Below are 57,671 nucleotides of genomic sequence, written 5' to 3'. Positions count from 1 at the left end.
GTTGAGCTGCGAGATGTCGACGCCGAGCTCCATCGTCGGGGAGCAGTACAACAGCTTCAACTCCGCCTTACGGAAGGCTTCTTCGCGCTGCTCCCGTTCCTGTGGCGAGACCTGCGCGGTGTGTTCGCGCGCGAACAGGCCGGACAGGGTGCCTGCCGCGTCCTTGTACAGGTCTCGGAAGAAGGTGTTGACGCGCGGGCCGTCGCCGCTCTGGTAGGTGCGGGTCAGCGGGTCGTGCGTGCCCCTCTCGCCCGTACCCGCGCGCCAGACGAGGGACTGTGCGGCCACGCGGTAGCCCATAGCGGCCGGGGCGGAGGTCCTGCGGTAGCGGCCCGCGCGCTGCGGAGCCTCCGTGACCTCCTTCACCAGGCCGGCCTTGGCCAGAACCTTCAGCAACTCCTCGATGACCAGCTGGAGATCAGCCGGATCGAGCGTTTTGAACGACGTGTCCGCGCGGCGCAGGTACTTGCCGAACTTGCCGCGCGCCGACAGGAACAGAGCTGAGCGGTCCATCCCCGGGCGGGAGGGGTGCGGATAGGCCGTGCCGACCTTCGGCTTGTCGGCGGAGGACAGCACCCACGGGTCGATCAGACGCTCCTCACTCGCCCGCTGGAGCGAGTCGAAGTCGTCCCGGAAGTACGAGACGTCGATGGCGAGGGAGCGGCGCATCTCGTTGAGCAGCGCCTTCATGATCTCGGCCCGCAGCGCCGGGTCGGCGTCGCGCAGCGCCTTGTGCGTGCCGGCCCACCGGTCCTGCTTGGCGGCCACCCAGTCCAAGTCCTCGTAGCCGATCTCCAGCAGACCGGTCTGCTCCAGATTGGGCATCGTGATACGCCAGCCGCGCTCCAGGTCCAGATAGAGCCGGAACGCGATCACGTCACGGAGGGTCTTGGCGGCGTTGCGGGCAAGGGAGGGCGGCAGATCACTCTCGCCGGTGTAGTCGGCCGGCTCGATGGCGAGCGCGTTCGTCACGGAGGAGGCCAGTTCTTCGTGGTGGACGCCGTCCTCGCCCGCGTCCAGAGCCGCCCGGTACAGGGCGCCGCGCAACTGCGTGATCTGCACGAAGTCGTTGAAGTGACCCGCCTGGAGGGACGCGTCCTGCCGGTTGTCGACGAACGTGAGGAGCTTGCGCGCCTCCTTGTCCAGCATTTCCTCCGGCACCGACTTCAGCGAGCGCACCACAGACGCGGAGATCAGCGAGGTCGCGGAGGACCGGCCTTCCTGGTCGAGCGTCGCCAGCTTCGCGAAGTCCCGGCCGCGCGTCTGCTCGTACGCGACGCCGCAGTGCAGACAGAAGAGGAAGGGGGAGGGGACGAAGGCGGCTTGAAGTTCGCCGCTCCCTTCGCGGCCGCGCGGATCAACAGTAACGGCACGCGGAACCCGGTCGCGGTACGACTTCTTCACGACCTCCTGGCCCTTGTCGTCCAACTCCAGCCAGGACTCGGGCAGTCGGCGGTCGTCCACGGCGTACTGGACGTTGGACGGCCACGCCCGCTCGTGATCGACGTACAGATAGCCGTCGCCCTGCCGGCCACCCGTCGCGGAGGTGTCCCGGCGCGCCTCGTACCGGACCTCGCCGTCCTTGTCGGTACGCCATACCGTCAGGTACTCCTGGCCGCACTCCCGGCAGAAAGCCAGCGGCATCAGCAACTTGCCGTCGCTGCCCGGCTGTTCGAGCTGGTACGAGCGCGTCAGGTGGCGCGCGAGCTTGTCCTCCAGGGTGACATAGACGGTGTCGCCCTTGGAGAGGAACTGGTGCAGCCGAAACGCGAACAGGGGCCGCTCGGTCACCGGGTGCCGCGCCTGCGAACCGGCCTCCAGGGTGGCGCGGATCGCCGCGACACACTGGTCCTCGGCGACCCCGGACCCCTCGTGCAGTTCCTTCGCCGCGACCTCGATCTTCGTGGGCTGCTGACGGATCAGGCGCCCGGTGGCCTTGTCGGTGGCAAGGCCGAAGCGAGTCTCGATCCAGCGGGCCAGCGGGTCGCGTACGAGATCGTCGTACGCGCGCGGTGCGGCCGGCGAGTTGAGACGCTCGGCGGGTACGGCCTCGGGAGTCTTGTGGGTAGCGCGGACCAGGGTCTCGCCAATGACGTGTTCAGGGCGCACCGGCGTACCGAACAGGGTGCTCGCCACTCCGGCGACGACCTTCTTCTGGTCGTCGAGCGTGCCCTCCGTCGACATGGTGGCCGACGTGCCGATGCACTGCAGGTCCAGCGCCTGGCAGGCCTCGCGGACGCGGCGGATCAGCAGGGCGACATCGGCACCCTGCCGCCCGCGGTACGTGTGCAACTCGTCGAAGACCAGGAACTCCAGGCCCCGCGCCATCTTGATGAGGCTCGCCCGGTCGGCCGGGCGCGTCAGCATCAGTTCCAGCATCACGTAGTTGGTGAGCAGGATGTCCGGCGGGTTGTCGCGGATCTCCTTGCGCTTCTCGTCGTCCTCCTGGCCCGTGTACCGGGCGAAGGTGACCGGCTCGCGGCCCGCGCCGTAGCCGTCGCGCAGGTACTTCTCCAGCTCTTTGAGCTGGCTGTTGGCCAGCGCGTTCATCGGGTAGACGATGATGGCTCGCACCCGCTTGGGGGCAGTCGGTCCCTCGGTGTCTCGCTGGTGCAGCACCTTGTTTACGATCGGAACGATGTACGCGAGCGACTTGCCGGACCCGGTGCCCGTCGTGAGGACGTACGACGCGCCGGACGCGGCGGCGTCGATGGCCTCGCGCTGGTGCTGGTGGAGTGTCAGCGGGCGGCCGTCGGGGACCGTGCCGCCCTCGGTCTTCTTCGCCTGGAAGATACGGGCGCATTCGTCGTGCAGGACCTTCTGACCTGCGAGCTCGACCACCGTGCCGCCGCTCTGGAAGAACGGGTTGAGCGACAGCCACGGGTCGGGCCACTGCGACTTGCTGTTGAGATCGTCCTCGACGAACGCGGCGATCCGGTCGTCCCGGATGACAGTGCCCCCCTCGGTGAAGGAGCGGTAGTCCCTGATGAGGGTGCGGTGGACGCCGAAGACGTCCATGCCCGCGCCTGAGACGCTGACGGGCGCCGGCGTCGGAGGGGCGGCCTGCCGTGCGGACGTCTGGGCGGCGGGGTCGCGCAGGGGCCGGGCCGGGTCCAGGGCGCTCCAGTGCGGCAGTTGGGGGGCGTGCCCGTCCTGTCCGGCCAGGGGAAGCAGTGCGTCGCGTACGGCTACGGCGTCCGCGGGGCGGGCTGCCGGGTCTTTGGCGAGCAGGCGGTCGACGAGCCGGGCGAGCTCGGTGGGCACCTCGCTGCGGATCACGGTGATGGGCGTCGGCGCTTCGCGCGTGTGCTTGGTGGCGAGCTCGTACGGGGACTCGCTGGTGAACGGCGGTACACCCACGAGCATCTCGTACAGGACACAGCCCAGCGCGTACAGATCGGCGGCCGGCGTGACCTGCTTGGCCTCGAATTGTTCGGGAGCCATGTAGCGGGCAGTGCCCACGCTGACGCCGGTGCTGGTCAGACGGGCTCCATCGGGGTCATCGATGATGCGCCCCATGCCGAAGTCGAGGACCTTGACCGTGCCGCCTTGGGTGAGCATGACGTTGGCGGGCTTGAGGTCGCGGTGGACGACATCGGCGGCGTGCGCGGCGGCGAGGCCGGACGCGATCTGGGCGCCAATGGCGGCGGCCCAGGTAATGGGAAGCTGCCGTTCCTCCTCGATGAGATCGCGCAGCGTCTCGCCGCTCAGGAACTCCATCGCGAGGTAGGGCAGGCCGCCCTGGTCCTCGGCGACACCACCGGCGACGATGCGCGTGAGGTTGGGGTCGTCGAGGCGACGCATGATGCGCACTTCGCGGGCGAAGCGGTCGGCGGCCTTGGGGTCGGCGCCGGTGTCGACCCGGGTACCCGTGCGGCGGCGCAGGATGGTCTTGACGGCGACGGTGCGCTCGGGTGTGCCCTCGGCTGCCTGGAGATCCTCGGCCCGGTGCACCTCACCCATGTTGCCCTTGCCGATGACGTGCCCGATGCGGAATCTGCCGTCCAGTAGCTCCTGGCCCACTGTCGCTCCCTCGTCCTCAGTCGTCTCGTTCCCGCACCCACGCGCGAGGATAAGGAAACGGAACGTGCCCCCTGATGCGCTGCCGCACCGCTCATCGTGGCAGAGCGGAGGTGCGGTGTTCGCAACCGTACACGAGCTGCGCCAAACCCAACAGGGCGTCAGTCTGTTGACATCGTTAACGCGCCCCCATACGCTCCGTGATGTCATCAGGCAGGGGGCGTTACGTGAGGCATGAACTCGTTGGTGGGGATGGGGCGCCTGGGTGGGAACCAGGCTGTGCCGCCGGGGGCGTGCCGACGGCCCCGCAGGGGCGTAGACCTGGAATGAAGGCCGCCCTGGCAGTGTTGCTGACCCGCCTGCGTAATGCGGCGGCCGACGGCGCCGTGTCGGAGTCCGTGTTCTTGGAGCAAGCCGGCGCGCTGGGGCTCGGGCCCGTCGAGCGGGAGCGGCTTCGCGAGGAACTGGCAGCGCTGGGGCTGCCCGTTCCCGGGTTGGTGGCGCATGCAGACGGTGACGGTCCGAATGCGGAAAAGGTTGCACTGATCCGTGAAGAAAATGTGTCCAGTCTTGTCTTCCCCTCCCGCGACGTGGTTCGGGGGCTGCTGAGCCAGTATGCCGACCCCGAAGGTTATGTGACCCTGCGCGCGCTGGACGGGGTCACCCGTCTGGCCGGACTCGGTGTGCGAGACGCGGCTGCCGTGCGGGCCGGGGTGCGTTTACGGGGCGAGGCCGTCGCGAGGGCGGAGGCGCCGGCGACGGGTACGGGTACGGGTACGGAAAGCGTGGTCAGGCTTACCGAGGTCGAGGCATACCCATTGGAGGGTGTCGCGGAGGACGAGCCCTTCCCGCGGCAGGAGGCGACGACTGGAGCGGGCACGGGGGACCTCACGGCCGCCGTGGCCGCCGCGCTGACCGTCCTGGAGAACGACCGCTTCCGGCGGCGGCCGGATATGCGTCTACTGAGCGCCGAAGCGGAAGTCGGACTCGCCGTGTTGGTACGGGGCGGACCGGACCGTATGGCCGAGGAACCTGACGACGATACTCTCAGCGTCCTGCCCACCGACGACCTCAGGGTCCGAGCCCGGGACTGTCTCGTCCTGCACAACCAGCGACTTGTGCACAAGATGGTGCCCCGGTATCTGGAACAGGGTTTGGATTATGACGACTTGTTCCAGCACGGCGCGCTGGGGTTGATGCGGGCGGCGCGGAAGTTCGACCCGGCCAAGGGCTTCAAATTCTCGACGTATGCGACCTGGTGGGTCCGCCAGTCGATCAGCCGGGGTATCGCGGACGAGGGCGCCGTCATTCGCATCCCGGTCCACATGCATGAACAGGTTCGTAAGGTGGCGCTGGCGGAGCGCACCCTCGCGATTCAGGGGCGGCCCGCCGGAGTCGCCGACGTGGCTGTGTACTGCGACTTGACGATGCAGAAGGTCGAGGAAGCCCGGAAACTGAGCCGGCGCACCGACTCCCTCGACCGGGTCATTGGGGACGGGGTGCCTTTGGGCGACTTCATCGGGTGGACGAATCCACTGCCGTCGGTGGAGAAAGGCGTGCTCGACGCGATCCTGCTGGACCAGATCATGAGTGTTGTCGACACGTTCTCCGAACGCGAGGCCCATATCCTCGTCCGGCGCCTGGGTCTGGACGGGGACGAGCCGTCGACCCTGGACGAGTTGGGCAAACAGATCGGACGGACCCGAGAGCGCGTCAGGCAGATCGAATCAAAGGCCAAGACACAGTTCCGGTTACGGTTGGCGGAGGCCGGTCTTACCGCTGCGTACCAGTACGGCGGGGGCCTTGGAACGGAACCCGGCAGGGCCGAGAGGCAGCCCGGTGGACAGCGAGCCGGCAGCGGAGCAGGTGCCGGAGCTGGGGCTCCGACAGAAAGTTCCGGGGCAAAGCGGGTGCCCGACACGCTGCCCGGCGCCGCACCGAAGCCGGCTTCGCTGGAAGAAGTGGCACAGTCCGCCGAAGCGGGGAAGACGCTGGACGCCGAATGCCTCAAAGAGCGAACGGTGGCCAGTCCCGGCGATCACACAGCACCGGGTGACGTCTTGACGGACTCTGCGACGGAGACCCCGCCGGAGGCCCGCATCGCGCTTACGCATGAGCCCGGGGAGCAGGTGGACCGTCGGCCCGAGGGGCGCTCGGATGATCCCCCGCCGGTGACGAAACAGGGGCTTGGACCAGTGGTTGACGCGCATGACGCCGAGTCGAGCATCGGACTGGTGCACGAGCCGCGCACGCAGCCGGTGCTGGAGTCCGCGCCGGAGGGTTCACCTTCGGCGCAGGCCGTCACTGTGGCGAGCGGGCCGTCAGCCCCTGAGCCGGTGATTCCCGAACAGACGCAGGACACAGCGGACTGGCAGCAGGCCCTGCGGATGCCGACCGAGTTCGGCGGGGGAGTGGCGTGGCTGGCCGATTACGCGCTGCTGGCGGTGGGGCATGCACAGCTCATTGCGCCGCTCGGTCCGTCCTCGGCAGACGCCGTCGCGCGTGCCGCGCGGGACGGGGGGGTGCTCGACCGGCCGGTGATAGCGGCCCTGGAGGTTTTGCGGCGCGTGTTCGACGCCGTGAAGGAGGCTGGGCTGCGGCCGGAGGATTTCCTGGAAAGGCCGGCCGAGGCGCTGGTAGGTATGACTCCGCGCGCGTATCTGGCGGCCAGACCCCTGGTGCTGAGCGAGTCGCGCCTCGCGCTGCGTGACTCCTTGCGGGAGTTCGTCGCCGAGGTCCCGCTGCGTGCCGGTCAGAGAGCGGCACCCGCCGACAGGTCGTCGGCCAGTTTCGTGGCGGAGTCCCGCCCGGGGCCGGGTCCAGGGCCCGGGAGCAGTGGGCAGATGCGTGAGGTCGCAGTGCCGGACGCGTCGGCAAGCCACGGCAGTACTGACGCACCGACGGCCCAGGAGCAGCCGGTGTCTCTGCTCAAGGCCGGACGCGGATCCGCGTCCCCAAGGACCCCCGAGATGCCCAGGTCCGGGACCGCGAACCGACGCACCGGGCGGGGAGAGGCGGAGCCTGATGCTGAACGGCGTCTCACCGACCTGAGCCGTGCGTTCGAAGCCGAGCTGACCCGCGAACGCGACAAAGCCCAGCGGAACCTCGCCGAGGAGCGGCAGGCTGCCGAAGCCCGACGCATCGTTGCCCTCGCGGAGACCGAGCGGCAGCTCGATGCCCTGGAGGACACGCTGCTGCGCCGGGCGGACAAGGCGCTGCTCCGCAACGAGCAGCGCCTGCGTGCACAAGCCGAAGAGCGGATCGCGCGCCTCAAGGACGGGCACCGCGAGGCGCAGCAGACCCTGGTCGAGCGGGCCGAACACGCCGAGCTGAGGGAACGCGCGGCACGGACAGCCCTGGCCGCGGCCGGCGAGCGCGGCGCTTGGGCAAAGGAGCGCGCCAACGACATCGAGCAGCACGCCCGTACGGCCATGCAGCGCGCCGACGATGCCGAACTAAGGGCGAATACAGCCGAAGAGGGGGCAGCAGTACTGCACCTGCGGGCGAACGAAGCCCAGCGGCGGGCGGAGAATACCGGTCAGCAGCTACGGCGCTACCGCGAGGAAGGAGAGGCCCGCATCGCGGGCCTGGAGGAGCGGCTGCGGCAGACGGAAGTCCTGCTCGCCGAACGTCACGGGGCTCTCCGCGCCGCCCAACAGCAGGCATCGGCCCAGGTGGCGGCGGCCGAACAGCGGGCTACGGCGCGGATCGCCCAGACCGAGCACGACGCATGGGCCCGCATCACCGACTTGCAGCAACAACTCGCCGCCGAACGTGCGGCCGCCGCGGACCGTTCCACGTTTCGCGATCGGTGGCGCCGGTCCTGACTCCGAAGCCAAGACCCGCGCGCCCCGCACCCTTCGTACCGCTTCAGGAGCACCAGCATGGACCCCAGACAGGAACTCGTCTCTTACCTGCACCGCCGGCTCGTCGGTCCTGCCTCCGGGGAACACGAGCTGCTCGAAGCGCCGCCCGACCGCGAGTACCTCATGGGCACGCTGTATCCGCAGGAGGCCGATCTGCAGAAGCAGTTGGACCTCGCAGCGGAGGAGCTCGAGGGCGCCGGCTCGGAAGGCGGCGCCGAGGACACGGCGCCCGCGGCGGACCCCGTGCCCGAGTCCAACTCTTGGCTGCCGTCCTCACTGGGCTTCAGCTTCTACACCGACGCGACGACCATCGACGTCCGCTGCGCCGGAGCCCGCTACAGGACTCTCGCCGCCACCGGTGAGCGGGGCCGCCGCTGGGAGCGCCTCCCGCTGACGGAGGAGACCCACGCGCTACGGCCGGGCCGCGACCACGTCCCCGTGCTCGACGGGCGCGGCGAAGTCCGCATCCGCAGGCGCGCCTTTGGCGCCGGACAGCTCGTCACCGTGGCCCTGGTCAACACCGCGCACCACGAACAGGCGCTCGGCAAGGCCGCACAATGGGACCGGATGCTCTTCCAGGTCGAACTTGAAGCGCGGCCCGCCGACGGTGATGTCCTGCCCTACCCGAGCGTGCGGCTGGCCAGCCGTGACCTGGAGGAACAGGAGCTGCGTCTCCAGTACCGGCACGTCCGCACACACGCCGTGGGCCACGGGTGCGCGGTCGAGGAACGGTACACGGAGCGCGGCGAGCGGACGGTAGTGGCTCTGAAGGCCGCCGTCATGCCAGAGGCCGAGGTCAGCGGTGTCCGGGCCGCCGGCTTCACCGGATCCCCCGTACTGAACGTGCTCCATCTCGCCGATCCCACCGTCCCTCTCGCGCAACTTAACGAGGAACTCGCGGAGTTCGCCGCCGATTACCGAGCCTGGTACCTGGGACAGCTGAACACCGAAGTCCCCGCGTGGGGCCGGGGGGCCGCCGACCGAATCCTGGCACGCGTCAACGCTGCCGTTACCCGGATCGAGTCCGGCGTGCGTACCCTCTGCGATCCGGCGCGGCCCGAGCTGCTGCGCGCCTTCCGCACCGCCAACCGTGCGATGGCCCTTCAGATGCGGCACTCCGCTCGCGATCAGGCAGGTGAACGCCGCGCCCGCCGCGACGCGGTGCTCCTTGACCCGGAGCCGAGCCCGGACGCCGTATGGCGGCCCTTCCAGCTCGCGTTCTTCCTGCTCGCCCTGGACGGCGTGGCCGACCCCCGGCACCGAGACCGGGCTACAGCCGACCTGATCTGGTTTCCGACCGGTGGCGGCAAGACGGAGGCGTATCTCCTGCTGGCCGCGTTCGCCATGGTGCTCCGCCGGGGTGAGAAGGGCGGTGGGGGCACCGCTGTCCTGAGCCGCTACACCCTGAGTCTGCTCACCACCCAGCAGTTCCAGCGAGCGGCCACCACCATCTGCGCTCTGGAGACACTGCGCCGCGCCGACCCGGCTCCCTACGGGGACGAGCCCTTTTCCATCGGCCTGTGGGTGGGCGAGTCCACCTCCCCGAACTCGTACGAGAAAGCACGCGCTGTCTTCGACGACGTGCGCGGTGCCGCCCGGCCCGACGATGCCTTTATCCTCGACCGCTGCCCCTGGTGTGGCACACGCGTCGTGCCTGCCCACAAGTCACCCGACATCGGGGACTACGGAGTACGCGCCACGGCCGACTCGTTCAGCTTCTACTGCCCGCGCGAGGAGTGCGCCTTCCACGACGAACTGCCCGTCGCAGTGGTCGACGAGCAGCTGTACGACCGGCCACCCACCTTCGTCCTGGGCACCGTGGACAAGTTCGCCCGGCTCGCATGGGAACCGCGCTCGGGACGGCTGTTCGGCGCGGGCAGCGGGAACCTGCCGCCGTCCCTCGTCATCCAGGACGAGCTGCACCTGCTCACCGGCCCGCTCGGCACCACCGTCGGCCTGTACGAGGCGGCAGTGCTCGGGCTGTGCACCGACCGCGACGGCATCGGACCCAAGGTCGTGGCGTCCACGGCGACGATCCGCCGCTCCGGCGAGCAGATCCGCGCCCTCTACGGCAGCGGCGCCCAGCTCTTCCCGCCCGCCGGACTCGACTCCCGGCATTCCTACTTCGCCGAACCTGACACGTCCCGTCCCGGCCGCCGCTACCTCGGCGTCATGGCCCAGGGACACACCGCGGGCCGCGCCGCCGTAGCCACCGCCGCCGCGATGCTCCAGGGTGCCTACGAACTCCCGGAGGAGCACCGCGACGCCTACTGGACGCTGGTCGCCTACCACCACAGCCTCCGCGAACTCGGCCGTACGGTCACGGCTGCGGCCGATGACATCCCCGCACAGCTCACGGGGCTGGATTCGGGTTCGGGAATCAGGGGACTGGCGGACCACCAAGTACAGGAACTCACCAGCAACCTGCCGCGTGCCGAACAGCCCGTCCTCCTCGACCGGCTCGAAAAGCCCTGGCGCGACCCGCAGTCGGTGTCGTTCCTGCCCTGCACCAACATGCTGTCCGTCGGCATCGACGTGAAGCGGCTCGCGCTGATGCTCATGCAGGGACAGCCCAAGACGACGGCCGAATACATCCAGGCCACAAGCCGGGTCGGCCGGCATACCGTGCCCGGTCTCGTTGTCACCTTCTTCAACGCCACCCGCCCCAGGGATCGTTCGCACTACGAGACCTTCGACGCGTACCACCGCTCCCTCTATCGGTACGTCGAACCGACCAGCGTCACCCCTTGGTCCGTCCCCTCACGTCGGCGCGCTCTGCACGCCGCGCTCGTCATCCTCGTACGCCACCGCCACCGCCTCGGCCTCGCCGCCGAGAACCAGGCCGGGAACATCCTCGACCGGCTGCCCGAGGTGGAAGCCCTCGTCGAGGAGCTGGCGCTGCGGGCCGCCGCCGGTGAACCGTCTGCCGCCGACGCCGTACGCAAGGAAATCGCGGAACTCCTCGCCGACTGGGAGGACGCCGCGCGCGAGGTCCGCAAGGACGGCCGAGAGATGTACTACCGCAGCCAGGGCAAGGGACAGTCCAACTTGATCAAGAGCTTCGAGCAGCGCTACGGCCTTTGGGAGACACCGAACTCGATGCGCAACGTCGACCGGGAATGCCAGGTGATGGTGAAGGGAGCCGACCTGTGAACCGCACACTTCGCGTACGCCAGTCGCAGACCGTTCTGCCGTTCGGCGTCGGGGCCGTCTTCGACATCCAGGGCGAGTCGTTCGTCGCCACAGGTGTCGGCGACTGGCCGCAGAAGGCCAAGCAGCGCGTCGAGTCGCCCCGGCTAGCGGGCCGGCTCGGCGTCACCGGCTTCTACGCCGCGCCCCCTACGGCCAACGAACGCTTCGACTCCCCCGACGCTCCCGGAGCTCCCTACATCCGCTTCCCGTCCTGGCTGTTCTGCGGGGCCTGCCGCCGTATGAGGCGGTGGCGTATCGCCGACGAAAAGCCGGGACAGCCGCCTCGCTGCCCATCCTGCTCACCCGGTCGGACCCTCGCCCCCATGCGGTTTGTTCAGATCTGCGCGGCCGGTCACCTCAGCGACGTCGACTGGTGGTTCTGGGCTCACTCGCGACGAGAAGCAGGGGAACGGCGGCAGTGCGGTGAACGGGAGAAACTCCGCTTCGTCGTGTCCGAGCGCGCCTCTGGCCTCGAAGCGCTCTCCGTCACTTGCACGGCCAAGGGGTGCGGGGCCTCCCGCGACCTGCTCGACATCCTCGGCACGCACGGCATGCGCTGCTCGGGACGCAACCCCTGGCAGCGGGTCGGCGAGGCCACGGAGTGTGCAGTACCGGTGCAGATCGTGCAGCGCACGGCGGGCAACCTGTACTACCCGGTCGTGCACTCGGCGCTCGACATCCCCGAGTCGGACGCGCCCACGTCGCAGGGAGACGAAGAACTCGCCGGACGCGTACGCGAGCACGACCTGTGGGTGTCGCTCTGCCGGGTCGCCGGCACCCCGCGCGCCGACGTCTTCCGCACGATGATTCAGGAGGACACCGGCGCCGACGACCAGCTCCTCGACGCCCTGCTCGCCGAGGAGACCGGGCAGCCCGTGCCCGTCGCATCATCCGGCCCCGCCACGGCGCCCGCCAGCCCCGACCTCAGCCGTGAGGAGTGGGCCGCCTTCACCGCGCCGACCCCGCCGGCCACCCGGGACTTCGCACTGCGCGAGACCACCCTCGGACTCGGACAAGAGACCGCCGAACCCTGGGCCGGCCTACACCGCCGTATCGGACGGATCGTGCTCGCCGACCGGTTGCGCGAGGTACGCGCGCTGTCCGGCTTCAGCCGGGTCTCCCCGGACGCGTCCCTCGTCCCCGCCGACACCGCCCGGCGCCTCAAATGGCTCCCGGCCGTCGAAGTCTTCGGAGAGGGCGTCCTCCTCACGCTCGACAAGGACGCACTCGCCGCATGGGAAGGCAACCCAGAAGTGCGCCGGCGCGTCGCGGGCATGCGCGCCGACTTCGACCGCTCATTCCAGAAGGGACGGCTCCAAGCCCTGACCGGGGAAGCACTCTCGCCGCGCTTCGTCCTCCTGCACACCCTCGCCCATCTGCTGATCCGCCAGCTCTCCTTCGAATCCGGCTACACGACGGCCAGCCTGCGCGAACGCGTCTACGCACGCCCCGAACAGGACCAGTACGGCATCCTCGTCTACACCGCCGCGGGTGACGCCGAAGGCACCCTCGGCGGGCTCGTGCAGCAGGGAGAGCCGCCTCGCCTCGCCGAGACCCTGCTGCGGATGACCGAAGCCGCCGCATGGTGCTCCGCCGACCCCCTCTGCGCCGAGCACACCGGCCAGGGCTTCGGCAACCTCAATCGCGCGGCCTGCCACGCCTGCGCCCTGCTGCCCGAGACGAGCTGCGAGACCGGTAACACCCTGCTCGACCGCGCTCTCGTCGTCGGTGGCGAACGTGTACCCGGTTACCTGGAGCCGATCGTCACGGCCGCCCGGAGTGCCGCGGTGGATGCCCTGGAGGAAATGTGACCCTCACCTACCTTGACCTCGTACCGGAACAGCGCTCCTGCCTCGACGCCCTCCCCTTCGACGGCAATCACCTGATCAGCGGTCCGCCCGGCAGTGGCAAGAGCCTCCTGGCGGGGCAACGGGCCATCATGCTCGCCCTCACCGGCACACCGGCAGTCCTGCTGACCCGCTCCAGTCTGCTCCGCCAGTCACTGGCCGCGACCGTGCACGCGCTCGGCCCGGAGGACCGCAGCGTGCGCGTGGCGACCGCACACGCGTGGCTCACCGAGTGGTACGGCGGAAGGCCCTCACGCGGCGCGGACGGCTGGTTCGACTGGCCCGCCTTCTACGACCGTGCCGTGGAGACCGGCCCGGTGCCCGGACTCACCCTGGTCGTCGACGAAGGCCAGGACCTGCCCCCGGAGTTCTATCGCCTTTGCCGTCTGCTGGGAGCGCGGACGACAGTGTTCGCGGACGAGTGCCAGCGGCTGACCGACACCAACTCCACGCTTGCCGAGATCGCCGAGCGGCTGGGCCGCTGTACACGTCTCGCACTTGACGGCAACCATCGCAACACACGCCAGATCGCTTCCTTCGCCGCTCACTTCAACACGGGGAGCGGTCTGCCTGCCCTCCCCGAACGCGAAGGGCCGCCCCCGCGATTGCACCGTCTACCGCACGGCGGCGCAGCTGACCTGCTGATCGTTCTGGCGCAGAGGCACCCGCGGCAGAGCATCGGGGTGATCGTGAATTCCACCCGCACCCAGCTTTCGCTGCTCGGCAGTCTGGAGCGTAGAGCACCCCGGCTCAAACCGCAGCTGTACACCTCCCGGGCGCGAGCGGCGCAAGGCCGTTACCGCACGCTTGACCTCGGCCGCCCGGGGATCGTGCTCGTCCACCGGGCGAGTGCCAAAGGGCTGGGCTTCGACACGGTCGTCATTCCCGACACGCATACTGACGCGGCGGTCGATCCGACCTCGGCCGCACTGCGCATGACGTACTACGTCCTGGCAACCCGGGCACGACATGAACTCCACTTGGCATACGAGGGAGAAACGGAGCCACCTGTGTGCGCGCAGGTGGGGCCCGGGGACCTGCTGCGCGGATGAGAAGGCTTTGGAGGCGTGCCGCAGCCGCTGTCGACCGGGGCTTCCCCCTTTCGGTTCTTGCCGTGGCGAAGCGGCTGAAGAGCCGACTCCTCTCGAGAATCACCTGGTACGGCCCTGCGCCTCGGAGCTGTGCTTCTGTCTCCGTCCAAGCGGGGCGGACCTCGGGGTTACGGTCCGCCGGGTTCCAGCAGATGGGACATCCACCGTGCTGGTGATGGGCGTCGGCCACTCGCGTTGGATCACGGCCTGGATGGCAGCGTGAGTCAGCGAATACCTGAGGACAGCTGACCCGACATGCGAACCGTTGTACGCTGCGGAGAACGCCCTTGACCTGCGTGAGCAGGCAGGGAGCAGACATTTCGGGAGTTGCCTCATGCTTCGTACCATGTTCAAGTCCAAGATCCACCGTGCCACCGTGACGGAGGCCGATCTTCACTACGTCGGGTCTGTCACCGTCGATGCCGCGCTGCTGGAGGCGGCCGATCTGCTGCCGGGGGAGCTCGTCCACATCGTCGACATCACCAACGGTGCCCGCCTTGAGACGTACGTCATCGAGGGCGAGCGCGGTTCGGGTGTCATCGGGATCAACGGCGCCGCCGCGCACCTGGTCCACCCCGGTGACCTCGTCATCCTCATCAGTTACGCCCAGGTCGACGACGCCGAGGCGCGGGCCCTTGAGCCGCGGATCGTGCACGTGGACGAGGGGAACCGGATCGTCTCGCTCGGTGCCGACGCGTCGGAGCCCGTGCCGGGCAGCGACACCGTCCGCAGCCCGTACGCGCGCCCGGGCGCCGGGTCCGGGAAGGTGTCCGCGATCACCGCCTAGCATCGCGGCATGCTCACCCTGCTGCACACGTCCCCGGTCCACGTGCCCGTCTTCGACGCCCTGCGCGACCGGGAGCACCCCGGTCTCGGCCTGCGCCATGTGGTCGACGAGGAGCTGCTGGCCCTGGCCCGCTCCGGCGGGCCCGGCGCCGCGGACTCCGCGCTCGCCGCGGCGCTCGCCGACGCCGTCGCAGGCGGGGCCACGGCCGTCCTGTGCACGTGCTCGACCATCGGTGCGGCGGCGGAGGCGTACGCCGGGCGGTTCGGCGTACCGGTACTGCGCGTCGACCGTCCGATGGCGGCGGCGGCCGTGGCCGCCGCGCCCGGACGCGACACCGTACGCATCGCCGTGGTCGCCTCGGTGGACAGCACCTTCGGGCCGACGTGCGACGTCGTACGGGAAGAGGCCGCCGCCGCGGGCCGGCGGGTGGACATCCGCACGGTGGCGGCGGAAGGCGCCTGGGAGCGCTTCGAGGCCGGCGACCGGGACGGCTATCTGGACCTCGTCGCGCGGACCGTCGACCGCGTCACCGAGGTGGATGTGGTGGTACTGGCCCAGGCGTCCATGGCGGACGCGGCCGCCCGCACGCGTGCCCACCTCACCGTCCCCGTGCTCGCCAGCCCGGCCACGGGACTGCGCGCGGCAGCGGCGATCGTCCAATAGGGGCGATCGGGCGGCAGGGCCGCAGGGCCGCAGGGACGGTAGGGGTGCGTGGGCTTGCGTTCCGGTTCGTCCCGCGGCTCGCGTGTGGCTCCGGCGGGCGTGGGCAGCCGCACGGGGAGAAAGTGGTCTAGTTCCCGCCACCCGACCCCACGGCGACAGAGCAGGAGGCCAGCCATGACGCACCCGTACCCCGACCCCGTTCCGCCGTCCCCGACGCCGCCCCCCGGCCCCGTGCCGGGACCGGGCCCCGGCCCGCTGCCCGACCCGGGCCCCCTCCCGGGCCCGGAGCCCGTACCCGGACCGGAACCCGGCCCCGCTCCCGAACCCGGCCCGGCCCCCGAACCCGGCCCGGCCCCCGGACCAGGACCCGGCCCCGGGCCGGTCCCGCCGGGCCCGGCGCCGGATCCGATTCCCAAGCCGCCGGGGCCCGACCCCGTACCCGATCCGGAACCTCAGCCGGGACCCACCGGAGTCTGATCAGCCGCTGATCAGCCGGTGCGCACCTCCGACCGGTCACCGCCCCAGAGGGTGTGGAACGAACCCTCCCGGTCGGTGCGCCGGTAGGTGTGCGCCCCGAAGAAGTCGCGCTGCCCCTGGGTGAGTGCCGCGGGCAGCCGCTCCGCGCGGAGCGCGTCGTAGTACGCCAGCGACGCCGAGAAGCCCGGCGTCGGCACTCCCCGCTGCGCGGCGGCCGCCACCACCGCGCGCCAGTCGTCCTGCGCCGCGCCGATCTCCTCGGTGAACCCCTTGTCGGAGAGCAGGCTCACCAGTCCGGGCGCGGCGTCGTACGCGGCTCTGATCCGGTCGAGGAACGCCGCCCGGATGATGCAGCCCGAGCGCCAGATCGAGGCCACCGCGCCGAGGTCGATGTCCCAGCCGTACGCCTCGCTGCCCGCCCTGATCTGGTGAAAGCCCTGCGTGTACGACACGAGCTTGGACGCGTAGAGCGCCTGCTCGACCCGGTCGGCGAACGCGGCCGCCTCCGCGTCGTCGAGCGGGCTCGCCACGGGCCCCGGCAGCCCGCGCGACGCCTGCCGCAGATCGGTGTGGCCGGACACCGAACGGGCGAAGACCGCCTCCGCGATGCCCGAGACGGGTACGCCCAGATCGAGCGCGATCTGGACCGTCCACCGCCCCGTGCCCTTCTGCTCCGCCTCGTCGGCGACGACATCGACGAAGGGCTCCTCGGTGGCGTCGTCGATGTGCGCGAGCACCTCCGCGGTGATCTCGATCAGGTACGAGTCGAGGCGGCCGGTGTTCCACGAGCGGAAGGTCCTGGAGATCCGCTCGGGACTGTATCCGGCGACGGCGCGCAGCAGGTGGTACGCCTCGGCGATCAGCTGCATGTCGGCGTACTCGATGCCGTTGTGGACCATCTTGACGAAGTGGCCCGCCCCGTCCGGCCCGATGTGGGTGACGCAGGGCGTGCCGTCCTTCGCCTTCGCGGCGATCTTCTCCAGCAGCGGGCCCAGGGACGCGTAGGACTCGGCCGAGCCGCCCGGCATGATGCTCGGGCCGTGCAGCGCCCCCTCCTCGCCGCCGGAGATGCCCGTTCCGACGAAGTGGATCCCGAGCTCCCGCATGTCCCTCTCGCGGCGCCTGGTGTCCTCGAAGTGCGCGTTGCCTCCGTCGATGACGACGTCACCGGGCTCCAGCAGCGGCGCGAACTCCCGGATGACCGCGTCCGTAGGGTCGCCCGCCTTCACCATGACGACCAGGCGGCGCGGCCGTTCCAGGGCGGCGACGAAATCCTCGGCGCTCTCCGTGGGTACGAATGTGCCCTCGTCGCCGAATTCTTCGACGAGGGCCCGCGTCTTGGCCGCCGTGCGGTTGTGCACCGCGACCGTGAAACCGTTGCGTGCGAAGTTGCGGGCGAGATTGCTGCCCATTACCGCGAGCCCCGTTACACCGATCTGGGCTTTACCACTCATACGTGAGCTCCTGGGGTGTCCGTGTCTGCGTCCGTAGGGATACGTGCCGGGGGACCGGGCTGTTCATCGATCTTCCGGCCACTCGGGAGGCCGCGCATGCCGAGCCGGTCCGGCCGGAGGAAAGGCGGCCTGAATGTGGGTCAATATGCCACCGGCAGGGGAGAGTTCGGGGGATAGTGGGATCCGCAGGCCGGCATACGGACCCTTGTCACGGCCCGTACGGGGCCGTACTTTTGCCGATTGCGACGTGTCCGAAACGCGTGACGTGAGTGGGGGAACCGAGCATGGCCGCAACCGGTCGACACCGCCGGTACCAGCCGAGCCGTATCAACCGTGCATCGCTGACGGTCACGGCAGGCGGCGCCGGAATAGCTTTGCCACTTGTCGCGCCGGGAGCGGCGGACGCCGCTTCGGTGGACGTCTGGGAGAAGGTCGCGGCGTGCGAATCGACCAACAACTGGCAGATCAACACGGGTAACGGCTATTACGGCGGATTGCAGTTCAAGCAGTCCACCTGGCAGGCGTACGGCGGTACGGCATACGCCCCGCGCGCCGACCTGGCCACCAAGGACGAGCAGATCGTCGTGGCCGAGAAGGTGCTGAAGGGGCAGGGGCCGACGGCCTGGCCGCTGTGTTCCGTACGGGCCGGCCTGACCCGCGGCGGCGACGTGCCGGACGTCGCCGCGCGGTCCGGGGCGGCCGCGCAGGCGAAGAAGGCGCCGGCCCCCGAGCGCCGCGCGGCCGGGGGCGCCGGGCGGGCGGAGGCGATGGGCAAGGCCACGGCGAAGGCCGAGGCCACGCCGAAGGCCAAGGGCAACGGCAGGACGTACACCGTCGCGGGTGGTGACACCCTCTCCACCATCGCGGACGCCGAGGACGTCAGGGGCGGCTGGCAGCGCCTGTACGCCGCCAACCGCGAAGTCGTCGGCGGCGACCCCGACCTGATCATCCCCGGACAGCGTCTGTCGCTGGACGGCAAGCAGAGATCCAAGCCGGGCGCGAAGACACGGCCCGCAGCCGGCAAGGGCGGCGAGGTCGACCGCGCCTCCGTCCCCAGGCCGCCCAAGAAGGAGAGCAGGTCCCGGGGGATGTCCGCCCCGGTCGAGTCCGGCCCCAGTACGCCCTACCGCGCGGCCGGATCCTCCTGGGCCAAGGGCTACCACACCGGCGTCGACTTCCCGGTGCCCACCGGTACCGCCGTGAAGTCCGTCGCTTCCGGCCGGGTCGTCTCGGCCGGCTGGGGCGGGGCGTACGGCTATCAGGTCGTCATCCAGCACGCCGACGGCAAGTACAGCCAGTACGCGCACCTGTCGGCGCTCACCGTCCGCGAGGGCCAGAAGGTGGGTGGCGGCCAGCGCATCGGCCGCTCGGGTTCCACCGGCAACAGCACCGGCCCCCACCTCCACTTCGAGATCCGCACCGGGCCCGGTTACGGCTCGGACATCGACCCGCTGGCCTACCTCAGGGCGGGCGGCGTCACCGTCTGAGTCCGCGTGTGCGGCCGTGCCGCCGGACGCCGTGTCCGCGGACGCGGCTGCGGCGCGGCCGGCGCCGTCCGCGTTGCCCCTGCCGCCGGTGCGGGCTGGGGTGCGGGCTGCGGTGACATCGGTGGCGCCGATGCCTGCGGCGGTACACCGGGCAGCCCGGCCGGCCGCTCGGCGTGCGCCCCGAGCCGCTCCGTCGTCAGCAGGATGAGCCCGCCCGCCGCGACGACCCCGCAGCCCAGCGCCAGGGCCGTGCCGGTCGCGCCGTACCGGAAGTGCTCGCCGAAGAGCATGATGCCGACGGCGGCCGCGACCACCGGGTTGGCCACGGTGACCGTGGCCAGCGGGGCGGCCAGACCGGCGCCCCGGTAGGCCGCCTGGGAAAGCATCATGCCCGCGGCCGCCAGCCCCGCGATCGTCAGCAGGCTCGGCAGTTGGGCATTCGGCCCGTCGAGTCCGCCCGCCGCCGTCCAGTCGACCGCCACCGTCTTGGTGAACACAGAGGCGATGCCGAACGCGACGCCCGCCGCCGTCGCCAGCAGGATGCTGCGTACGACGGCCCGGTGCACCCGCTGTGCCACGAGGAACAGCGCGGCCACCGCCCCGAAGGTCACCAGTGCCACCGCCAGCCGCTCGCCGCCGCCCAGCGACTGCGCGTCGGCCGTGCCGGTCAGCGACAACAGGCCCGCGAGACCCGCCGACGCCATGATCGCGCCGCGCCACGCGGCGGCGCCCGCCCTGCGGCGGACGAAGACGGCGGCCATCGGCAGTGCGAAGACGATGGTCAGCGCACCCAGCGGCTGGACCAGGCTCAGCGGCCCGTACGCCAGCGCCCCCACGTGCAGCAGCGCGCCGAGCCCGTTGAGCGCCACGGCGGCCCACCAGGCGGCGTGGCGCAGCGGGGCGTACGGACGGGACGGGGTCGTGGCCGCGACGCGCTCCTGCACGATGGCCCCGGCCGCGTAGGCGACAGCGGAGACCAGCGCCAGCAGCACGGACAGCGCGAGAGCACTCATGTGCTCCACGATGTCTCTTCCCGGCGTTCACGTCGTCGTCCTTGAGCACGCATTCGGACGTACTGCCGACGTAGTACGGCGTACCTCTCAGGTCCTCCTCCCGGTGGTATGTCCCCTCCCAGGGGTGGAGGACAACAGGCGCCCCACCCGTCCCGGCGGCGTGTGAGACTTGCCCCGGCGAGAGGGCGGGCAGGACATGGACCTGGCGGAAGTGGCATCGGTGGGCGGTTTCTTCGCCCTGCGTACCGGAAGACCCGACGAGGGCGCCCACGTGCCGCTCGCACGGATCTACGCGGGCGACACGACCCCGCTGACCTTCCGCGTCGACAAGGTCGCCGCGCGGCTAGGCGCCCCGGAGCGCAGGGTCGCCGCCTCCGTCGCGCAGCTGGGGCTCGCCGCCCGGCTGTGGTCGCTCGCCCTCGGCCCGGCGGCGCTGTACGGCGAGTTCCCCGACCTCCCGCCGGAGGGTCTGCGGTGGGACGCCGACCTGACGTCGCCGCACGACCTGTGGCTGGTGGAGCCGCCGCGTCCGCTGCCCGCCACCGCCGAGCGGATCCGCGAGGTGGTCCAGTACGGCCATCTCGAACCCCTCGCGGACGCGCTGGGCCGGGACGGCCGGATCTCGCGCCCCCTGCTGCGCGGGAACGCGGGCTCGGCGCTGGCCGGCGCCGCCCGTGAGCTCCACACCTGGGCGCGGAAGAACGGGCGGCCCGAGGTGGGGGAGCGGGCCCTGGCTCTGGCCGCCGAGTTGTTCCGCCATCCCGCCCTGCGCTCCACCGGCACTCTGGACGGCGCGTCCTTCCGCCGCGCGAGCTGCTGCCTCTACTACCGTTGCCCGTCCGGTGGTCTGTGCGGCGACTGCGTGTTCGAGCGTCCTCCGCTGCGGTCTTCCGCCGGGCGCGGATCTGAGTGACCATCAAGGGAAGGCGACGACGGGGGGACCGCGGTGAAGGTGGGACTGCTCACCCGCGAGTATCCGCCCGACGTCTACGGCGGGGCCGGCGTCCATGTCGAGTTCCTGGCACGGGAGTTACGGTCCCTCGCCGAGGTCGACGTGCACTGCTGGGGCCCCGGTGACCCCCGCGCCGCGGTCTACGGCCACCGCCCCGACAGCGCACTCGCCGACGCCAACGAAGCACTGCGCGCCTTCTCGGTCGACCTGTCGATGGCAGCCGCGCTCGAAGACCGCGACCTGGTGCACTCCCACACCTGGTACACCGCACTGGCCGGCCACGCCGGGAAGCTGCTGTACGGCATCCCGCACGTCATGACCGCCCACTCACTGGAGCCCCTGCGCCCCTGGAAGGCCGAGCAGCTGGGCGGCGGCTACGCCCTTTCCAGCTGGGCCGAGCGCACTGCGATCGAGTCGGCCGACGCCGTCGTCGCCGTCTCGCACGGCATGCGCGCCGACATCCTGACCAGCTATCCGGCGCTCGACCCCGGCCGGGTGCGCGTCGTGCACAACGGCATCGACACCTCGCTCTACCGGCCCGATCCGCACACGGACGTGCTGGACCGCGTCGGCATCGACCGGGGGCGCCCGTACGCCCTGTTCGTCGGCCGCATCACCCGCCAGAAGGGCGTTCCCCACCTGCTGCGGGCGGCGCGCCGGCTCCACCCGGCCACGCAGCTCGTCCTGTGCGCCGGCGCCCCCGACACCCCGGAGATCGAGCGGGAGTTCCGCGAACTCGTCGACGAGCTGCGCCGCACCCGCGACGGCGTGCACTGGGTCGAGCGGATGCTGCCGCGCCCCGACGTCGTCCAACTCCTCACCCACGCGGCCGTGTTCGTCTGCCCCTCGGTGTACGAACCGCTGGGCATCGTCAACCTGGAGGCGATGGCGTGCGGCACGCCCGTCGTGGCCTCGGCGGTCGGCGGCATCCCCGAGGTCGTCGAGCACGGCGGCACCGGCCTGCTCGTTCCGTACGACGAGGCGGACCCCGGTGGCTTCGAGGCGGGCCTGGCGGCCGCCGTCGACCGGCTGGCCGGCGACCGGGACACCGGAAGGCGGATGGGCGCGGCGGGACGCGAGCGCGCGGTGCGCGAGTTCGGCTGGGGCGCCGTGGCGCGCCGCACGGCCGATGTGTACGAGGAGATCCTCAAGTCCAGGTAGCAAGAAGGGGGCGGCAGATGCGCGGTGGACCTTCGGTGCTCGGGATCGTACTGGCAGGCGGGGAGGGCAAGCGGCTGATGCCGCTCACCGCCGACCGGGCCAAACCGGCGGTGACGTTCGGCGGCACGTACCGGCTCGTCGACTTCGTCCTGTCGAACCTGGTGAACGGCGACATCATGCGCAACTGTGTGCTGACGCAGTACAAGTCGCACTCGCTCGACCGCCATGTGACGACCACCTGGCGGATGTCCAGCCTCCTCGGCAACTACGTCACCCCGGTCCCCGCCCAGCAGCGGCTCGGGCCGCGCTGGTACCTGGGGAGCGCGGACGCGATCCTCCAGTCGCTCAACCTCGTGTACGACGAACAGCCCGACTACATCGCCGTGTTCGGGGCCGACCACGTGTACCGCATGGACCCGCGGCAGATGCTCCAACGCCACATCGAGAGCGGCGCCGGGGTGACGGTCGCCGGTATCCGGGTGCCGCGCTCCCAGGCGTCGTCGTTCGGCGTCATCACACCCGCCGCCGACGGGACCAGGATCGAGCGGTTCCTGGAGAAGCCCACCGACCCGCCGGGCCTGCCCGGGGACCCGCGCCGCGTCTTCGCCTCCATGGGCAACTACATGTTCACCGCGAAGGTGCTCGTCGACGCCCTGCACCGGGACGCCGAGGACGAGAACTCGGTGCACGACATGGGCGGTTCGATCCTGCCCATGCTCACCGAGCGCGGGGTGGCGCAGGTGTACGACTTCGACGACAACCACGTGCCGGGGGAGACGCCGCGCGAGCACGGCTACTGGCGCGACGTCGGCACGCTCGACACGTACTACGACGCCCATATGGACCTCATCTCCGACCAGCCGCAGTTCAGCCTGCACAACCGTCGCTGGCCCGTCTACACCCACCCCGGTCAGCTGCCGCCGGCCCGTTTCGTCTCCGGCGGCATCGCGGGCGAGTCGATCGTCAGCGCCGGATGCTGCATCGGCGGCCAGGTCACCCGGTCCGTGCTCTCGCCGGGGGTGGTGGTGGAGGAGGGGGCCGTGGTGCAGGGGTCCGTCCTGCACGACAACGTCCGCATCGGCCGGGGCGCCGTCGTCAGGGGTTCGATACTGGACAAGAACGTCGACGTACCGCCCGGGGCGACGATCGGCGTGAACCCGGAGCGTGACGAGCAGCTCTACACGGTCTCCGGGAGCGGCGTCGTCGCGCTCGGCAAGGGACAGGTGGTGGCGTGACCCCCGGGTGTGAGATGCGTCGCTGCGCGTGCCGTACAGGGGCGAGCGGTTTGGCACCGCGTGCCCCGCTTGCGTAAAGTTCGGATTTTGGTACTTCACAAGCGGCACATGCGGCACGAGCACACGAGGACAGCAGCGGCGATGACGGTGACAGAGGACAGTCCGGCGGCGTACGGCGACATCCCGGACGGCCAGGACACCCAGGCGTTCGGCCCCGGCATCGACCCGGACCGCATGGCCGTCTGTCTGAGCGTGCTCGACGAGCTCGACAAGCTGGACGTCGACCACCCCGACGCCATCGCGGTACGCCGCGCCACCGCAGGCATCTACCGGACCGTGAAGCAGCGCCGCCGCCAGGAGCGCCGTGCCGCGAAGACGGCCCACGACCGGGCCGTCACGCACGCGACCGCGACCGGTTCGGCCGACCGCATCGACGACGAGACGCAGGGCGTCCTGCCGTCCTCCTCGGCGACCGCCGAAATCGCGGGCATACTCCAGCGGCCCCGCTCCTGCTACATCTGCAAGACGCGTTACGTCGAGGTCGACGCCTTCTACCACCAGCTGTGCCAGAAGTGCGCCGCCGAGAACCGCGCCCGCCGCGACGCCCGCACCGACCTGACCGGCCGGCGCGCGCTGCTCACCGGTGGCCGCGCCAAGATCGGTATGTACATCGCGCTGCGGCTGCTGCGCGACGGCGCGCACACCACCATCACCACCCGCTTCCCCAACGACGCGATCCGCCGCTTCAAGGCGATGGCGGACAGCGACGAGTGGATCCACCGCCTCAAGATCGTCGGCATCGACCTGCGCGACCCGGCCCAGGTCGTCGCGCTCGCCGACTCGGTCGCGGCCGAGGGCCCGCTCGACATCCTGATCAACAACGCCGCGCAGACCGTACGCCGCTCCCCGCGCGCGTACAGCGAGCTGATCGGCGCCGAGTCCGCCCCGCTGCCCGCCGGTGAGCTGCCGGCCGCCGAGGTCATCGGCGCCTTCGGCTCCGGCGCCCAGCTCTCCCTGCCCACGGCCCGTCCGGAGGGCCTCACCGCCCAGCAGGTCACCGACCTGGCGCTGGTGACGGGCTCGACGTCGCTCGCCAGGATCGAGGCGGGCACGGCGATCGACGCCGGCGGGCTCGTACCCGACCTGGACGACACGAACAGCTGGATCCAGACAGTTTCCGAGGTCGACCCGGTCGAGCTGCTCGAAGTGCAGCTGTGCAACTCGACGGCGCCGTTCATCCTGATCAGCCGGCTGCGCCCGGCGATGGCCGCCGCCGCCGCCAAGCGCAAGTACGTCGTCAACGTCTCCGCGATGGAAGGTGTGTTCAGCCGCGGCTACAAGGGCGCGGGCCACCCGCACACCAACATGGCCAAGGCCGCGCTGAACATGCTCACCCGCACCAGCGCCCAGGAGATGCTGGAGACCGACGGCATCCTGATGACCGCCGTCGACACCGGCTGGATCACCGACGAGCGCCCGCACCCCGACAAGATCCGGCTGGCCGAGGAGGGCTTCCACGCCCCGCTCGACCTGATCGACGGCGCGGCCCGCGTCTACGACCCGATCGTGCGCGGCGAGGACGGCGAAGACCTCTTCGGTGTCTTCCTCAAGGACTACGCCCCCGCCAACTGGTAAGAATCCGGCATCGCGCCGGCGATGAGCCGGCAGTGAGCGGACACAGGTCCGGTGCGTGACGCCCGTCGTGGGTGCGTCACCCACCGGACTTTTGTGTACGGCCGCCGGCTCCGGCATGCGTCGGCGTACCGCACCCCGGCTGAACAGGGCGTGAAGGGCGACAGGCCGAAAGGTGACGTAAACCATCGAGCGGAACCGCGCTCATATGGGTACTCTGTTGGACACGGACAGCCTCACCCAGGCCACTCCATTCTGAACAACCGGCGCCACCGCGACCGAACTGCCCCAAATTCCCTGACCCCTCGGGCGCTCAGGTCGCCGTCGGCCCAGGCCGAGGCGATACGTCCGACGGGTTGCGCGACACAAAGGAGTGCGCGGTGACGCCAGAAATGACAAAGCAGGACAAGCGTTCGCATGAACGCGGCGAACGGGCCGGTCAGGCCCGCCGTCGCAGGCCCGACGAACTCGGCAGCCTCGAAGTGTGGTCCCGGTCCGCCCCGATCAGACTGGCCGGGTACGAGGACGACCTGGCAGAGCCGCACATCCTGCCCGGCATCGACTGAGCGAACCCTGTGCGACGGCGCCCCCCCTGCTTGGCCAGTGCGGCCCGGCAGGGGGGACGCCGTGCGTCAGCGGGGGTGCTCCCCGCCGGCCGGCGGCTCCACCTCCAGGAAGCGCCGCCGGCGAGGTCCCCGGTACAGCAGGGCCGTCCAGCCGAGACGGCCCAGTTCGGTGGCGCACCCGGTCAGCGCCTCGTGTTCCTCCTGGGCGGCGCCGCCGCCGGGCGGGCCGAGCCACTCCACGCGGGCCGTTCCCGCCCGCTCGCCCGCGCCGACGCGGTAGCCGGTCGCGGTGCGCGCGCCGCCGGCGTCGACGGCGGAGGGCGCGTAGCCCGCTGCCTCCAGCGCCAGAGCCACGGACCGCACCACCTGGTTGGTCTCCCACGCCGCCGGTACGGCCTCCGGGTCTCCGGCCTCGGTGTTCGTCAGGCGCCGGATCTGCATCAGCCCTTCGAACGCGACCCGCACCTCGGCGGCCCGCCGCGCACCGGACGCATCCCCGGCCCCTGGCGCCGGTCCGTCGCCGGTCGCTGCCTCGAACGCTCCCGCCGTCATCGCTCCGCCCGCCTCCGGCCTGCCTTCCGGTTCATCCGGACGCCGATTCTGTCAGTACGGCGCCGTACGGGCGAGAGCCATCGGCGGCCGGAACTCGCGGACGAGCGTGCGGTGCCACCAGGCGCGCGTCTCCCGCAGTTCGCGCCAGGTGGTGAATCGGTAGCGGTAGACGCGGGCCCGGACATGGGTGGGCGGGGCGTCGGGGAAGGGGTTGGTCCGCAGCAGCCGCAGCGTCGCCGGGTCGCCCGTCAGCAGCCGCTCGACGAACGGGTCGAACCAGGCATACGCGTAGGCGGGGGAGAGCGCCGCGAACCACATCATCCAGTCGAGGCGCAGATGGTACGGCGCGAACTGGCGCGGCAGTCTGCGCGGATCGCCCGGCTTGCCCTTGAACTCGTACGCGCGCCACACCGTGCCCCGGTGCACCACCGGTTCGTCCGTACCCTCGACGACGATCTCCTGACGGACGCGGCTGATGCTTCCGAACGCGCCGTAGGCGTTGACCAGGTGAAGCGGATCGTACGAACGGTTCATCGCCTGGCGCCGGGAGAGCAGATTGCGCGCGGGCCGGTAACTGAGGGCGAGCACCAGCGCGGTGACGGCGATGACCAGCACCTCGTACCAGAGCGGGGAGGCGGGCAGGTCCGGCGCGGTGACCCAGGGAGAGAAGTCGATGGCCGAGACCGCCAGAACGATCGTCAGCCAGTTCAGCCAGGCGAAGTTTCCGGAGAGCACCAGCCACAGCTGCGTCAGGATCATCAGGCCGGCCGCCGCCCCCGCTACCGGCTGCGGCGTGAACAGCAGTACGGGAACCAGTAGCTGGGTCACGTGGTTGGCCGCCACCTCCACCCGGTGCAGCGGTCTGGGCAGGTGATGGAAGAACCAGCTCAGCGGGCCCGGCATCGGCTGCGTCTCGTGGTGGTAGTCGAGGCAGGTCAGCTTCCGCCAGCAGAGGTCGCCGCGGATCTTGATCAGTCCGGCTCCGAACTCCACCCGGAACAGGACCCAGCGCAGCAGCCACAGCACCAGCACGGGCGGGGCGGTGCGCTCGTTGCCGAGGAAGACGGCGAGGAACCCGGCCTCCAGGAGCAGCGACTCCCAGCCGAACGCGTACCAGGTCTGCCCGACATTGACGACGGACAGGTACAGCGCCCACAGGACCGCCCACATCAGCATCGCGGTCCACAGCGGAAGCCGGTCCGCCGCGCCCGCGACGAGCGCCGCCGCCAGCAGCACGCCCGCCCACGCGCACCCCGCGAAGAACCGGTCCGAGTAGTGGAGGTGGAAGAGGGTCGGCGACTCGCGCCAGGGAACCCGACGGAGATACGCCGGCACCGGCAGGATGCCCCGGGAGCCGATGAGCGCGCGGAACTGAAGCGCGGCGGCGAGGAAAGCGACCAGATACACGGCGGCCAGGGCCCGCTGGAAGACCAGCCGGCTCAGCCAGTAGTCGGGCTCGGTGAACCACTCCATCACGCCCATTATCGGCGTACGGGTGCTCCCGCGGCGATCCGCTGGAGGGTCCTGCCGAGGCGCCGGGCGTACCAGTGCTGGCAGACGGGCACGAAGGATCCGGCGAGCCGGGTGTACCAGCGGCCCGGCAGGCTGAACGCGGTGACGGTGAACCACACCGTTCCGTCGTCGGCCAGCTCCACGACGAACGACTCCTCGCCGCGTTCCGGGTGCCGGCCCGTCGTCCCGTACGCGAATCCGGTCCGGTCGCTCTCGTACGCCGTCCAGACGACCACGCACGGTGCGGTCAGGCGCAGCGGTCCGATGCCGATCGCGCACTCGACGGCCACGCCGGGCTCGGCCCGCGCGGCGTCCGCCCGTACCCGCACGCCCGACGCCCGGTGCAGCCGCCAGGTGGTCACCGCCCTGCCCGCCGCTTCGAAGGCGGCGCGTCCGGCGCCCACGGGAACGCGGTGGCGCAGGTGGTGGTAGCCGGCGGGCAGGGTGTCCTGCCGGGTGGCGCCGACCTCGGGGTAGGTGAAGGTGCTCATACGGTGTTCTCCTTGGCGAATCGTGGGTCGAGTCGTCGGTCGAGTCGCCGCCAGGCCAGCACCGCGCACAGTGCGAACCCCAGCGCGTTGCCCAGACCGTGGGTGGCGGCCATCCAGGTCAGACCGGGGTGCGGAAGGCCGGTCGCTTCGCCGAGCGCCCAGCTGAGGGCCAGCAGCATCGTCGCGACCAGGACGGCGGCCGAAACGGCGAGCAGCGTGCGGGTCGTCCGGTCCTGTCGGTCGTCCCGTACGTCCTGCCAGGTCAGCAGCGCCACCGCCCACATGCCGGCGGTGAGTACGACGGCTCCGGCCAGCTCGGCCCAGTCGTCGACGAAGTACCCGGCCAGCACGAGCAGCGTGCCGAGCGGCACGCTCAGCGCCGCGAACCGGCCGGCCGGCCGGTTCGCGGTCGTCCGGCACACCAGCCCCGCCACCAGGGCGGCTGCGAAGCCCGCGAAGTGGAAGTGGGGCACGGTGAGCGCGAGGATCTCCAGGTCGAAGCCGAACAGTTCGTGCCCCGACCGCTCGGCGACCAGCGCGAGGCCCGCGACCGACGGGGTCGCGAGCGCGGTGAGTACGGCGATCTCGGCCGGGTCGAGCGAGCGGGTCCGGGCCAGCCGCGCCGGGGCGTGCAGCGCGAGGGCCAGCGTTCCGGCGGCGTACACCGCGGCGAGCGCGGTGGCGGCCGGGCCGCGCGGCAGCCACAGAGCGACGGCTCCCGGCGCCGCGAGCAGCGGCCACAGCCGCCGGATCCGGGTGAGCCCGGGCGAACCGAAGAGCCGCAGCCCCATGGGGACGATGACGAGCATCCCGAGCATCACGATCAGATTGACCAGCACGGACACCGCGAACCCCCTGTTTGAACGTGTTCAAATCATCTCGGGGCGACCCTACGGTGAAAATTGAACACGTTCAAGTCTCTGTTCCCGGGTGCGGACCGCCCCGGGCTCCCGCACCTGGCGGCGGGCGGCGTACCAGGGGGCGGCCGCCGTCCCGCATGCGCCCGCCGCGAGCTGCGCCTAGCGTGAGCCCATGGACGCGGGCGCAGGGGGCGGCGGGGCGGCGGAGTACTGCCGCTGCTGGGAGCGGAAAGGCGGTGTGGCGTGCTGCTTTTTCGATGTGTACGGGTCCGTGCTCGGCATGGGGGGCTTCGACTGGGACCTCGACAGCGGGCTCATGCGGATGGACGAGTCCGCCCTCGCCGTCTTCGACCTGCGCCCCGACGAGTACTCCGGCCGCCCGGAGGAGCTCGCCGGCCGTGTGCCGCCCACCGAGGCGGCCCGCCTGGACGCCCAGGTCTCCCAGGCGCTGAAGGACGGCAGCGTGACGTACGGCGCCTACTTCCGCATCCGCTGCCGCGACGGCAGCCTGCGCTGGACCCACACCCAGGGCTGCGTACGCCGTGACACCACCGGCCGGCCGCGCCGCATCATCGGCATCGTCCGCGACGCCACCCAGGAACTCGCCGACTCCACCGACCGGCTCGAACACGACGCGGAACGGCGCCGCAAGACCAGCCTGGTCCAGGGCACGACCGCCGCACTCGCCCACGCGCGCACCGTCAAGGACGTCATCGACGTGCTCAACGACTCGCAGGGCCTGGAGAACCTCGGCGCGACCAGCCTCGTGATGGGGCTGGTCGAGGCGGGCCGCATCCATCTCGTCGCCGACGGCCCCGACGGCTCGTTCGTGCCCGGCACCCGCTACACGCGGATCGACGAGCAGTACCCGATGAGCGAGGTGGTCCGTACCCTCGCGCCCCGTTTCATCGAGTCGCCGGAAGACTTCGCCAACTCCTACCCGATGCTCTGGCCGCACATCAGGGGCCTCGGCATCACCTCCGCCGCCTACCTGCCGCTGATCGCCCAGGCCCGCCCCGTCGGCGCGCTGGGGCTGCTGTACGGCGACCGGATCGGGTTCACCTCAGACGAGCGCAACGTCCTGATCGCGCTGGGCAGCAGCATCGCGCAGAGCCTCCAGCGGGCCATGCTCTTCGAGCAGGACAAGGACCTGGCCGAGGGCCTCCAGCAGGCCATGCTGCCGCGCCGTATCCCGTCCGTCCCCGGTGCGCAGATCGCCGTCCGCTACCGTGCGGCCCGCCTCGGCCGTGACGTCGGCGGCGACTGGTACGACGTGATTCCGCTGCCGGGCGGACGCGTCGGCGCCGTCATCGGCGACGTACAGGGCCATGACACGCACGCCGCCGCCGTCATGGGACAGCTGCGCATCGTGCTGCGCGCGTACGCCGCCGAGGGCCACACGCCGGCCACGGTGATGGCACGGGCGTCCGTATTCCTCGACGAGCTGGACACCGACCGCTTCGCCACCTGTACGTACGCCGAGACCGACCTGACCACCGGGGTGGTCCAGCTCGTACGGGCCGGTCACATCGACCCGCTCGTGCGCCACGCCGACGGCACGTGCCGCCGGCTGCCCGTCGAGGGCGGCCTGCCGCTCGGCCTCTCGGCGGAGTTCGGTCAGCTCGAATACCCGGTGACGACGGTCGAGCTCGACCCCGGCCAGGCCCTGCTGCTGTGCACCGACGGGCTCGTGGAACTGCCGGGCGCCGACCTCGACGACGGCATGCAGATGCTTTCCGCCCTGGTCCGCACCGGGCCCCGCGACCTCCAGCAGCTCGCCGACAAACTGTGCGAAGTCGTCGACGAGCGGGGCGGCGAGGACGATGTGGCGCTGCTGCTGCTCCTCCGCAAGGGCGCGGACGTACCCAGGGCCGGCGGGCGGCTACAGCAGCACGTCGCGCAGAACGACCCCGAAGCGCTGAGCTCGGCGCGGCACATGGTCCGGGCGGCGGTCCGGGCCTGGGGGGCCCGCGAGCGCGCGGACGAGATCGAGCTGGCCGCCGACGAGCTGATGACCAACGCGCTGATGCACACGGACGGCGGGGCCGTCATCACCGCCCGCGTACTGGCCGGCGCCGAGCGCAGACTGCGGATCGAGGTCGAGGACCGCTCCAGCGCGCTGCCGCGCCGCCGAGAGGCGGGGGAGTCGGGGGTGTCGGGGCGGGGGCTGATGCTCGTCGACCGGCTGGCGGACGTGTGGGGCGTCGAATCGCGGGGCAGCGGCAAGTGCGTCTGGTGCGAGTTCGTCGTGCCCGACCGGCCCTGAGCGCTCCTGACCATACTGTTCGGTAACGTTCTGTGGTCAGGTCGTACTTGACCGTAGCCGATCGTTCGGTATTGACTGCGGCTCTCCCACCGGCCACCGACGACGTGAGGGCTCATTGAGCACCGAGCTTCTGGCACCGCTTGACCTGGCGTTCTGGCACCTCGAATCCACCGAACATCCCATGCACCTGGGCGCCCTCGCCTTCTTCGAGGGCACGTCGGCGGCCGACGGTGACCGGGTCGCCGGGCTGCTGGCCGGGCGCGCCGCCGCCATCCCCCGGCTGAGAATGCGCGTACGCGCCGTCCTGCTCCCCGTGGGCGGGGCGGCCTGGTTCGCGGCCAAGGACTTCGACGTACGCCGCCACGTACGGCAGATCCGGCTCCCCGGCGGGGACTTCGCCGCCCACGCCACCGGGATCGCCGGCGAGCTGATGGAACAGCCGCTCGAACGCGGACTGCCGCCCTGGGAGATGTACGTCCTGACCGCCGCGGACTCCGGGATGTTCGCCGTACTCGTCAAACTGCACCACGCCCTCGCCGACGGCATGCGCGCCGTCGCCATCGGAGCCGGCATCTTCGACCAGATCGCGGGCGCGGGCGCGGCGGGAGCCCGGCGGGAGCGCAGCGTGCCGCCCCGGTCGTGGCTGCCGGGGCCGCACCAGGTCGTCGGCTTCGCCCGCGACCGGATCGAGGAGCTGAGCCGGGCCGTCGGCATCGGTGCCTCCGTGATGCGGGCCAGCAGGTTCGACCTGCGGGGGGCGAGCGCGTTCGCGGCGGGCTCCAGCGGGACCCGGCGGCTCGCCACCGCCGTGCTGGGGCTGGACGACGTACGCGGGATCCGCCGGGTCTCGGGCGGCACGGCGAACGACGTGCTCCTCGCCGTCGTCGCCGGAGGTCTGCGCCGCTGGATGCTGGAGCGCGGCGAACCGCTGCCCGGCGCCGACCCGCGCGCCCTCGTGCCGGTGTCCCGGCGCCGCCCCGGCAGCGCGGCGGCCTCCGGCAACAGACTGTCGGCCTACCTGCTGGGGCTGCCCGTCTCCGAGCCCGACCCCTGGGCGCGGCTGACCGCCGTGCGCCGGGCCATGGACCGCAACAAGGCCGAAGGGCCGGGGCGCGGCGCCGGCGCGGTCGCCGTGCTGGCCGACCACCTCCCGCCGCTCGCCCACCGGTTCGGCGCCCCGATCGCGGGCAGCGCGGCGCGGATGCTCTTCGACGTACTCGTGACGAGCGTGCCGCTGCCCCGCTCCACCCTCTCGCTGGGCGGCAGCCCGCTGCGCGCGCTCTACCCGATGGCGCCCCTCGCCCGGGGCCAGTCCCTGGCCGTCGCCCTCACGACGTACGGCGGACGGGTGCACGTCGGCCTCGTCGCGGACGCCAAGGCGGTCCCCGACCTGGACCGGCTGGCCGAGAGCATGACCGACGAGACGGCAGCCCTGCTGCGGGCCGCCACGGGCTGAGGCACGCTGGGAACATGCCCGAACTGCCGGAAGTCGAAGCGCTGCGCGAGTTCCTCGACGCGCACCTGGTCCACCGGGAGATCACCCGCGTCGTCCCGGCCGCGATCAGCGTGCTCAAGACGTACGACCCGCCGCTCTCCGCGCTGGAGGGCGCCGCGGTGACCTCCGTCGGACGGCACGGCAAGTTCCTCGACATCGCAGCGGGCGGCCTGCACATGGTGACCCACCTCGCCCGGGCGGGCTGGCTGCGCTGGAAGGACGACCTGCCGGCCGAGCCGCCGCGCCCCGGCAAGGGGCCGCTCGCGCTGCGCGTCGCCCTGGCGGGCGGCGCGGGTTTCGACCTGACGGAAGCCGGCACGAAGAAGAGCCTCGCCGTGTACGTCGTACGCGATCCGGCGGACGTGCCGGGCATCGCCCGGCTCGGCCCCGATCCGCTCGCCGACGGTTTCGGACGCGACCGGTTCGCGGAGCTGCTGCACGGTGAACGACGGCAGCTCAAGGGAGCCCTGCGCGACCAGAGCCTGATCGCCGGGATCGGCAACGCGTACAGCGACGAGATCCTGCACGTGGCGAAGATGTCGCCCTTCAAGCCCGTCGCGAACCTGACCGACGACGAGATCACGACGCTGTATGAGGCGCTGCGCGGCACCCTCGCCGAGGCGGTCGAGCGATCGCGCGGGGTGGCCGCGGGGCGGCTGAAGGCGGAGAAGAAGAGCGGGCTGCGGGTGCACGGCCGGACCGGGGAGGCGTGTCCGGTGTGCGGCGACACGATCCGCGAAGTGTCGTTCAGCGACTCGTCGTTGCAGTACTGCCCCACCTGCCAGACAGGCGGCAAGCCGCTCGCGGACCGCAGACTGTCACGGCTGCTCAAGTAACGCCCCTGGGGGCGTACGGGCAGGTGGCGTGGGGGTGGTCGGTGTCGCGGAGCGCGGGCGGCGGGCTCACGCCTCGATCGTGACCAGGTGCTTTCCGTTGAGCGTACGGACCTCGAAGCGGTCGATCTCGGCTCCGCTCAGCGCCGCGCCGCCCTGCGTGCGCAGCGGCTCCTCGTGGCCCGCGACGCCCGGCATTCCGTAGCCGCCCGGCGGGACCGCCCAGGTGGTGACCGTCTGCTCCTCGCCGTTCGTGCCGACGACGACCAGTTCGCAGGCCAGCGGCCCTTCGACCCGCGCGAGTTCGAGCCCGATCCCCGACCCCCAGGCGCGTTCCTGGAGCGCGACGGACGCCGAGACGCCGGATGCCGGATCGGTGGCGGCGTACTGCCGTACCGTTTCGCCGCCCTCCTCACCGGCCGGCGCCTGGAGCCCGAGCGCCGCGAGCGGCCCGGCGACGATCAGCGCAGCGGCCGCTGCGACCAGCCGCAGCCGGCGCCTGCCGCGCTGTCGGCGCCCCTCCTCCACCCGGTCGAGCAGCCGCTCCAGCAGCCCGGCCGACGGCCGCTGTGGCAGCGTCACCTGCGCGCCGCCGCCGGGATGCGCGTACGCGGCCAGCGTCGACTCCAGTCCGGCGAACTCGCCGAGCCGCACGGCGCACGTCACGCAGTCGGCCAGATGTTCCTCGAAGCGGAACGAATCCGCTGGATCGAGGACGCCGAGCGCGTACGCGCCGACGTCCCGATGCCGCTGGTCCGTGCTCATGGGGCAATTCCTTGGGGGCTCGCGTGGTTCGTGGGGTAACCGACCGGTCATTCTCAGGTACGTAGACCCCGGGGTTTTTGCTCACGCCACCAGGCGATCCGGCCGCATTTCTCCGCGGCCGGACGCTTCTCGTGAGCCCTGGCAGGCCGCCACGGAAGGGGAGGGTGACAGATGCCCACGTGGAGCCGCTGCTGGGCGTGTACGTCCTCGACGCCCCGCGGGCCGGCGGGAAGGCGGAGGTCGTCTCCCGCCTCGGCCGGTCCGGCGTGTGCCGCGCCGCCTGCCCGGAGGTGGCCGACGCCGCCGCTGCCGCCGCGGGACGACCCGGCGGCGGGCGGTGACAGTGCCTGACGCGCTCCCACCGCATGTGCGTACGCGACCCGTATGTCCGGGTCACCCCGCCTGCTCCTACACTCCCCACCATGTTGCGCGCACTGGCTGTCGACGACGAACGACCGGCACTGGAGGAACTCCTCTACCTGCTGCGCGCCGACCCCCGGGTCCGCAGCGCCGAAGGGGCCACCGACGCCACCGAGACCCTCCGCCGGATCAACCGCGCACTCGACGCGGGCCCCGACGGCGACGACGCCATCGACGTCGTCTTCCTCGACATCCACATGGCCGGGCTCACCGGACTCGACGTCGCCCGGCTCCTCGCCGGATTCGCCCGGCCGCCGCTCATCGTCTTCGTCACCGCCCACGAGGGTTTCGCCGTCCAGGCGTTCGACCTCAAAGCCGTCGACTACGTCCTGAAGCCGGTACGCAGGGAACGCCTCGCCGAAGCCGTACGCCGCGTCTGCGACCAGGTCGAGGCGAGCCCCGCCTTCACGGCAGGGGCCGCGACCGCTGCCCCGCCGCACGCCGCCGCCGCCGACCAGATCCCCGTCGAACTGGGCGGGGTGACCCGCTTCATCCCGATCGCCGACATCGCGTACGTCGAGGCGCAGGGCGACTACGCCCGCCTCCACACGCCCGCCGGCAGCCACCTCGTCCGCATCCCGCTCTCCACCTTGGAGGAGCGCTGGGCCGCCCGCGGCTTCGTCCGGATCCACCGGCGCCACCTCGTCGCCCTGGGCCGCATCGACGAACTGCGGCTGGACGCCGGGGTGACGACCGTGCGCGTCGGCGACGCCGAACTCGCCGTGAGCCGCCGCCACGCGCGGGAGCTGCGCGAACTGCTGATGCGCAGGGCCCGCGGCTGACCACCGGTTTCGGTTCTCCACCGGCCTCCGCTCTCCACCGGCCTCCGTTGACCACCGGCCTCCGCTCTCCACCGGCCTCCGCTGACCACCGGCCTCCGCTCTCCTGACGGCCCGGACCGCCGACCGACCCGGGCCGCCGTTCACCGCCGTACACCTGCCGCTCGCCGCAGCCGGTCCGCGGATGTCCCGTACACCCACCGTCCGCCACCTACGCTCGGTCGGGCCACCCGTCGGTCGGGCCACCCGTCACGTCGGGTCACCCGTCACGTCGGGTCACCCGTCACAAGGAGCCAGGATGTCCGACCTCGAGGCGCTGCTGGAGGAGCTGCGCGGCCTGCCGCCGACCCCGCCCTCCGACGCGCGTGACCTCGAAGCGCTGCTGACCAGGGTCAGGAGCGCGGCGGGCCGCTGGGCCGATGTGCTGTACGAGGTGCGGGAGGTCGCCCAGAGCATCGCGGGCCCGCGCACCGCCGCCGCCCTGGAGGTCGCCTTCCGCAGGGCCGAGGAGTCGTACGTCGAGCTGGAATTCGCGCTCGACGACTGCGGCCGGAGCAGCCGCACGTCCGGCGGTAAGTCCGCCCCCGGACCCTACCGGGAGTAATCACCGCTGCGTAGACTCGCGCCGATGTCCGCAGATCAGCCGTCCACACAGCAGCCGCAGCCGCAGCCGCCGCCCCCGTCCCCGCGACCGCCGCGCCGCGAAACCGTCACCGGCGTACCCCGCGGCGCCCGGCGCCCGCCGGGACACGCCCCCGCACGCTCCGAGATCACGGAGCAGACGACGCTGGGAGCGACGTACGTACGGTCCCTGATGCGCAGCCAGCTGCGGACGGCGCTCGTCGCGCTGGGCGCGCTGGCCCTGCTCGTGGGTTCGCTGCCGCTGCTGTTCTCGCTGCCGGAGGTCTTCACCGCCTCCGACCTGCCGTCGCCCGCGCCCTTCGTCTGGGTGGTGCTCGGCGTGGCGGTCTATCCGGTCATGTGGCTGACCGCCCGCTGGTACGTCCGGCGCGCCGAGCGCAACGAGCGCGCGTTCAGCAAGCTCGTCGAAGGACGCTGAGTGAACCAGGCGTACGCGGTGGCCGCCGTCACCGTCGTCGTGGTCGCGACCGTGCTCATCGGCGCGCTCGGCCTGCGTATATCCCGTACCACCTCCGACTTCTACGTCGCATCCCGCAGCGTCAGACCGGGCCTGAACGCCGCCGCGATCAGCGGCGAGTACCTCTCCGCCGCATCCTTCCTCGGCATCGCGGGCCTGGTGCTCCTCCAAGGCCCCGAAATGCTCTGGTACCCCGTGGGCTACACCGCCGGATACCTCGTCCTCCTCGTTCTCGTCGCGGCCCCGCTGCGCCGCTCCGGGGCGTACACGCTCTCCGACTTCGCCGAGGCCCGGCTCGAATCGCCGCAGGTCCGCAGGCTCGCCAGCCTCTTCGTCGTCGGCATCGGCTGGCTCTACCTGCTGCCGCAACTCCAGGGCGCGGGCCTGACGCTGGAGATACTCACCGGCGCGCCGGACTGGGTGGGCGGTCTGGTCGTCGCGCTCGTGGTGACCGGGGCGGTGGCGGCGGGCGGGATGCGGAGCATCACCTTCGTGCAGGCGTTCCAGTACTGGCTCAAGCTCACCGCGCTGCTCGTCCCCGTCCTCTTCCTCGTCGGCGCGTGGCTAGGGGACGACGCGCCGCGCGCCCGGTTCGCCGAGCCCGCCACGTTCCGCGAGCACACGGTCGTGACGATCGAGGACACCGTGCGCGTGGACCTCGCCCGGCCGCTGCGCGTCACCGTGACCGGCACCGTCGACGGCCGGCGCCACGACGGAGAACCCCTCGCCCTCGACGCAGGCGTCCACCGCGTCGGCGCGGGCACGGAACTGGCCTTTCCCGCGCACGCCCAGGTCCCGGAGAGGGCCGGCACCGAGCGCACCGGCGCGTCGAGCTGGTCCCAGCCGCCGGCCAGCAGCCGCGAGGAGCACCCGCTGTACGCGACGTACGGCCTGATCCTCGCCACCTTCCTCGGCACGATGGGCCTGCCGCACGTCGCCGTGCGCTTCTACACCAGCCCCAACGGAACCGCCGCGCGCCGCACGACCCTCGTCGTCCTCGCACTGGTCGGCGCCTTCTACCTGCTGCCCCCGGTGTACGGCGCGCTCGGCCGGATCTACGCCCCCGAACTGTCCCTGACCGGGGAGGCGGACGCCGCCGTACTCGTACTCCCCGACCGGATGATCGGCGGCGTCGGCGGAGACCTGCTGGGCGCGCTGCTCGCGGGCGGGGCCTTCGCGGCGTTCCTGTCCACCGCTTCGGGGCTGACCATGTCGGTCGCGGGCGTGCTGACCCAGGACGTCCTTCCGTCCCGCGGCGTACGGCACTTCAGGCTGGCCACAGTCCTCGCCATGGCGGTGCCGCTCGCCCTGAGCATCGTGACGGTCAACGTGCCGGTCGCCGACGCGGTGGGCCTGGCCTTCGCGGTGTCCGCCTCCTCCTTCTGTCCGCTGCTCGTGCTCGGCATCTGGTGGCGCGGACTGACCCCGCCGGGCGCGGTGGCGGGACTCGTCGTCGGCGGCGGGGCCGCGCTGACCGCGGTGATGGCGACCCGGGCGGGGCTGCCCGGGGGCGGCTGGTCGCACTCCCTGCTCGCCTGGCCCGCCGTCTGGTCGGTGCCGCTCGGATTCCTGACGATGGTGCTGGTGTCGCTGGCGACCCGGGACCGCATACCCGCCGGGACCGCCGGCACGCTGGCCCGGCTCCACCTGCCGGAGGACCTCGTGGTGAAGGACGGCAGGGGCGGGGGAGCGGACCGATGACCGGAGCCGAACTCGCTTCCCTGGCCGCCGCCGGCGCCGTACTCCTCGCCGCGGGCATCGTCCTCGGCCGGGTCACCGCCGGCCACGGACGCGGCGAGGACCTCGACCTCGGTACGCCCGTCGAGCGCGCCACCTTCCACACCCTGCACACCGCCTCGCTCGCCGCGCCCCCGCTGCGCGCCGGCCTGACCGAGGACACCGCCCGCAAGGCCGCCCGCCGGCTCCGTTCCCTGCTGGGCACCGAGGCCCTGTGCCTCACCGACCGCGAGAGCGTCCTGGCCTGGGACGGGCCCGGCGGCGATCACCACCGGGAGCCGGTGATGCGGCGCGTGCGGGAGATGCTCGACTCCGGGCGGAGTCAGAGCGTACGCAGCGACTGCGACGACCTCCAGTGCCCGCTGCGATGGGTGGTGATCGCACCGCTGACCGGCGAGGAGGGCGTGCTGGGCGCGCTCGTCGCGTACGGATCACGGGAGTCGGCGGTGCTGGTCCGGGCGGCGACCGAGGTGGCCCGGTGGGTGTCGGTACAGCTGGAACTGGCCGAACTGGACCGTTCGCGCACCCGGATCGTGGAGGCGGAGATCCGTGCCCTGCGCGCCCAGATCTCACCGCACTTCATCTTCAACTCACTGGCCGCGATCGCCTCGTTCGTACGCACCGATCCCGAGCGCGCCCGCGAACTGCTTCTCGAATTCGCGGACTTCACCCGCTACTCCTTCCGCCGGCACGGCGACTTCACCAACCTCGCCGACGAACTGCGCTCCATCGAGCAGTACTTGGCGCTTGCGGGGGCGCGCTTCGGGGACCGGCTGAAGGTGACGCTCCAGGTCGCCCCCGAGGTGCTGCCCGTCGCGCTGCCGTTCCTCTGCCTCCAGCCGCTCGTGGAGAACGCGGTCAAGCACGGTCTGGAGGACTCCACCGACGAGTTCAAGGTCACCATCGCCGCCCGGGACGCGGGCGCCGAGGCCGTGGTCGTGATCGAGGACAACGGTGTCGGCATGGAACCGGAGCGGCTGCGGCGAATCCTCGCCGGCGAGCACACCGCGTCCTCGGGAATCGGTCTGTCGAACGTCGACGACCGGCTGCGGCAGGTGTACGGGGACGACTACGGCCTGGTGATCGAGACGGGCGTGGGCGCCGGCATGAAGATCACCCTGCGGTTTCCCAAATACCGTGCGGGAGTCCATTCCTCGACGCCGGCCGGGCCCGGTCGTGAGCGCGACCGTGACCGTGACCGTGACCGCGATCAGAAGAACCGCGATCAGAAGAGGTGAATGGCGAGGTGGCCGAGGGGCAGTCCGAGCTGCCACGCGGGCATCCACACCTTCTCGCTCTCGTCCACGCCGAGGTCCGCCGCCTGGTGCCAGGGGATCGCGCCGCCGAGGTCGGCGGCGAGGATTTCCGTGCCGCTGAGCCAGCGCCACGACGCCAGGGCCAGTTCGAGGTCGGGGCCGACCGCGACGCTGTCGCGGCCGGCGGCGGTGCGTTCGGCGAGTCTTTCCCGTACCCAGGTCTCCCACGGGTGGTCGTACGTGGTGAGCGAGAGCCACTCGTCGAGGCTGGAGACGACACCGATGCCGGACAGCTCGTCGGTGCTGTCGGACAGATAGATGGTCAGGGCGAGGGTCTCGCGGCCCGCCCGGAACTCGATCGTGCCGGGTGGAATCAGATGGCCCGTACGGAGCAGTTCGTCGGCGATGTACTCGGCGTACAGCCAAGCCATCGGAACCGCGAGCCTGCCTCCGCTGGTGCCATTCGTACTCTCGGGCAGCACAGCACTCCACCTTCTCCCGGGCTGATCTGTTCTGTGTTTCTTCGGGGCACCGCCGAGCCTTCACTCTCAGAGACGCACAGCGTGCCTTCTTTACTCAACTTGACGCTGCGGTTTCGAAATCGGCCTGCTCTGCACGGTTACGGAGGGTGAGGAATGCGACCTGCGGGGCGGGTGGTACGAGGGTGCCTCAGGCGGCGTCGCGACCGTACCCCGGCAGCACCTTCCGCAGCGCGCGCAGAGCATAGTACGTACGGGACTTGACCGTGCCCGCCGGTATACCGAGCGCCTCGGATGCCTCGGCGACGGAACGGCCGCGGAAGTAGACCTGCGTCAGCACCTCGCGGTGTTCGCACCGCAGCGCCCCGACGGCCCGGCGGACGTCGAGCGCGGTGACCGAGAGTTCCGCGTGGTCGTCGGGGAGCGCCGACTGTTCCAGCGCGTCGTCGCCGACCTCGTACGGACGGGCCCCCCGGGCACGCCGGGCGTCGATCGCCAGCCTGCGGCCCACCGTGAAGAGCCACGGGCGCATCGAGTCGTGGTCGCTCGCCAGTGCCTCCGGGTGCTGCCAGGCCCGGACCAGGGTCTCCTGGAGGAGATCCTCCGCGCGCTGCCTGTCCCCGTACGTGAGGCCCAGGAGAAAGCCGAAGAGAGCCCTGCCGTGCCGGCGCTGGAGGTCGGCGATGGCTCGCTCGTCGGTGTGCTGCTCGATGGAGGAAGCGGAGGAAGTCACCGTTGACGCCCCTTCGGGAGACCGGGTGGCCGATGGCCGGACGGCGGCGAAGATATCCGCCGTCCGCCCAGGGCGCGGCGGTGCGGAACGCGGCGGCCGAACGGGCGGCAGGGCTGTGCGGTGAGCGGTCGAACGGTGCGACGAGTGGCGCGACGAACGGTCGTCGCCGTGCGTCTGTTCCGGTGACCGGGCGGCCCCGCTCCTTGACATCCCGTTGCCACCCGGATGGATTCATTTCACCAAAAGTCATACAAGCTGAAAGTCGGTTTGATGGTGAAGCGAAAACTGCACGGGGCGGCGGCCATGGCCGCGCTGCTGATCGGGAGCGTCACCGCATGCACCGGACCGCCGTCGGGCTCCCCACTGCCCGACTCGGAGCTGTCGGCGCCACTGGCGGCGGGCAGGGGCCGCGAACAGCGGGGCTTCACGCTCGTCGCGTCGGGCGACGTACTGCCGCACGCGTCGATCATCCGGCAGGCCGCGGCCGACGCCGGCGGCAACGGCTACGCCTTCGAGCCGATGCTCGCGGGTGTGAAACCGGTGGTCTCCGAGGCCGACGTGGCGATCTGCCACATGGAGACGGTGTACGGGGCGGACGGCGGCCCGTACACCGGCTATCCCAACTTCAAGTCGCCTCCCGAAGTGGCCAAGGGGCTGAGCGCCACGGGTTACGACTCGTGCTCCACCGCCTCCAACCACAGCCTGGACGACGGAGCCGACGGGATCGACAGGACGCTCGGCGCGCTCGACAAGGCCGGCATCCGGCATGTGGGTTCGGCGCGTACGGAGAACGAGTCACGAAAGCCCGCCTGGCTCAAGGGCGGCAGCGCCAAGGTCGCCCAACTGGCCTACACCTACGGCACCAACGGCTATCCGATGCCGGACGGGAGGCCGTGGGCGGTGAACATGATCGACCGGGACAGGATCGTCGCCGACGCCCGCGCCGCCAGGAAGGCGGGCGCCGACGTGGTCGTCGTCTCGCTGCACTGGGGCACCGAGTGGCAGGACGAGCCGGACGCGCAGCAACTGCGGCTGGGCAAGGACCTCACGGCGTCGAAGACCGGCGACCGCCCCGACATCGATCTGATCATCGGCACCCACGCGCACGTCCCGCAGGCGTACGAGAAGGTCAACGGCACCTGGGTCGTCTACGGCATGGGCGACCAGATCGCCGGTGCCATGGTCAACCACTCGGGCGCGTACGACCCGCGCGGCAACCAGGGATCGATCGGCCGCTTCACGTTCGCGCCGCCGGAGAAGCCGGACGAGCGGTGGGAGGTACGCCGCGCCGAGTTCATCCCGCAGTGGTTCGACACGGAGGCCGGGCGGGTGGTCAACCTGAACGCGGCGATCAAGGAAGGCAAGGACCACACGGAGGTACGGGACCGGATCCAGAAGGTCGTGCTCAGCCGGGACGCGGAGAAGGAGGGCCTGGAGATGGGCCGGTAGCCCCCACGCCGGACGGGCCGGACGGACGCCGCACCGTCCAGCCCTCCGGCGTTCGGGGAGAGGGGCCGGGGCGGCGCGCCCCCGTTCGTGCCCGGCCTACTCCTCGCGTCCCGCGTCCGCGTCGCGCGGCGGTACCGGCGTCTTCGCCAGGGCCGACTTCCGGTACGAGTACGCGAAGTAGATGACCAGGCCGAGCGCGAACCACACCGCGAAGCGGAGCCACGTTTCGACCGCCAAGTAGGTGATCAGCCAGATCGAGGACACCACCCCGATCGCGGGCACCACCGGCATCCCGGGGGTGCGGAAACTGCGCGGCAGTTCCGGCCGCCGGTAACGCAGCACGATCACGGCGGTGCACACCACGGCGAACGCCAGCAGAATCCCGATGTTGGTCAGTTCGGCCGCCTCGCCGATCGGCAGGAACCCGCCGATCAGCGCCGACGCGACACCCACGATCCACGTCACCCGCACCGGCACGTGCCGCGTCGGGTGCGTCTTGGCGAACCAGTGGGGCAGCAGCCCGTCGCGGCTCATCGAGAACCACACGCGCGTCACGCCCAGCATGAAGGTGAACATGACGGTGAGGATGCCGATGATGGCTCCCACCGCGATCACGTCCGCGAGCGCGTCGAGCCCCACCGACTGGAACGCCGTCGAGAAGCCGCTCTCCGGGTCGATCTCCCTGTAGTTCTGCATGCCGGTGAGCACCAGGGTGGCCAGTACGTACAGCGCCATCGAGATGGCGAGCGAGTACATGATCGCCTTCGGCATGTGGCGCTGCGCGTCCTTCGACTCCTCGGCCGCCGTCGACATGGCGTCGTACCCGAAGACCGCGAAGAAGACCGTCGCCGCACCGGTGAAGGCGCCGCCGACCCCGAAGGGGAAGAAAGGGCTGTAGTTGCTGGTGCTGATGTGGAAGAAGCCGACCGCGATCACCACGAGCACGACCAGGACCTTCAGCACCACCACGACCGTCTCGAAGCGCGCCGCGCTCTTGATGCCCAGCGTCAGCAGGTACGCGATGAACAGGCACAGCACGGCCGCGAACAGGTCGACCCGGTGGCCGCTTCCGGTGCCGGGCGCGCCCAGCATCCAGGTGGGCAGCTCGGCGCCCAGGTCCTCCAGCAGGAAGTTGAAGTAGCCGGAGATGCCGATCGCCACGACCGCCACGATCGCCGTGTACTCCAGCAACAGGTCCCACCCGATGAACCAGCCGGCGAGTTCACCGAGGACCACATAGCCGTAGGTGTACGCCGAACCGGCCTTCGGGATCATGCCCGCGAACTCGGCGTACGAGAAGGCCGCCGCCGCGCTCGCCACACCCGCGATGAGGAAGGAGATGAGGACGGCGGGGCCCGCCGTGCCGTTCGCGACCGTACCCGCGAGGGTGAAGATGCCCGCGCCGATGATGCCGCCGACCCCGATCGCGGTGAGCTGCCACAGACCGAGAGTTCTGGTCAGCCGCTCGCTCGCGTCCCCCTCTTCGATCTGCTCGATCGGCTTGCGGCGCAGTACGCCCTGTCGCGACCAGAGTCCGGCCATGAGTCATTCCTCCGCAGACGACTGTCGGCTGATGGCGGCTCATGATGGCTCAGGCGCGGGCGCCACGAAAGGCGGTGTGCGCCAAGTGGCCCCGACGGTCGCCGCGTCCGCAACGGGTCCGCCGTCACCGGGCCGTCGTGAGGGCCGCCGCGGAAGGTGCGGCACATACCGGCTCGTCCCATCGGGTACTTCGGACCCCGCCCCCGGTGTGGGTCGGGCTCCGGGGCGTGCGGCCGTGCGAGCTATAAGTCATGAAAACTGATCAGATGCACCCGGGGCGGCGGGCGATGCTGCGCCTCACCGCCTGCCTCGGAGCCGTCTCCGCCGTGCGGTTCCTCGACGCCGACCCCGCCCAGGCACCGGGCCGCCACCCCTCCGGAGCGCCCCCGGCGGCGGGGCCGCAGGCCGGGGCGCCGGTCAGGGGCTCGGCGTACCGGCTGCGGCCCATGACGGCGTACGCACCGCCCAGGTTCAGGCCCGCACGGCCGCCGGTGCGCCGCAGGCCGTTCCTGCGCATGGCGGGGATCGGCCGGGGCATGGTGCTCACCTTCGACGACGGGCCCGACCCCCGCTACACCCCGGCCATCCTGCGCACGCTGCGGCGCTACGACGTACGCGCGATGTTCTTCGTGTGCGGGGAGATGGCGGTCGAGAACCGGGACCTGCTGCGTGAAATGGCGGAGGACGGCCACGTCGTGGGCAACCACACCTGGTCGCACCCCCTGGTCCCGCGCCTGTCACCGGCCGGTGTCCGCGCCGAGCTGGGGCGTACGAGCGACGTGGTCGAGCGGACCGTCGGTCAGGCGCCCGCCTGGTACCGCGCACCGTACGGAGCCTGGAACCGCTGGTCGTTCGAGATCGGCGCCGAGCTGGGCATGGAGCCGCTCGGCTGGACCGTCGACACGCTCGACTGGCGCGAGCCGGGCACCACGGCCATCGTCCGGCGGGTGCGTGCCGGCGCGGGCCCCGGTGTCGTGGTGCTCTCCCACGACGCGGGGGGCGACCGGCGCCAGAGCGTGGAGGCACTGCGGACGTACCTTCCCGAGCTGCTCGACGCGGGGTACCGGATCACGGTGCCGAGCACCGCGCCGCGCGGGTAGGCGTCCTGCCGCTGACGCCTTCCTGGCCGCCCCCGGATCAGTGGGTGGCGACCAGGGAGGCGAAGACAACGACGTTGCCGGCGTAGCCGCTCCCCTTCGAGTAGCCGCCGCCACAGGTGATCACGCGCAGCTCCGGCCTGCCCGTGTCGCCGTACACCCGGACGCCCGGGAACTCCTCCTTGGAGAAGACCTCGACGCCGTACACCTCGAAGACGGCGGCGCGGCCGTCGTAGCGCTTCACCTCGATGAGCTGGCCCTTCTTCATCGAACCCAGGTTGTAGAACACGGCGGGCCCCACGGCGTTGTCGACATGGCCGACGATCACCGACGTGCCCCGCTGGCCGGGCGAGATCCCGTTCTGGTACCAGCCCGCGAGGTTGGGGTCCTGTGGCGAAGGGGCCTCGATCCAGCCCTCGGCATCGAGACCCACGTCCACGATGGGCGCGCTGACGCGGATGTCGGGGAGACGGATGCGGGAGGCCGGGGCGTACGGCAGCGGCCGCACGGAGGTGCGCTTGGTCCGGGTGCCGGTGGCTTCGGCGTGGTTGTCCGGAGCGGCGGCCGACGCCGGCTGCGGGGGGCCGAGGGACACATCGGCGCCGTTGCGCATCAGCGCGAGGCCGGTGAGCATGACGAGGGCCAGGACCCCCCAAGGTGAGCGTTTTCTCGGCTCGGAGCCGTAGTACTCCTGGCCCATGGTGCTCCCTTCGACGCGTCTGTACGGACGCTAAGTGCGCGGGGTGGGGGCGGCGAGGCGTGAGGGGCGAACGGGTGGCGAGGGGCTCGCACGGTGACCCATCCGGGTAACTCGTCGTACAAGATATCTGACGGTCTGTGACCTGCGGCTCCGTCAGATCCGGGCGCGCCGCCCCGGCGTGTCGCCTCACCGGGGTGGACCAGCCCGAAATGCGGTAATCGCACTGCCCGGTGAGTGTTCGTTATGGGAGGCGTTCTCGTCGATCTTCCCGGAGCACCGCTCCGGGGCGCCGTCCCGTGGAGGTTCTACGATGCGTGTCTCACGCGCCTGTCTGGTGACCGCGACGGCCCTTGCGGCGGTCGGACTCGTCGCCCCCACCGCCACCGCCACCAACGGCCCTCGCAATGTCAACGTCAACCCGTTCTCGGTCCACCAGGGCGGTGTGCTGACGGTCAGCGCCTCCGGGTGCGGACACGGCGGCACCGTAACGTCCAACGCCTTCCAGCGGCCGGCCCACCTCCCGGCGAGCGACACCACGTCGTTCGCCACCGCCAAGATCAGGCACAATGCGACCCCCGGCCACTACAACCTGGCCGTGAAGTGCAACGACAACGCGCTGGTGGCGACCCACCAGTTCACGGTCCTCGCCGGCCGGGGCGCGCGCGGCGGTATCGGCGGTTCGCTCGGCCCTTCCGACACGGAGATGAAGGTCGGCGGCGGGCTCGTCGCGGCGGCGGCCATCGGCGGCGGCCTCTTCATCGCCCGTCGGCGCCGCCTGAACCGCGGCGAGGTCTGAGCGCCGGGCTGTCCGCCGGCCGTACCCGCGTCAACGCCCGTTGCCCCGCGTCCTTACGAGGACGCGGGGCAACGGGCTTACGGGGCGGGGCCGAGATCCCCGACCGGTCAGTGCTGGCGGCTGCCGCCGCGCCGCCGCAGTACGTAGACCACACCACCGGTGGCCGCGACCACCAGCGCCGCACCCGCGGCGATCTCACCGGCGTTCAACCCGTCCTGGCTGCCGCCCACACCACCCCTGGCGGGACCGGCGGGGGAGCGGGTCGCCGTCGCCGTGGCCGTGGCGGTCACGGTCGGGCGAAGCGTGGTGAGGGTGGGCGTCGGCCGGGTGTCGCCGGCGATGGTGAGCTGCGAGGTGGTTTGGCGGCCGTCGTCACAGGTGTACGTCACCGTGTACATGGCCCCACGTTTCGCGTCCCAGTCGACCGTGGCGGTCGCCGTGCCGCCCGGCGGGATCCGGACGACGTCGAACACGGCCGAAGACGCGTCCGCGTCGCCGTCGCACCCCGAGAGGGACAGCGTGACCTGTCCGCCGGCGGCGATGGTGGAAGGCGTGGCGGTGCCGACCAGCGGGGAGACTTTGCCGCCGACCGCAGAGGCGGCCGGGGCGGTGAGCGAGAGAGCGGCGAGGCCGAGCGCGGCGGCCGATGTCAGACGTATCGCGCGCATGGACAATCCTCCGGGTCCTCGAGGAGCAGCGGCGGAATTTTTATCCACACATGGCAGGAAATGCGCCTCGATACCCCGAACGCTAGGAGCGACGGCGGCGGCGCGCGATCACAGTCGCGCAAATGGGGTAGCGGGGTACGCCACCCGGTGCACCGGGTGGCGCCGCCGCGGCGGTCCCGCACCACGGCGGCACCACCCGGAACCCGCTATTCCAGCGCGTTCGGGAACAGGTCCAGGAACGGGCCGGCGGTGGCCGAGAGACCGCGGCCGAAGGGGGCGTCGAAGTCCCAGATGAGGAAGAGCAGGAAGGCGATCAGGGCGCTGTAGAAGCCGGCCAGGAGCAGCTCCCGCCCGGTGCGGCGGATCTGGAGCGTGAAGATGAGCCCGACCGCGACCGCGGCTCCGATGATCAGACCGAACCACACCACCCCGGGCATCGTGGCCTCCGCGCCCTGCCCCCGTGCGCCCCGGGCGTCGTCCGCCGCGGCCACCTGGTCGACCAGCGGCTGGTACGCCTGGCCCTCGTGGTCCGTCTTCGGCACGTAGTCCGTGACGTCGCGGCGTACCTGGTCGAGCAGCTCGGTGCCCCGTTCGGTCAGGCTGCCGTGGTCGGACATGTGCTGCCATTCGGTGTTGACGACGTGCGCGACGTACGCGTCGACATCGGTGCGGATACGGGCCCGGACCTCGGCGGGGTACACCTCCGAGCGGACGCTGACCTCGTGCAGGGCCTGGGCCTCTTGGCGTACGGACTCCTGTGCGGCGCCGCGGCCCTCCCAGACGCCGGCGATGGCGAGGCCCAGGACGATCGCGTAGACCACGCCGATCATCATCGTCATGTACTCGATGACGTCCGGTGTCTCGGACGGATCGTCGTCCTCGCCGACGCGGCGGTGGTTGATGACCGTGATGGTGAGGACGACCGCACAGGCGGACGCCATCGCGATGCTCAGTACGAGCCATTCCGACATGGGATTCTCCGTCGGCTATCGGGAGCGTGGGCGCAGCACGGCGGCGGCGAACACCGCGGGGGCCGTGACGAGGAGGGTGAGGGAGACGAGCGACGGGCCGGTGTGGGGCTCCTTACGGGTGGCCTTGCGGTACACGGGGACGGCGACCGGAGTGGGCGAGGGCGGCTTCGGCCGGACGGAGGGAGTGGGCTTCGGGGTGGGAGAGGGCTTGGGGCGGTCTTCGGAGCCGGAGCCCGAGCCGGTGGCGGTGGCGGTGGCGGAACGGGCGGTGGCGGAGGCGGCGGTGGCGGCGGCGCGGGGGGTGGCGGGGGCGCGGGTGCCGGCTCGGCGGGCGGCGGAGGTGGTGGCGGTGGAGGTGGTGGTGGAGGCGGCGGCGGTGGCGGTGGCGGCATCGGGGTGGGCGGCGGAGGCTTCGGTTGCGGCCCCGCCGTGCAGATCGCGCTTCCGCCCACGGCGACCGCCGACCCCGACGACACCTCGCCGCCGGGCGAGACGGAGGCGTACGCACAGGCGTCCGCCGCGGCCGGTACGGGGCACAGCAGCAGCCAGCTCAGGGTGACGGCGGCCAACAGGCGTCCTAAGAGCGGAGGGTGCACGTCCCGGATCATGGACCGGGCGTGCCCCTCGCGCGCGGTCTTCCCCTCTGATTCGCCTGATGGGTGGGTCTTTCGCCGCTTCGCGTTTGAGATCGGTAAGCCCGCGGCGAAGGTCATTGCGAAATTTCTGCGAACACGTTGAACACCCGGGCACCCGCGGCCCGTACCTAGGGCCATGAGCGACGCACAGCAGCGTCGCAACACACCCTCGGTGCACAGGAGTCGACATGAAGACCTGGCGGAACGTCTCGCTCGCGGTGACGGCGGCGGCTGTGATGGCGCTGACGACGGCGTGCGGTCAGGACAAGGTGACCGAGTCCCCAAACGGCCAGGCCGTGGGCAACGCCAACCCGGCTCAGCAGCCCGCCGACAGCGGTTACGGATCGGACAAGGGGGGCTACGGCGACGACGCCGCCGGCGAGGCCGCCGCGCCCAAGGCCGCGGGCCAACTCGCCGTCTGGGACAGCAAGGAGCTCGGCAAGGTCCTCACCGACAGCGAGGGTTTCACGCTGTACCGGTTCGACAAGGACACCGTGAGCCCTCCGAAGTCGAACTGCGAGGGCGACTGTGCGAAGGCATGGCCGGTCGTGCCCGCGGCCGACGCCACGGCCGCCCCCGGCACCGACGCGTCGATGCTCGGCGAGGTGACCAGGGCCGACGGCACCAAGCAGCTCACCGTCGGCGGCTGGCCCATGTACCGCTTCGCCAAGGACGCCAAGCCCGGCGACGCCAAGGGCCAGGGTGTGGGCGGCACTTGGTTCGCCTCCGCCCCCGACGGCAAGAAGGCCGCGAAGGGTGCCGCGGGCGGCGGCGCCGGTGACGCGGGCGAGGGCGGGGAGCCCGCCGACCTGGCAGGCATGTCCGTACGCAAGGACGCCAAGCTCGGCGACGTCGTGGTGGACTCCAAGGGCATGACCGTCTACCGGTTCAAGAAGGACTCCGCCTGGCCGATGAAGACGGCCTGCACCGGCGCCTGCCTCGACAAGTGGCCGGTCGTCCCGCCGGTCGAGAAGAACGACACCGAAGGCATCCTCAAGAAGGGCTTCGTCACCTTCGACCGCCCCGACGGGATCAAGCAGCAGACGATCGACTGCTGGCCCCTCTACACCTTCTCGGGCGACGCGAAGCCGGGTGACACCAACGGCCAGGGTGTCGGCGGCACTTGGTACGCGGTCTCGCCCGAGGGCAAGCTGGTCGGCGCGCCCAAGTAGGTCCGGCAGCGTCCCCACGCTGTGGCGCCCGGCCCCGCCGGCCCGCTCCTCCGCCGCCCGTGCGGCAGGGGCGGGCCGGTCGTTCGTGCCGTACATGTCTGCTTCGTGACGCACATGCCTGCGGCGTGTGACCGAGAACGGACCGCTAATTTCCGTTTTTGCTCGCTCTGATGCCTGCCGATCAGTAGCCTCGGCTCGAACACCGGTCTTGCTCATGACCGGATGTCCCGTGGCGATGAGTTGGAGACATTGATGGAGCGACCCGCCTGGGCACCACAGGGCATCGACCTCACGGTGCCGAGCGTGTCCCGGATTTACGACTTCTACCTGGGCGGTTCGCACAACTTCGAGGTCGACAGGCAAGCGGCCCGCAAGGCAATGGAGTTCATGCCGGGCCTCCCCAAGATCATGCAGGCGAACCGGGCGTTCATGCGCCGCGCGGTGCGCTTCGCCGTCGGCGAGGGCATCACGCAGTTCCTCGACATCGGATCCGGCATACCGACGTTCGGCAACGTCCACGAGGTCGCCCAGGCGGCCAGCCCCGAGGCCCGTGTCGCGTACGTCGACCACGACCCGGTCGCCGTGGCGCACAGCCAGGCCGTGCTCGCGGGGAACGACCGGGCCGGCATAGCCGCGGCGGACCTGCGCAAGCCGCAGGACATCCTGAACAGCCCCGTCGTGACCGACCTCATCGACCTGGGCAAGCCGGTGGCGCTGCTGCTAGTCGCTGTACTCCACTTCGTCGAGGACGCCGACGATCCGCAGGCCGCCGTCGCCACCCTGCGCGACGCCTTCGCACCCGGCAGCCTCCTGGTCCTCACCCATGCCTCCTACGAGGGAATCCCGCTTCCCGAGCAGCAGGCCGGCGGCACCGTCGACGTCTACAAGAACATCAAGAACCCGCTGATCATGCGCTCGCGCGACGAGGTCACGCGGTTCTTCGAGGGGTACGAGATGGTCGACCCGGGACTCGTCGCGATGCCCGAGTGGCGTCCCGAGACCCCGCTGGCCCAGGAGGATCCGTTCGCCTTCTCGGGCTTCGCAGGAGTGGGACGCAAGGCGTGAGCGTGCCATCGCAGGCACCGGGGCCCGGTTCCGGCCGGGCGGCAGGGCGGGCGGCCGCGGCTCCCGCGTCCGGCCCCGGCGACCGGAGCGACCGCGACGACCCGGACGGCAGACTCGGGCGGTTCGCCACCATCTGGAGCCGGGCGATCTTCCCCGTCACCGCCACCTCCATGACCCGTCCCGAGGTCGAACGCCATCTGCTGCCCCTCGCGCGGAAGTTGAGTGAGGCCCTGCACCGGCGGCCCTTCGACACCGCGCCCGGGTACGAGGTCGGCGCCGCCCTGGTCGCCGCCCACTGCACCGACCCCGACGCCCTGGTCCGTACGCTCGGAGTCGTCGACTCCTACCTGGTGCTGTACTGCGCCGGGGAGGACCACTCGCCCGCCGGCGCAGAGGAGCACCGGGCCCGCTGCGCCCGCCTCCAGCACGCCATCGCCGCCGGATACGCGAAGGCGCTCCGCGAGCGGACCCTCGCCGAACAGGAGGCCCTCGCGCGGTCCTCCCTGCTGGCGGCCAGTGAGGCCCAGCGGGTCCTGCACGCCACCGAGACCCGCTTGCGGGCGGTCTTCGAAGGCGCGGCGATCGGCATCGGCATCGCGGACCTCGACGGCAACGTCCTGGAGGTCAATGAAGCGCTCATGCGGATGTTCGGCGGGCTGGACCAGTACATGCGCGGCCGGAAGGTGAGTGAGTGGGTCCACCCCGAGGACACACCGCACGTGTGGAAGCTGTACGGCGAACTGGTGCGCGGGGAGCGCGAGAGCTACCGCGTGGAGAAGCCGTACTACCGCACCGACGGCACCGTCCTGTGGACCAACCTGACGGTCTCGCTGCTGCGCGACGCCGACGGCAGGCCCCAGTACCAGCTGGCGCTCATGGAGGACACCACCGAGCGGCGGCTGCTCAACCTGCGGCTGCGCTACGAGGCCACCCACGACGCCCTGACCGGACTGCCCAACCGCACGCTGTTCTTCGAGCGCCTGGAGAAGGCCCTGTCCGCGGGCGACGGCATGCGCTTCGGCCTGTGCTACCTCGACCTCGACGGCTTCAAGGCGGTCAACGACAGTCTCGGCCACTCGGCCGGCGACCGGCTGCTGGTGGAGGTCGCCGACCGGCTCCAGAGCTGCGCCACCGCGCCCGGTGAGATGGTGGCCAGGCTCGGCGGCGACGAGTTCGTGGCGCTGACCACGGGCCCCGACACCCGCCAGGAAGTGGACGAACTCGCCGCCCGCATCCTGAACGCCCTGGCGTCCCCGATCCGCATTGAGGGACGCGACCTGACGGTACGCGGCAGCATCGGCATCGTCGAAGGCCCGGCGGGCGAGCGCGGCCCGGCGGAGGTGCTGCGCAGCGCGGACATCACCATGTACCGCGCCAAGTCGGCGGGCGGCAACCGCTTCGAGACCGCCGACGCCGAGGCCGACGCCCGCGCCATCACCCGGCACGGTCTCACCAACGCGCTGCCCGCCGCGCTGGAGCGGGGCGAGTTCTTCATCGAGTACCAGCCGCTCGTGCATCTCGGCGACGGCAGCGTGCACGGCGCGGAGGCGCTGGTGCGCTGGTGCCATCCGCAGCACGGGGTTCTCGGCCCCGACCGGTTCATCCCGCTCGCCGAGCACACCGGGCTGATCGTGCCGCTCGGCCGGTGGGTGCTGGAGGAGTCCGTACGCCAGGCCAGGTTCTGGCAGGAGCGGCACTCCGACGGCGGGCCGCTGCGCATCAACGTCAACCTGTCACCGATGCAGCTCCATCACCCCGGCCTCGTCTCCGACACCGTGGACGTACTGGAACGGGCGGGCCTCGAACCGGGGGCCCTGTGCCTGGAGGTCACCGAGTCGGCCCTGATAGGCGCCGACGACGACCTCCTCAAGCCGCTGCGCCAGCTCGCCGAGATGGGAGTCGACATCGCGCTCGACGACTTCGGCACCGGCTATTCCAACCTCGCCAATCTGCGCAGGCTGCCGGTGAGCGTGCTCAAGCTGGACCGTTCCTTCACCCAGTCCATGCAGCAGCACCCCGCCGACACCGTCGACGTGAAGATCGTGGAGGGGATCGTGTCGCTCGCGCACAGCCTCAGCCTGGCCGTGACGGTGGAGGGAGTGGAGACGGGCGCACAGGCCGCGCAATTGCGCGAGCTGGGCTGCGACACCGCGCAGGGCTGGTACTACGCGAGGCCCGGCGCGCCCGACCGCATTCACTCCCTGCTGCTGGCCGACGCCGTCTGAAGGACGCGGGAAGCGAGGAGTACGTTCTGGAGCTCGCGCGCCGCGCGCGGCGGCGCCACGTCGCTGCGGTGCGCGAGCGCGATCGTACGGCTCAGTCCCGGCCGGGCCAGGGGCGTGACCCGCAGGTCGCGCCCCGCCCGCGCCGCCACCATGCGCGGCACCACCGTCAGGCCGAGTCCGGCCCGCACGAACCCGAGCACGGCGTCCATCTCGCCGCCCTCCACGGTGAACGACGGCTCGAAGCCCTCGGCCCGGCAGGCGGCGACGGTCAGCTCGCGCAGGTCGTACCCGTGCCGGAACATCACCAGCGGCTCGCCCTCGAGATCCGCGATGCGCACGGACCTGCCGCCTCGTCCGGGACGGGGCAGTGAGGCGGCGGAGACCACTACCAGGTCCTCGTGCAGCAGCTCCACGGTGGTCAGCGCGGGGGACGGCGTCGGCAGCGGCAGGACGACCAGGGCCAGGTCGAGCGCGCCGCGCGCCAGCTCCCGTACGAGGTCGTGCGAGCCGCTCTCCTCGATCAGCAGCTGGATGCCCGGATGCAGGTCGTGGAAGGTGCGCAGTACGTCCGGGAGCAGCCCGGTGCACAGACTCGGCGTCGCACCGAGCCGCACCCGGCCGCGCCGCAGCTGTGCCAGCTCCTGCACCTCGTGGCGGGCCGTGTCGGCGTCGGCCAGGATGCGGCGGGCCAGCGGCAGCAGGGCCTCGCCGGCGTCGGTGAGCGCGATGTTGCCGCGGGCGCGGGTGAAGAGGTCGGCGCCCAGTTCCTTCTCCAGGGCCCGGATCTGCTGGGAGAGGGAGGGCTGGGAGACGTGCACCCGCTCGGCGGCGTGCGTGAAGTGCAGCATCTCGGCGACGGTCACGAAGTAGACAAGCTGCTGGAAATGCATGCCCCCACGATAACCATGATAGGCCGAAGCTATGGACATGAGCCGGACCATGTCTTGGACCTCTCGGGTACTCCGGCCCTAGCGTCGGTGCCATGGCACTGGCTACGCGGACGGACCGGCGACCGTCCCTCACTCGCTCGTTCTGGGGATCGACCGTCGGCAAGAAGACGGTGATGGCCGTGAGCGGCCTGATCATGCTCATGTACCTGGTCGCCCACATGCTCGGCAATCTCAAGATCTTCTTCGGCTCCGGCGAGTTCAACGCGTACGCGCACTGGCTGCGGACCATGGGCGAGCCCCTGCTGCACTACGAGTGGGCGCTGTGGGTCGTGCGCGTGGTGCTGCTCGCGGCGGTGGTGCTGCACGGCGTCGCGGCGTACCAGCTCAGCAGGCGGGACATCGCCGCCCGGCCGAGCAAGTACGTGCACAGGCGGCGGCGGGCGAGCTACGCGACGCGCACGATGCGGTGGGGCGGGATCATCCTCGCCCTGTTCATCGTGTGGCACCTGCTGGACCTGACGACGCTCACGGTGAACGAGAACGCGCAGCACGGACGCCCGTACGAGAACGTCGTCGCGACCTTCAGCACCTGGTACGGGAACGTCATCTACCTGGTGGCGATGCTCGCCGTCGGGCTGCACGTGCGGCACGGCTTCTGGAGCGCCGCGCAGACGCTGGGCGTGGGGAACGCCCGGCGCGACCGGATCCTCAAGACCGTGGCCAACGGCCTCGCGCTGGTGCTGACCGCCGGATTCGTCTCCGTACCGGTCGCCGTCATGACTGGAGTGGTGGGCTGACATGAGTGAGAACACGGGTTGCACGGACTACACCGACTACGCGACCGGCGCGCCGGTCGTCGACACCAAGGCGCCCACCGGGCCCGTCGCCGAGCGCTGGGACACCCGCCGCTTCGAGGCGAAGCTGGTCAACCCGGCCAACCGCCGCAAGCACACCGTCATCGTCGTCGGCACGGGCCTGGCCGGCGGCGCGGCGGGCGCCACGCTCGCCGAACAGGGCTACCACGTCGTCCAGTTCTGCTACCAGGACTCACCGCGCCGCGCCCACTCCATCGCCGCGCAGGGCGGCATCAACGCCGCGAAGAACTACCGCAACGACGGCGACTCCGTCCACCGCCTCTTCTACGACACGGTCAAGGGCGGCGACTTCCGCGCACGGGAGTCCAACGTCCACCGCCTCGCGCAGATCTCCGTCGAGATCATCGACCAGTGCGTGGCGCAGGGCGTGCCCTTCGCCCGCGAGTACGGCGGCCTGCTCGACACCCGTTCCTTCGGCGGCGTACAGGTCTCGCGCACCTTCTACGCCCGGGGCCAGACCGGACAGCAACTGCTGCTCGGTGCCTACCAGGCGCTGTCGCGGCAGATCGCGGCCGGCAACGTCGAGATGCACGCGCGCACCGAGATGCTCGACCTGATCGTCGTCGACGGGCGGGCCCGCGGCATCGTCGCCCGCGACCTGATCACCGGCCGCGTCGACACCTACTTCGCGGACGCCGTGGTCCTCGCCAGCGGCGGCTACGGCAACGTCTTCTACCTCTCCACCAACGCCAAGAACTCCAACGCGACGGCGATCTGGCGCGCCCACCGGCGCGGCGCGTACTTCGCCAACCCGTGCTTCACCCAGATCCACCCCACCTGCATCCCGCGCTCCGGCGACCACCAGTCCAAGCTCACCCTGATGAGCGAGTCGCTGCGCAACGACGGCCGCATCTGGGTCCCCAAGGCACAGGGCGACACCCGCCCGCCGGCCGACATCCCCGAGGACGAGCGCGACTACTACCTGGAGCGGATCTACCCGTCGTTCGGCAACCTCGTGCCGCGCGACATCGCCTCGCGCGCCGCGAAGAACGTCTGCGACGAGGGGCGCGGCGTCGGACCCGGCGGCCAGGGCGTCTACCTGGACTTCGCCGACGCGATCCGGCGCCTGGGCCGCAAGGCCGTCGAGGAGAAGTACGGCAACCTCTTCGAGATGTACGAGCGGATCACGGCGGAGAACCCGTACGAGGTGCCCATGCGCATCTACCCGGCGATCCACTACACGATGGGCGGCCTGTGGGTCGACTACGACCTCCAGACCACCGTCCCCGGCCTCTTCGCCATCGGTGAGGCCAACTTCTCCGACCACGGCGCGAACCGCCTCGGCGCCTCCGCCCTGATGCAGGGCCTGGCCGACGGCTACTTCGTCCTGCCGTCCACCATCAACGACTACCTGGCCCGCAACCCCCACCACGACGACGTGGACGCGAGCCACCCGGAGGCCGTGCGCACCGTCGCGGAGACCAACGACCGCCTGGAGCGGCTGCTGGCCGTCGACGGCGACCGCACGCCCGACTCCTTCCACAAGGAGATCGGCGAACTCCTCTGGGAGTACTGCGGGATGGCCCGCACGGACGAGGGCCTGCGCAAGGCGCTCGGCCGCATCCCGGAGATCCGCGAGGAGTTCTGGCGGAGGATCAAGGTGCCGGGCACGGGGGAGGAGCTCAACCAGTCGCTGGAGAAGGCCAACCGCGTCGTCGACTACCTGGAGCTGGCCGAACTGCTCTGCCTCGACGCCCTGCACCGCACCGAGTCCTGCGGCGGTCACTTCCGCGAGGAGAGCCAGACCGCGGGCGGCGAGGCCGAGCGCAGGGACGAGGAGTTCTCGTACGCCGCCGCCTGGGAGTTCGCCGGTACGGGCCGGGCTCCCGTACTGCACAAGGAAGCCCTCGAATTCGCCTACGTCCACCCCACCCAGCGGAGTTACGCATGAGGCTCACCCTGCGCGTCTGGCGCCAGCGCAACGCCGACACCCCCGGCGCCATGGTCACGTACGACATCGACGACATCTCCGAGGACATGTCGTTCCTGGAAATGCTCGACACGCTCAACGAGAAGCTGATCCTCAGTGGCGACGAGCCGGTGGCCTTCGACCACGACTGCCGCGAGGGCATCTGCGGCGCGTGCGGCGTCGTCATCAACGGCGACGCGCACGGGCCGGAGCGCACCACCACCTGCCAGTTGCACATGCGGCACTTCAAGGACGGCGACACGGTCGACGTCGAGCCGTGGCGGGCGGGCGCCTTCCCGGTGGTCAAGGACCTGGTGGTGGACCGGTCGGCGTTCGACCGGATCATCGGCGCGGGCGGCTACATCAGCGTGCCGACCGGCGCCGCCCCGGAGGCGCACGCCACGCCCGTGCCGAAGGCCGACGCCGACTTCGCGTTCGAGCACGCCGAGTGCATCGGCTGCGGCGCGTGCGTCGCGGCCTGCCCGAACGGTTCGGCGATGCTCTTCACCTCCGCGAAGGTCAACCACCTCAACGTGCTCCCGCAGGGTGCGCCCGAGCGCGAGACCCGGGTCCTCGACATGGTCTCCGCCATGGACGACGAGGGCTTCGGCGGCTGCACCCTGACCGGCGAGTGTGCCACCGCCTGCCCGAAGGGCATTCCGCTGCCGTCCATCGCCGCGATGAACAAGGAGTGGCTGCGGGCGACGAGAAAGGCGCCGCGGCGCTGACCGCTGACCGCTGACCGCTGAGCGGAACCGCTGACCGGTAACGGTGACCCGTGACCCGTGACCGTTCCGGCGGGTGCGGTCTGGTGGTTGTGGGCATGTCACCCTCGGCTGTTAATCTTCCCCCGCAAGATCAGAACGGCTGGCAAGCGGGGGAAGATGGCCGAGCAGGCGCAACAGGGTGGCTACCGCGTCCAGAAGAGCGGGATGGACGCCGAGGCGGACAAGCTCG

The 57,671-nt window shown here is 71.2% G+C and carries 47 protein-coding genes (2 of these 47 cut by a window edge); 31 read left to right on the top strand and 16 right to left on the bottom strand.

Features of this window, described 5'->3' with window-relative positions; genetic code table 11:
• Positions 1–4,023, bottom strand: partial view of a protein kinase domain-containing protein gene (locus AS594_RS05220; protein ID WP_079148280.1) — the 5' portion only. It extends 2,268 nt beyond the left edge of the window; the window shows 4,023 of its 6,291 coding nt (coding positions 1–4,023); it begins with the start codon at positions 4,021–4,023; the stop codon falls past the left edge of the window.
• Positions 4,024–4,346: 323 nt separating this feature from the next.
• Between AS594_RS05220 and AS594_RS05215 the strand changes: the two genes are divergently transcribed.
• The 6 genes from AS594_RS05215 (at position 4,347) to AS594_RS05190 (ending at position 15,466) form a co-directional block, all read left to right on the top strand.
• Positions 4,347–7,847, top strand: coding sequence for a sigma-70 family RNA polymerase sigma factor (locus AS594_RS05215; protein WP_167367983.1), 3,501 nt, complete (start codon positions 4,347–4,349; stop codon positions 7,845–7,847).
• 57 nt (positions 7,848–7,904) lie between these two features.
• A complete protein-coding gene (locus AS594_RS05210) occupies positions 7,905–11,039 on the top strand; it encodes a helicase-related protein (RefSeq protein WP_069933431.1) in 3,135 nt (1,044 codons plus the stop codon).
• Positions 11,036–12,889 (top strand): DUF1998 domain-containing protein, encoded by a 1,854-nt coding sequence (drmB, locus tag AS594_RS05205; protein ID WP_069933432.1) that lies wholly within the window; start codon positions 11,036–11,038, stop codon positions 12,887–12,889. The genes AS594_RS05210 and drmB overlap by 4 nt, the downstream gene beginning before the upstream one ends.
• On the top strand, positions 12,886–13,977 hold the full coding sequence (locus AS594_RS05200; protein WP_069933433.1) for a DEAD/DEAH box helicase: 1,092 nt from the start codon (positions 12,886–12,888) through the stop codon (positions 13,975–13,977). Before drmB ends, AS594_RS05200 begins: the two co-directional genes overlap by 4 nt.
• Before the next feature lie 373 nt (positions 13,978–14,350).
• On the top strand, positions 14,351–14,803 hold the full coding sequence (panD, locus tag AS594_RS05195) for an aspartate 1-decarboxylase (protein ID WP_069933434.1): 453 nt from the start codon (positions 14,351–14,353) through the stop codon (positions 14,801–14,803).
• Positions 14,804–14,812: 9 nt separating this feature from the next.
• The gene (locus AS594_RS05190; protein ID WP_069925883.1) at positions 14,813–15,466 is read left to right on the top strand and encodes an aspartate/glutamate racemase family protein; all 654 of its coding nucleotides are present in this window, start codon (positions 14,813–14,815) and stop codon (positions 15,464–15,466) included.
• A 488-nt stretch (positions 15,467–15,954) separates the two neighbouring features.
• Here AS594_RS05190 and gndA read toward each other — a convergent pair whose 3' ends face one another.
• Positions 15,955–17,397 carry an NADP-dependent phosphogluconate dehydrogenase gene (gene gndA / locus AS594_RS05185; protein ID WP_069933435.1) on the bottom strand — a complete coding sequence of 481 codons (1,443 nt, stop codon included), beginning with the start codon at positions 17,395–17,397 and terminating at the stop codon, positions 15,955–15,957.
• Positions 17,398–17,681: 284 nt separating this feature from the next.
• On the opposite strand from gndA, the gene AS594_RS05180 reads away from it, so the two are divergent.
• A complete protein-coding gene (locus AS594_RS05180) occupies positions 17,682–18,884 on the top strand; it encodes a transglycosylase family protein (RefSeq protein WP_069934966.1) in 1,203 nt (400 codons plus the stop codon).
• Here AS594_RS05180 and AS594_RS05175 read toward each other — a convergent pair.
• Positions 18,854–19,897 (bottom strand): DMT family transporter, encoded by a 1,044-nt coding sequence (locus AS594_RS05175; RefSeq protein ID WP_069933988.1) that lies wholly within the window; start codon positions 19,895–19,897, stop codon positions 18,854–18,856. The genes AS594_RS05180 and AS594_RS05175 overlap by 31 nt on opposite strands.
• A 196-nt stretch (positions 19,898–20,093) precedes the next feature.
• Here AS594_RS05175 and AS594_RS05170 point away from each other — a divergent pair, with 196 nt between their 5' ends.
• From AS594_RS05170 to AS594_RS05150, 5 genes are all read left to right on the top strand, one after another.
• Entirely contained in the window at positions 20,094–20,810 is a 717-nt protein-coding gene (locus AS594_RS05170) for a (2Fe-2S)-binding protein (protein WP_069933437.1), read from the top strand.
• 33 nt (positions 20,811–20,843) lie between these two features.
• A complete protein-coding gene (gene glgA, locus AS594_RS05165) occupies positions 20,844–22,010 on the top strand; it encodes a glycogen synthase (protein WP_069933438.1) in 1,167 nt (388 codons plus the stop codon).
• Between the two features lie 17 nt (positions 22,011–22,027).
• The gene (gene glgC, locus AS594_RS05160) at positions 22,028–23,245 is read left to right on the top strand and encodes a glucose-1-phosphate adenylyltransferase (RefSeq protein ID WP_069933439.1); all 1,218 of its coding nucleotides are present in this window, start codon (positions 22,028–22,030) and stop codon (positions 23,243–23,245) included.
• 141 nt (positions 23,246–23,386) lie between these two features.
• Positions 23,387–24,880, top strand: a complete 1,494-nt coding sequence (locus AS594_RS05155; protein ID WP_069933440.1) for an SDR family NAD(P)-dependent oxidoreductase — start codon at positions 23,387–23,389, stop codon at positions 24,878–24,880.
• A 377-nt stretch (positions 24,881–25,257) separates the two neighbouring features.
• Positions 25,258–25,443, top strand: coding sequence for a hypothetical protein (locus AS594_RS05150; protein WP_069925875.1), 186 nt, complete (start codon positions 25,258–25,260; stop codon positions 25,441–25,443).
• Positions 25,444–25,509: 66 nt separating this feature from the next.
• Here the strand turns inward: AS594_RS05150 and AS594_RS05145 are convergent, their stop codons facing one another.
• From AS594_RS05145 to AS594_RS05130, 4 genes are read right to left on the bottom strand one after another with little or no spacing between them, the layout of a single operon-like run.
• Positions 25,510–25,995, bottom strand: a complete 486-nt coding sequence (locus AS594_RS05145; protein WP_069934965.1) for a hypothetical protein — start codon at positions 25,993–25,995, stop codon at positions 25,510–25,512.
• Positions 25,996–26,046: 51 nt separating this feature from the next.
• Positions 26,047–27,468, bottom strand: a complete 1,422-nt coding sequence (locus AS594_RS05140; protein WP_069933989.1) for a lipase maturation factor family protein — start codon at positions 27,466–27,468, stop codon at positions 26,047–26,049.
• 8 nt (positions 27,469–27,476) lie between these two features.
• Positions 27,477–27,998, bottom strand: a complete 522-nt coding sequence (locus tag AS594_RS05135; RefSeq protein WP_069933442.1) for a DUF1990 family protein — start codon at positions 27,996–27,998, stop codon at positions 27,477–27,479.
• A complete protein-coding gene (locus AS594_RS05130; protein WP_069933443.1) occupies positions 27,995–28,843 on the bottom strand; it encodes a YndJ family protein in 849 nt (282 codons plus the stop codon). Before AS594_RS05130 ends, AS594_RS05135 begins: the two co-directional genes overlap by 4 nt.
• 295 nt (positions 28,844–29,138) lie before the next feature.
• On the opposite strand from AS594_RS05130, the gene AS594_RS05125 reads away from it, so the two are divergent.
• The 3 genes from AS594_RS05125 (at position 29,139) to AS594_RS05115 (ending at position 33,455) form a co-directional block, all read left to right on the top strand.
• Positions 29,139–31,124: a SpoIIE family protein phosphatase gene (locus AS594_RS05125; protein WP_240509235.1), complete on the top strand. Its 1,986-nt coding sequence runs from the start codon at positions 29,139–29,141 to the stop codon at positions 31,122–31,124.
• A gap of 115 nt (positions 31,125–31,239) precedes the next feature.
• The gene (locus AS594_RS05120) at positions 31,240–32,580 is read left to right on the top strand and encodes a wax ester/triacylglycerol synthase family O-acyltransferase (RefSeq protein WP_069933445.1); all 1,341 of its coding nucleotides are present in this window, start codon (positions 31,240–31,242) and stop codon (positions 32,578–32,580) included.
• 14 nt (positions 32,581–32,594) lie between these two features.
• Positions 32,595–33,455 carry an Fpg/Nei family DNA glycosylase gene (locus AS594_RS05115; RefSeq protein ID WP_069933446.1) on the top strand — a complete coding sequence of 287 codons (861 nt, stop codon included), beginning with the start codon at positions 32,595–32,597 and terminating at the stop codon, positions 33,453–33,455.
• A 66-nt stretch (positions 33,456–33,521) separates the two neighbouring features.
• Here AS594_RS05115 and AS594_RS05110 read toward each other — a convergent pair whose 3' ends face one another.
• A complete protein-coding gene (locus AS594_RS05110) occupies positions 33,522–34,217 on the bottom strand; it encodes a zf-HC2 domain-containing protein (RefSeq protein WP_069933447.1) in 696 nt (231 codons plus the stop codon).
• Between the two features lie 164 nt (positions 34,218–34,381).
• On the opposite strand from AS594_RS05110, the gene AS594_RS43845 reads away from it, so the two are divergent.
• The 6 genes from AS594_RS43845 to AS594_RS05085 all read left to right on the top strand — a co-directional run bounded on the left by AS594_RS43845 (position 34,382) and on the right by AS594_RS05085 (position 39,490).
• A complete protein-coding gene (locus AS594_RS43845; protein ID WP_141747149.1) occupies positions 34,382–34,558 on the top strand; it encodes a zf-HC2 domain-containing protein in 177 nt (58 codons plus the stop codon).
• Positions 34,559–34,639: 81 nt separating this feature from the next.
• Complete coding sequence (locus AS594_RS05105) at positions 34,640–35,419, top strand: LytR/AlgR family response regulator transcription factor (RefSeq protein ID WP_069933448.1); 780 nt, start codon at positions 34,640–34,642, stop codon at positions 35,417–35,419.
• A 295-nt stretch (positions 35,420–35,714) separates the two neighbouring features.
• Positions 35,715–36,020: a hypothetical protein gene (locus AS594_RS05100; protein WP_069933449.1), complete on the top strand. Its 306-nt coding sequence runs from the start codon at positions 35,715–35,717 to the stop codon at positions 36,018–36,020.
• Positions 36,021–36,044: 24 nt separating this feature from the next.
• Positions 36,045–36,476 (top strand): hypothetical protein, encoded by a 432-nt coding sequence (locus tag AS594_RS05095; protein ID WP_069933450.1) that lies wholly within the window; start codon positions 36,045–36,047, stop codon positions 36,474–36,476.
• A complete protein-coding gene (locus AS594_RS05090; RefSeq protein ID WP_069933451.1) occupies positions 36,477–38,216 on the top strand; it encodes a sodium/solute symporter in 1,740 nt (579 codons plus the stop codon). It begins immediately after the preceding gene.
• A complete protein-coding gene (locus tag AS594_RS05085) occupies positions 38,213–39,490 on the top strand; it encodes a sensor histidine kinase (protein ID WP_069933452.1) in 1,278 nt (425 codons plus the stop codon). Before AS594_RS05090 ends, AS594_RS05085 begins: the two co-directional genes overlap by 4 nt.
• Here AS594_RS05085 and AS594_RS05080 read toward each other — a convergent pair.
• Positions 39,478–39,939, bottom strand: a complete 462-nt coding sequence (locus AS594_RS05080) for a hypothetical protein (protein ID WP_069933990.1) — start codon at positions 39,937–39,939, stop codon at positions 39,478–39,480. The genes AS594_RS05085 and AS594_RS05080 overlap by 13 nt on opposite strands.
• 238 nt (positions 39,940–40,177) lie before the next feature.
• Entirely contained in the window at positions 40,178–40,720 is a 543-nt protein-coding gene (locus AS594_RS05075; RefSeq protein WP_069925861.1) for a sigma-70 family RNA polymerase sigma factor, read from the bottom strand.
• A gap of 270 nt (positions 40,721–40,990) precedes the next feature.
• On the opposite strand from AS594_RS05075, the gene AS594_RS05070 reads away from it, so the two are divergent.
• The gene (locus AS594_RS05070; protein WP_069933453.1) at positions 40,991–42,169 is read left to right on the top strand and encodes a CapA family protein; all 1,179 of its coding nucleotides are present in this window, start codon (positions 40,991–40,993) and stop codon (positions 42,167–42,169) included.
• A 96-nt stretch (positions 42,170–42,265) separates the two neighbouring features.
• Here AS594_RS05070 and AS594_RS05065 read toward each other — a convergent pair whose 3' ends face one another.
• Entirely contained in the window at positions 42,266–43,711 is a 1,446-nt protein-coding gene (locus AS594_RS05065) for an amino acid permease (RefSeq protein ID WP_069933454.1), read from the bottom strand.
• A gap of 251 nt (positions 43,712–43,962) precedes the next feature.
• Between AS594_RS05065 and AS594_RS05060 the strand changes: the two genes are divergently transcribed.
• A complete protein-coding gene (locus AS594_RS05060) occupies positions 43,963–44,811 on the top strand; it encodes a polysaccharide deacetylase family protein (RefSeq protein WP_069933455.1) in 849 nt (282 codons plus the stop codon).
• 37 nt (positions 44,812–44,848) lie between these two features.
• On the opposite strand, the gene AS594_RS05055 is transcribed toward AS594_RS05060, so the two are convergent.
• Positions 44,849–45,508: a class F sortase gene (locus tag AS594_RS05055; protein WP_069933456.1), complete on the bottom strand. Its 660-nt coding sequence runs from the start codon at positions 45,506–45,508 to the stop codon at positions 44,849–44,851.
• A 310-nt stretch (positions 45,509–45,818) separates the two neighbouring features.
• Between AS594_RS05055 and AS594_RS05050 the strand changes: the two genes are divergently transcribed.
• Positions 45,819–46,304: a hypothetical protein gene (locus AS594_RS05050; protein ID WP_069925856.1), complete on the top strand. Its 486-nt coding sequence runs from the start codon at positions 45,819–45,821 to the stop codon at positions 46,302–46,304.
• Positions 46,305–46,411: 107 nt separating this feature from the next.
• Here the strand turns inward: AS594_RS05050 and AS594_RS05045 are convergent, their stop codons facing one another.
• The 3 genes from AS594_RS05045 to AS594_RS44485 form a co-directional block, all read right to left on the bottom strand.
• On the bottom strand, positions 46,412–46,972 hold the full coding sequence (locus AS594_RS05045) for a hypothetical protein (protein WP_069925855.1): 561 nt from the start codon (positions 46,970–46,972) through the stop codon (positions 46,412–46,414).
• A 206-nt stretch (positions 46,973–47,178) separates the two neighbouring features.
• A complete protein-coding gene (locus AS594_RS05040; RefSeq protein ID WP_069933457.1) occupies positions 47,179–47,943 on the bottom strand; it encodes a bestrophin-like domain in 765 nt (254 codons plus the stop codon).
• Positions 47,944–47,958: 15 nt separating this feature from the next.
• Positions 47,959–48,480 carry a hypothetical protein gene (locus tag AS594_RS44485; RefSeq protein WP_069934963.1) on the bottom strand — a complete coding sequence of 174 codons (522 nt, stop codon included), beginning with the start codon at positions 48,478–48,480 and terminating at the stop codon, positions 47,959–47,961.
• A gap of 286 nt (positions 48,481–48,766) precedes the next feature.
• On the opposite strand from AS594_RS44485, the gene AS594_RS05030 reads away from it, so the two are divergent.
• The 3 genes from AS594_RS05030 to AS594_RS05020 all read left to right on the top strand — a co-directional run bounded on the left by AS594_RS05030 (position 48,767) and on the right by AS594_RS05020 (position 53,040).
• Entirely contained in the window at positions 48,767–49,750 is a 984-nt protein-coding gene (locus AS594_RS05030; protein WP_069933459.1) for an SCO0930 family lipoprotein, read from the top strand.
• 252 nt (positions 49,751–50,002) lie between these two features.
• Positions 50,003–50,815 carry an SAM-dependent methyltransferase gene (locus tag AS594_RS05025; RefSeq protein ID WP_069933460.1) on the top strand — a complete coding sequence of 271 codons (813 nt, stop codon included), beginning with the start codon at positions 50,003–50,005 and terminating at the stop codon, positions 50,813–50,815.
• 131 nt (positions 50,816–50,946) lie between these two features.
• A complete protein-coding gene (locus AS594_RS05020) occupies positions 50,947–53,040 on the top strand; it encodes a putative bifunctional diguanylate cyclase/phosphodiesterase (RefSeq protein WP_240509234.1) in 2,094 nt (697 codons plus the stop codon).
• Here AS594_RS05020 and AS594_RS05015 read toward each other — a convergent pair.
• Positions 53,010–53,930 carry a LysR family transcriptional regulator gene (locus AS594_RS05015; RefSeq protein ID WP_069933462.1) on the bottom strand — a complete coding sequence of 307 codons (921 nt, stop codon included), beginning with the start codon at positions 53,928–53,930 and terminating at the stop codon, positions 53,010–53,012. The genes AS594_RS05020 and AS594_RS05015 overlap by 31 nt on opposite strands.
• 92 nt (positions 53,931–54,022) lie before the next feature.
• Between AS594_RS05015 and AS594_RS05010 the strand changes: the two genes are divergently transcribed.
• The 4 genes from AS594_RS05010 to AS594_RS04995 all read left to right on the top strand — a co-directional run.
• On the top strand, positions 54,023–54,727 hold the full coding sequence (locus tag AS594_RS05010) for a succinate dehydrogenase (protein WP_069934962.1): 705 nt from the start codon (positions 54,023–54,025) through the stop codon (positions 54,725–54,727).
• A 1-nt stretch (position 54,728) separates the two neighbouring features.
• Positions 54,729–56,696 (top strand): fumarate reductase/succinate dehydrogenase flavoprotein subunit, encoded by a 1,968-nt coding sequence (locus AS594_RS05005; RefSeq protein ID WP_069933464.1) that lies wholly within the window; start codon positions 54,729–54,731, stop codon positions 56,694–56,696.
• Positions 56,693–57,442: a succinate dehydrogenase/fumarate reductase iron-sulfur subunit gene (locus AS594_RS05000; protein WP_069925847.1), complete on the top strand. Its 750-nt coding sequence runs from the start codon at positions 56,693–56,695 to the stop codon at positions 57,440–57,442. The genes AS594_RS05005 and AS594_RS05000 overlap by 4 nt, the downstream gene beginning before the upstream one ends.
• A gap of 156 nt (positions 57,443–57,598) precedes the next feature.
• A protein-coding gene (locus AS594_RS04995) for a type VII secretion target (RefSeq protein ID WP_069925846.1) crosses the window boundary here: on the top strand, positions 57,599–57,671 show its 5' portion. The gene runs 350 nt beyond the window's last position; 73 of the gene's 423 nt are visible here — the first part of the coding sequence; the start codon lies at positions 57,599–57,601; its stop codon lies beyond the right edge, outside the window.

Source organism: Streptomyces agglomeratus (assembly GCF_001746415.1).
GTDB classification, from domain to species: Bacteria; Actinomycetota; Actinomycetes; order Streptomycetales; family Streptomycetaceae; genus Streptomyces; species Streptomyces agglomeratus.
The sequence above is the reverse complement of the archived record's forward strand: the minus strand, read 5'-3'. Positions and strand labels throughout refer to the sequence as shown.

Coding starts and splice junctions, on each gene's coding strand:
- AS594_RS05215 (WP_167367983.1), top strand. CDS start 4,347: ATGAAGGCCGCCCTGGCAGTGTTGCTGACCCGCCTGCGTAATGCGGCG.
- AS594_RS05210 (WP_069933431.1), top strand. CDS start 7,905: ATGGACCCCAGACAGGAACTCGTCTCTTACCTGCACCGCCGGCTCGTC.
- panD (WP_069933434.1), top strand. CDS start 14,351: ATGCTTCGTACCATGTTCAAGTCCAAGATCCACCGTGCCACCGTGACG.
- AS594_RS05190 (WP_069925883.1), top strand. CDS start 14,813: ATGCTCACCCTGCTGCACACGTCCCCGGTCCACGTGCCCGTCTTCGAC.
- gndA (WP_069933435.1), bottom strand. CDS start 17,397: ATGAGTGGTAAAGCCCAGATCGGTGTAACGGGGCTCGCGGTAATGGGC.
- AS594_RS05180 (WP_069934966.1), top strand. CDS start 17,682: ATGGCCGCAACCGGTCGACACCGCCGGTACCAGCCGAGCCGTATCAAC.
- AS594_RS05175 (WP_069933988.1), bottom strand. CDS start 19,897: ATGAGTGCTCTCGCGCTGTCCGTGCTGCTGGCGCTGGTCTCCGCTGTC.
- AS594_RS05170 (WP_069933437.1), top strand. CDS start 20,094: ATGGACCTGGCGGAAGTGGCATCGGTGGGCGGTTTCTTCGCCCTGCGT.
- glgC (WP_069933439.1), top strand. CDS start 22,028: ATGCGCGGTGGACCTTCGGTGCTCGGGATCGTACTGGCAGGCGGGGAG.
- AS594_RS05155 (WP_069933440.1), top strand. CDS start 23,387: ATGACGGTGACAGAGGACAGTCCGGCGGCGTACGGCGACATCCCGGAC.
- AS594_RS05145 (WP_069934965.1), bottom strand. CDS start 25,995: ATGACGGCGGGAGCGTTCGAGGCAGCGACCGGCGACGGACCGGCGCCA.
- AS594_RS05140 (WP_069933989.1), bottom strand. CDS start 27,468: ATGGAGTGGTTCACCGAGCCCGACTACTGGCTGAGCCGGCTGGTCTTC.
- AS594_RS05135 (WP_069933442.1), bottom strand. CDS start 27,998: ATGAGCACCTTCACCTACCCCGAGGTCGGCGCCACCCGGCAGGACACC.
- AS594_RS05125 (WP_240509235.1), top strand. CDS start 29,139: ATGGGGGGCTTCGACTGGGACCTCGACAGCGGGCTCATGCGGATGGAC.
- AS594_RS05115 (WP_069933446.1), top strand. CDS start 32,595: ATGCCCGAACTGCCGGAAGTCGAAGCGCTGCGCGAGTTCCTCGACGCG.
- AS594_RS05110 (WP_069933447.1), bottom strand. CDS start 34,217: ATGAGCACGGACCAGCGGCATCGGGACGTCGGCGCGTACGCGCTCGGC.
- AS594_RS05105 (WP_069933448.1), top strand. CDS start 34,640: ATGTTGCGCGCACTGGCTGTCGACGACGAACGACCGGCACTGGAGGAA.
- AS594_RS05100 (WP_069933449.1), top strand. CDS start 35,715: ATGTCCGACCTCGAGGCGCTGCTGGAGGAGCTGCGCGGCCTGCCGCCG.
- AS594_RS05095 (WP_069933450.1), top strand. CDS start 36,045: ATGTCCGCAGATCAGCCGTCCACACAGCAGCCGCAGCCGCAGCCGCCG.
- AS594_RS05085 (WP_069933452.1), top strand. CDS start 38,213: ATGACCGGAGCCGAACTCGCTTCCCTGGCCGCCGCCGGCGCCGTACTC.
- AS594_RS05080 (WP_069933990.1), bottom strand. CDS start 39,939: ATGGCTTGGCTGTACGCCGAGTACATCGCCGACGAACTGCTCCGTACG.
- AS594_RS05070 (WP_069933453.1), top strand. CDS start 40,991: ATGGTGAAGCGAAAACTGCACGGGGCGGCGGCCATGGCCGCGCTGCTG.
- AS594_RS05065 (WP_069933454.1), bottom strand. CDS start 43,711: ATGGCCGGACTCTGGTCGCGACAGGGCGTACTGCGCCGCAAGCCGATC.
- AS594_RS05060 (WP_069933455.1), top strand. CDS start 43,963: ATGAAAACTGATCAGATGCACCCGGGGCGGCGGGCGATGCTGCGCCTC.
- AS594_RS05055 (WP_069933456.1), bottom strand. CDS start 45,508: ATGGGCCAGGAGTACTACGGCTCCGAGCCGAGAAAACGCTCACCTTGG.
- AS594_RS05050 (WP_069925856.1), top strand. CDS start 45,819: ATGCGTGTCTCACGCGCCTGTCTGGTGACCGCGACGGCCCTTGCGGCG.
- AS594_RS05045 (WP_069925855.1), bottom strand. CDS start 46,972: ATGCGCGCGATACGTCTGACATCGGCCGCCGCGCTCGGCCTCGCCGCT.
- AS594_RS05040 (WP_069933457.1), bottom strand. CDS start 47,943: ATGTCGGAATGGCTCGTACTGAGCATCGCGATGGCGTCCGCCTGTGCG.
- AS594_RS05030 (WP_069933459.1), top strand. CDS start 48,767: ATGAAGACCTGGCGGAACGTCTCGCTCGCGGTGACGGCGGCGGCTGTG.
- AS594_RS05025 (WP_069933460.1), top strand. CDS start 50,003: ATGGAGCGACCCGCCTGGGCACCACAGGGCATCGACCTCACGGTGCCG.
- AS594_RS05015 (WP_069933462.1), bottom strand. CDS start 53,930: ATGCATTTCCAGCAGCTTGTCTACTTCGTGACCGTCGCCGAGATGCTG.
- AS594_RS05010 (WP_069934962.1), top strand. CDS start 54,023: ATGGCACTGGCTACGCGGACGGACCGGCGACCGTCCCTCACTCGCTCG.
- AS594_RS05005 (WP_069933464.1), top strand. CDS start 54,729: ATGAGTGAGAACACGGGTTGCACGGACTACACCGACTACGCGACCGGC.
- AS594_RS05000 (WP_069925847.1), top strand. CDS start 56,693: ATGAGGCTCACCCTGCGCGTCTGGCGCCAGCGCAACGCCGACACCCCC.